General features: G+C 28.7%; 66 protein-coding genes and 1 other RNA gene (2 of these 67 running past the window's edge). 33 read left to right on the plus strand and 34 right to left on the minus strand.

The features are described 5' to 3' along the window. From ccoN to AAC008_RS07830, 6 genes are all read left to right on the plus strand, one after another. Nucleotides 1-2080, plus strand: partial view of a cytochrome-c oxidase, cbb3-type subunit I gene (ccoN, locus tag AAC008_RS07805; protein ID WP_339888557.1) — the 3' portion only. Its footprint begins 104 nt before the window's first position; 2080 of the gene's 2184 nt are visible here — the last part of the coding sequence; its start codon lies beyond the left edge, outside the window; it ends in the stop codon at nt 2078-2080. A 16-nt stretch (nt 2081-2096) separates the two neighbouring features. Beyond that, nucleotides 2097-2270 (plus strand): CcoQ/FixQ family Cbb3-type cytochrome c oxidase assembly chaperone, encoded by a 174-nt coding sequence (locus tag AAC008_RS07810; RefSeq protein ID WP_339888559.1) that lies wholly within the window; start codon nt 2097-2099, stop codon nt 2268-2270. Nucleotides 2271-2356: 86 nt separating this feature from the next. Further along, nucleotides 2357-3301, plus strand: a complete 945-nt coding sequence (locus AAC008_RS07815; protein WP_339888561.1) for a cbb3-type cytochrome c oxidase N-terminal domain-containing protein — start codon at nt 2357-2359, stop codon at nt 3299-3301. 77 nt (nt 3302-3378) lie between these two features. Further along, nucleotides 3379-4794 (plus strand): cytochrome c oxidase accessory protein CcoG, encoded by a 1416-nt coding sequence (gene ccoG, locus AAC008_RS07820; protein ID WP_339888563.1) that lies wholly within the window; start codon nt 3379-3381, stop codon nt 4792-4794. Between the two features lie 12 nt (nt 4795-4806). Then, nucleotides 4807-5253 (plus strand): FixH family protein, encoded by a 447-nt coding sequence (locus tag AAC008_RS07825; RefSeq protein WP_339888565.1) that lies wholly within the window; start codon nt 4807-4809, stop codon nt 5251-5253. 103 nt (nt 5254-5356) lie between these two features. Continuing rightward, a complete protein-coding gene (locus AAC008_RS07830) occupies nt 5357-6058 on the plus strand; it encodes a sulfite exporter TauE/SafE family protein (protein ID WP_339888567.1) in 702 nt (233 codons plus the stop codon). A gap of 94 nt (nt 6059-6152) precedes the next feature. Here AAC008_RS07830 and hemN read toward each other — a convergent pair whose 3' ends face one another. Then, complete coding sequence (hemN, locus tag AAC008_RS07835) at nt 6153-7517, minus strand: oxygen-independent coproporphyrinogen III oxidase (RefSeq protein ID WP_339888569.1); 1365 nt, start codon at nt 7515-7517, stop codon at nt 6153-6155. A gap of 135 nt (nt 7518-7652) precedes the next feature. On the opposite strand from hemN, the gene trxA reads away from it, so the two are divergent. From trxA to AAC008_RS07850, 3 genes are read left to right on the plus strand one after another with little or no spacing between them, the layout of a single operon-like run. Then, nucleotides 7653-7955: a thioredoxin gene (gene trxA / locus AAC008_RS07840; protein WP_339888571.1), complete on the plus strand. Its 303-nt coding sequence runs from the start codon at nt 7653-7655 to the stop codon at nt 7953-7955. 34 nt (nt 7956-7989) lie between these two features. Next, the gene (locus AAC008_RS07845) at nt 7990-8376 is read left to right on the plus strand and encodes a rhodanese-like domain-containing protein (protein ID WP_339888573.1); all 387 of its coding nucleotides are present in this window, start codon (nt 7990-7992) and stop codon (nt 8374-8376) included. A 19-nt stretch (nt 8377-8395) separates the two neighbouring features. Further along, a complete protein-coding gene (locus tag AAC008_RS07850; protein WP_339888575.1) occupies nt 8396-8611 on the plus strand; it encodes a DUF2892 domain-containing protein in 216 nt (71 codons plus the stop codon). Between the two features lie 34 nt (nt 8612-8645). Here AAC008_RS07850 and AAC008_RS07855 read toward each other — a convergent pair whose 3' ends face one another. From AAC008_RS07855 to AAC008_RS07875, 5 genes are read right to left on the minus strand one after another with little or no spacing between them, the layout of a single operon-like run. Continuing rightward, on the minus strand, nt 8646-9104 hold the full coding sequence (locus tag AAC008_RS07855) for an RNA methyltransferase (RefSeq protein ID WP_339888577.1): 459 nt from the start codon (nt 9102-9104) through the stop codon (nt 8646-8648). Between the two features lie 48 nt (nt 9105-9152). Then, a complete protein-coding gene (locus AAC008_RS07860; RefSeq protein ID WP_339888580.1) occupies nt 9153-9683 on the minus strand; it encodes a hypothetical protein in 531 nt (176 codons plus the stop codon). 11 nt (nt 9684-9694) lie between these two features. After that, the gene (locus AAC008_RS07865) at nt 9695-10057 is read right to left on the minus strand and encodes a hypothetical protein (protein ID WP_339888581.1); all 363 of its coding nucleotides are present in this window, start codon (nt 10055-10057) and stop codon (nt 9695-9697) included. Between the two features lie 42 nt (nt 10058-10099). Further along, nucleotides 10100-11017 (minus strand): phospholipase A, encoded by a 918-nt coding sequence (locus AAC008_RS07870; RefSeq protein WP_339888582.1) that lies wholly within the window; start codon nt 11015-11017, stop codon nt 10100-10102. Nucleotides 11018-11023: 6 nt separating this feature from the next. Further along, nucleotides 11024-11695 (minus strand): response regulator, encoded by a 672-nt coding sequence (locus AAC008_RS07875; RefSeq protein ID WP_339888584.1) that lies wholly within the window; start codon nt 11693-11695, stop codon nt 11024-11026. Between the two features lie 45 nt (nt 11696-11740). Between AAC008_RS07875 and AAC008_RS07880 the strand changes: the two genes are divergently transcribed. From AAC008_RS07880 to AAC008_RS07890, 3 genes are all read left to right on the plus strand, one after another. After that, the gene (locus AAC008_RS07880; RefSeq protein WP_339888585.1) at nt 11741-12469 is read left to right on the plus strand and encodes a response regulator transcription factor; all 729 of its coding nucleotides are present in this window, start codon (nt 11741-11743) and stop codon (nt 12467-12469) included. A gap of 268 nt (nt 12470-12737) precedes the next feature. Beyond that, entirely contained in the window at nt 12738-12944 is a 207-nt protein-coding gene (locus AAC008_RS07885; protein ID WP_339888586.1) for a hypothetical protein, read from the plus strand. 96 nt (nt 12945-13040) lie between these two features. Continuing rightward, complete coding sequence (locus tag AAC008_RS07890; protein ID WP_339888587.1) at nt 13041-15047, plus strand: ATP-binding protein; 2007 nt, start codon at nt 13041-13043, stop codon at nt 15045-15047. A gap of 115 nt (nt 15048-15162) precedes the next feature. On the opposite strand, the gene AAC008_RS07895 is transcribed toward AAC008_RS07890, so the two are convergent. The 3 genes from AAC008_RS07895 to ssrA all read right to left on the minus strand — a co-directional run bounded on the left by AAC008_RS07895 (nt 15163) and on the right by ssrA (nt 20058). Then, entirely contained in the window at nt 15163-16545 is a 1383-nt protein-coding gene (locus AAC008_RS07895; protein WP_339888588.1) for a response regulator, read from the minus strand. Nucleotides 16546-17385: 840 nt separating this feature from the next. Further along, a complete protein-coding gene (locus AAC008_RS07900) occupies nt 17386-19176 on the minus strand; it encodes a long-chain fatty acid--CoA ligase (protein ID WP_339888589.1) in 1791 nt (596 codons plus the stop codon). A gap of 484 nt (nt 19177-19660) precedes the next feature. Further along, nucleotides 19661-20058, minus strand: a transfer-messenger RNA (tmRNA) gene (gene ssrA, locus AAC008_RS07905). 264 nt (nt 20059-20322) lie between these two features. Here ssrA and AAC008_RS07910 point away from each other — a divergent pair. Then, nucleotides 20323-21525 (plus strand): NAD(P)-dependent oxidoreductase, encoded by a 1203-nt coding sequence (locus tag AAC008_RS07910; protein WP_339888590.1) that lies wholly within the window; start codon nt 20323-20325, stop codon nt 21523-21525. 150 nt (nt 21526-21675) lie between these two features. On the opposite strand, the gene creD is transcribed toward AAC008_RS07910, so the two are convergent. The 6 genes from creD to AAC008_RS07940 form a co-directional block, all read right to left on the minus strand. Next, nucleotides 21676-23028, minus strand: a complete 1353-nt coding sequence (gene creD, locus AAC008_RS07915; RefSeq protein WP_339888591.1) for a cell envelope integrity protein CreD — start codon at nt 23026-23028, stop codon at nt 21676-21678. Nucleotides 23029-23085: 57 nt separating this feature from the next. Beyond that, nucleotides 23086-23388, minus strand: coding sequence for a hypothetical protein (locus tag AAC008_RS07920; protein WP_339888592.1), 303 nt, complete (start codon nt 23386-23388; stop codon nt 23086-23088). Nucleotides 23389-23392: 4 nt separating this feature from the next. Then, a complete protein-coding gene (locus AAC008_RS07925) occupies nt 23393-23947 on the minus strand; it encodes a DUF1361 domain-containing protein (protein WP_339888593.1) in 555 nt (184 codons plus the stop codon). Nucleotides 23948-24005: 58 nt separating this feature from the next. Further along, nucleotides 24006-24503, minus strand: a complete 498-nt coding sequence (locus tag AAC008_RS07930) for a hypothetical protein (protein ID WP_339888594.1) — start codon at nt 24501-24503, stop codon at nt 24006-24008. Nucleotides 24504-24558: 55 nt separating this feature from the next. Further along, entirely contained in the window at nt 24559-24855 is a 297-nt protein-coding gene (locus AAC008_RS07935; RefSeq protein WP_026716368.1) for a transcriptional regulator, read from the minus strand. A gap of 87 nt (nt 24856-24942) precedes the next feature. Further along, a complete protein-coding gene (locus tag AAC008_RS07940) occupies nt 24943-25578 on the minus strand; it encodes a hypothetical protein (RefSeq protein ID WP_339888595.1) in 636 nt (211 codons plus the stop codon). An 84-nt stretch (nt 25579-25662) separates the two neighbouring features. On the opposite strand from AAC008_RS07940, the gene AAC008_RS07945 reads away from it, so the two are divergent. The 4 genes from AAC008_RS07945 to AAC008_RS07960 all read left to right on the plus strand — a co-directional run bounded on the left by AAC008_RS07945 (nt 25663) and on the right by AAC008_RS07960 (nt 28992). Then, nucleotides 25663-25908, plus strand: coding sequence for a hypothetical protein (locus tag AAC008_RS07945; RefSeq protein ID WP_339888596.1), 246 nt, complete (start codon nt 25663-25665; stop codon nt 25906-25908). Between the two features lie 2 nt (nt 25909-25910). Beyond that, the gene (locus AAC008_RS07950; protein ID WP_339888598.1) at nt 25911-26261 is read left to right on the plus strand and encodes a DUF1801 domain-containing protein; all 351 of its coding nucleotides are present in this window, start codon (nt 25911-25913) and stop codon (nt 26259-26261) included. A 57-nt stretch (nt 26262-26318) separates the two neighbouring features. Further along, entirely contained in the window at nt 26319-27437 is a 1119-nt protein-coding gene (locus tag AAC008_RS07955; protein ID WP_339888599.1) for a VWA domain-containing protein, read from the plus strand. Between the two features lie 97 nt (nt 27438-27534). After that, complete coding sequence (locus tag AAC008_RS07960; RefSeq protein ID WP_339888601.1) at nt 27535-28992, plus strand: magnesium chelatase; 1458 nt, start codon at nt 27535-27537, stop codon at nt 28990-28992. A 57-nt stretch (nt 28993-29049) separates the two neighbouring features. Here the strand turns inward: AAC008_RS07960 and AAC008_RS07965 are convergent, their stop codons facing one another. The 4 genes from AAC008_RS07965 to AAC008_RS07980 all read right to left on the minus strand — a co-directional run bounded on the left by AAC008_RS07965 (nt 29050) and on the right by AAC008_RS07980 (nt 31761). Next, a complete protein-coding gene (locus AAC008_RS07965; RefSeq protein ID WP_339888602.1) occupies nt 29050-29895 on the minus strand; it encodes a hypothetical protein in 846 nt (281 codons plus the stop codon). A 15-nt stretch (nt 29896-29910) separates the two neighbouring features. Continuing rightward, nucleotides 29911-30729 (minus strand): 3-deoxy-8-phosphooctulonate synthase, encoded by an 819-nt coding sequence (kdsA, locus tag AAC008_RS07970; RefSeq protein WP_339888604.1) that lies wholly within the window; start codon nt 30727-30729, stop codon nt 29911-29913. A gap of 83 nt (nt 30730-30812) precedes the next feature. Beyond that, a complete protein-coding gene (locus AAC008_RS07975) occupies nt 30813-31277 on the minus strand; it encodes a 2-dehydro-3-deoxyphosphooctonate aldolase (protein WP_339888605.1) in 465 nt (154 codons plus the stop codon). 1 nt (nt 31278) lies between these two features. Then, a complete protein-coding gene (locus tag AAC008_RS07980; RefSeq protein ID WP_339888607.1) occupies nt 31279-31761 on the minus strand; it encodes a DUF4199 domain-containing protein in 483 nt (160 codons plus the stop codon). An 87-nt stretch (nt 31762-31848) separates the two neighbouring features. Between AAC008_RS07980 and AAC008_RS07985 the strand changes: the two genes are divergently transcribed. The 3 genes from AAC008_RS07985 (at nt 31849) to AAC008_RS07995 (ending at nt 33381) form a co-directional block, all read left to right on the plus strand. After that, nucleotides 31849-32406 carry a YeeE/YedE thiosulfate transporter family protein gene (locus tag AAC008_RS07985; protein WP_339888608.1) on the plus strand — a complete coding sequence of 186 codons (558 nt, stop codon included), beginning with the start codon at nt 31849-31851 and terminating at the stop codon, nt 32404-32406. A 1-nt stretch (nt 32407) separates the two neighbouring features. Next, a complete protein-coding gene (locus AAC008_RS07990; protein WP_339888609.1) occupies nt 32408-32821 on the plus strand; it encodes a DUF6691 family protein in 414 nt (137 codons plus the stop codon). A 119-nt stretch (nt 32822-32940) separates the two neighbouring features. Then, nucleotides 32941-33381, plus strand: coding sequence for a lipocalin family protein (locus AAC008_RS07995; protein ID WP_339888611.1), 441 nt, complete (start codon nt 32941-32943; stop codon nt 33379-33381). 49 nt (nt 33382-33430) lie between these two features. On the opposite strand, the gene AAC008_RS08000 is transcribed toward AAC008_RS07995, so the two are convergent. After that, entirely contained in the window at nt 33431-33706 is a 276-nt protein-coding gene (locus tag AAC008_RS08000; protein WP_339888612.1) for an ATP-dependent Clp protease adaptor ClpS, read from the minus strand. A gap of 46 nt (nt 33707-33752) precedes the next feature. Further along, on the minus strand, nt 33753-34586 hold the full coding sequence (prmA, locus tag AAC008_RS08005) for a 50S ribosomal protein L11 methyltransferase (protein WP_339888613.1): 834 nt from the start codon (nt 34584-34586) through the stop codon (nt 33753-33755). Between the two features lie 112 nt (nt 34587-34698). Here prmA and AAC008_RS08010 point away from each other — a divergent pair, with 112 nt between their 5' ends. Together AAC008_RS08010 and AAC008_RS08015 are read left to right on the plus strand one after the other, a co-directional pair. Then, nucleotides 34699-35286, plus strand: a complete 588-nt coding sequence (locus AAC008_RS08010) for a glutathione peroxidase (RefSeq protein ID WP_339888614.1) — start codon at nt 34699-34701, stop codon at nt 35284-35286. A 16-nt stretch (nt 35287-35302) separates the two neighbouring features. Next, complete coding sequence (locus AAC008_RS08015) at nt 35303-35911, plus strand: hypothetical protein (RefSeq protein ID WP_339888615.1); 609 nt, start codon at nt 35303-35305, stop codon at nt 35909-35911. Nucleotide 35912: 1 nt separating this feature from the next. Here AAC008_RS08015 and AAC008_RS08020 read toward each other — a convergent pair whose 3' ends face one another. Continuing rightward, nucleotides 35913-36407, minus strand: a complete 495-nt coding sequence (locus AAC008_RS08020; protein ID WP_339888616.1) for an N-acetyltransferase family protein — start codon at nt 36405-36407, stop codon at nt 35913-35915. A gap of 145 nt (nt 36408-36552) precedes the next feature. Between AAC008_RS08020 and menD the strand changes: the two genes are divergently transcribed. Together menD and AAC008_RS08030 are read left to right on the plus strand one after the other, a co-directional pair. Further along, nucleotides 36553-38205: a 2-succinyl-5-enolpyruvyl-6-hydroxy-3-cyclohexene-1-carboxylic-acid synthase gene (gene menD, locus AAC008_RS08025; RefSeq protein ID WP_339888617.1), complete on the plus strand. Its 1653-nt coding sequence runs from the start codon at nt 36553-36555 to the stop codon at nt 38203-38205. 49 nt (nt 38206-38254) lie between these two features. After that, complete coding sequence (locus tag AAC008_RS08030) at nt 38255-38596, plus strand: DUF2853 family protein (protein WP_339888619.1); 342 nt, start codon at nt 38255-38257, stop codon at nt 38594-38596. A 61-nt stretch (nt 38597-38657) separates the two neighbouring features. Here the strand turns inward: AAC008_RS08030 and AAC008_RS08035 are convergent, their stop codons facing one another. The 4 genes from AAC008_RS08035 to AAC008_RS08050 form a co-directional block, all read right to left on the minus strand. Further along, nucleotides 38658-39419, minus strand: a complete 762-nt coding sequence (locus AAC008_RS08035) for a TIGR02757 family protein (RefSeq protein ID WP_339888620.1) — start codon at nt 39417-39419, stop codon at nt 38658-38660. Next, the gene (locus tag AAC008_RS08040) at nt 39412-41019 is read right to left on the minus strand and encodes a hypothetical protein (RefSeq protein ID WP_339888621.1); all 1608 of its coding nucleotides are present in this window, start codon (nt 41017-41019) and stop codon (nt 39412-39414) included. Before AAC008_RS08040 ends, AAC008_RS08035 begins: the two co-directional genes overlap by 8 nt. After that, nucleotides 41019-41681: an ABC transporter ATP-binding protein gene (locus AAC008_RS08045; RefSeq protein WP_339888623.1), complete on the minus strand. Its 663-nt coding sequence runs from the start codon at nt 41679-41681 to the stop codon at nt 41019-41021. Before AAC008_RS08045 ends, AAC008_RS08040 begins: the two co-directional genes overlap by 1 nt. A 154-nt stretch (nt 41682-41835) precedes the next feature. Further along, nucleotides 41836-41991, minus strand: coding sequence for a DUF1328 domain-containing protein (locus tag AAC008_RS08050; protein WP_339888624.1), 156 nt, complete (start codon nt 41989-41991; stop codon nt 41836-41838). Nucleotides 41992-42375: 384 nt separating this feature from the next. Here AAC008_RS08050 and msrA point away from each other — a divergent pair, with 384 nt between their 5' ends. The 3 genes from msrA to AAC008_RS08065 are packed head-to-tail and all read left to right on the plus strand — an operon-like array spanning nt 42376 to nt 43967. Next, nucleotides 42376-42921, plus strand: a complete 546-nt coding sequence (gene msrA / locus AAC008_RS08055; protein ID WP_339888679.1) for a peptide-methionine (S)-S-oxide reductase MsrA — start codon at nt 42376-42378, stop codon at nt 42919-42921. Nucleotides 42922-42936: 15 nt separating this feature from the next. Beyond that, a complete protein-coding gene (gene folE / locus AAC008_RS08060; RefSeq protein WP_339888625.1) occupies nt 42937-43608 on the plus strand; it encodes a GTP cyclohydrolase I FolE in 672 nt (223 codons plus the stop codon). Nucleotides 43609-43655: 47 nt separating this feature from the next. Continuing rightward, nucleotides 43656-43967 (plus strand): hypothetical protein, encoded by a 312-nt coding sequence (locus tag AAC008_RS08065; RefSeq protein WP_339888626.1) that lies wholly within the window; start codon nt 43656-43658, stop codon nt 43965-43967. 38 nt (nt 43968-44005) lie between these two features. On the opposite strand, the gene AAC008_RS08070 is transcribed toward AAC008_RS08065, so the two are convergent. From AAC008_RS08070 to serC, 5 genes are all read right to left on the minus strand, one after another. After that, nucleotides 44006-44329: a DUF6787 family protein gene (locus AAC008_RS08070; protein WP_339888628.1), complete on the minus strand. Its 324-nt coding sequence runs from the start codon at nt 44327-44329 to the stop codon at nt 44006-44008. Between the two features lie 4 nt (nt 44330-44333). Continuing rightward, the gene (locus tag AAC008_RS08075; protein WP_339888629.1) at nt 44334-44762 is read right to left on the minus strand and encodes a DUF6146 family protein; all 429 of its coding nucleotides are present in this window, start codon (nt 44760-44762) and stop codon (nt 44334-44336) included. Between the two features lie 80 nt (nt 44763-44842). Continuing rightward, a complete protein-coding gene (locus tag AAC008_RS08080; RefSeq protein ID WP_339888630.1) occupies nt 44843-45490 on the minus strand; it encodes a DUF937 domain-containing protein in 648 nt (215 codons plus the stop codon). A 49-nt stretch (nt 45491-45539) separates the two neighbouring features. Further along, nucleotides 45540-46496 (minus strand): D-2-hydroxyacid dehydrogenase, encoded by a 957-nt coding sequence (locus AAC008_RS08085; RefSeq protein ID WP_339888631.1) that lies wholly within the window; start codon nt 46494-46496, stop codon nt 45540-45542. A 46-nt stretch (nt 46497-46542) separates the two neighbouring features. Next, a complete protein-coding gene (serC, locus tag AAC008_RS08090; protein WP_339888632.1) occupies nt 46543-47622 on the minus strand; it encodes a 3-phosphoserine/phosphohydroxythreonine transaminase in 1080 nt (359 codons plus the stop codon). 232 nt (nt 47623-47854) lie between these two features. On the opposite strand from serC, the gene AAC008_RS08095 reads away from it, so the two are divergent. Continuing rightward, nucleotides 47855-48421, plus strand: a complete 567-nt coding sequence (locus AAC008_RS08095; RefSeq protein WP_339888633.1) for a fasciclin domain-containing protein — start codon at nt 47855-47857, stop codon at nt 48419-48421. A gap of 61 nt (nt 48422-48482) precedes the next feature. On the opposite strand, the gene AAC008_RS08100 is transcribed toward AAC008_RS08095, so the two are convergent. Continuing rightward, nucleotides 48483-49541 carry an acyl-CoA reductase gene (locus AAC008_RS08100; protein WP_339888635.1) on the minus strand — a complete coding sequence of 353 codons (1059 nt, stop codon included), beginning with the start codon at nt 49539-49541 and terminating at the stop codon, nt 48483-48485. Between the two features lie 147 nt (nt 49542-49688). Between AAC008_RS08100 and AAC008_RS08105 the strand changes: the two genes are divergently transcribed. Beyond that, nucleotides 49689-50039 (plus strand): 4Fe-4S binding protein, encoded by a 351-nt coding sequence (locus AAC008_RS08105; protein ID WP_339888636.1) that lies wholly within the window; start codon nt 49689-49691, stop codon nt 50037-50039. A 61-nt stretch (nt 50040-50100) separates the two neighbouring features. Here AAC008_RS08105 and AAC008_RS08110 read toward each other — a convergent pair whose 3' ends face one another. Beyond that, nucleotides 50101-50634, minus strand: coding sequence for a hypothetical protein (locus AAC008_RS08110; protein WP_339888637.1), 534 nt, complete (start codon nt 50632-50634; stop codon nt 50101-50103). A gap of 264 nt (nt 50635-50898) precedes the next feature. Here AAC008_RS08110 and AAC008_RS08115 point away from each other — a divergent pair, with 264 nt between their 5' ends. Beyond that, nucleotides 50899-52014 carry a hypothetical protein gene (locus AAC008_RS08115; protein ID WP_339888638.1) on the plus strand — a complete coding sequence of 372 codons (1116 nt, stop codon included), beginning with the start codon at nt 50899-50901 and terminating at the stop codon, nt 52012-52014. 42 nt (nt 52015-52056) lie between these two features. Next, nucleotides 52057-53151: a redox-regulated ATPase YchF gene (ychF, locus tag AAC008_RS08120; protein WP_339888640.1), complete on the plus strand. Its 1095-nt coding sequence runs from the start codon at nt 52057-52059 to the stop codon at nt 53149-53151. Nucleotides 53152-53260: 109 nt separating this feature from the next. Here the strand turns inward: ychF and AAC008_RS08125 are convergent, their stop codons facing one another. Continuing rightward, nucleotides 53261-54283: a hypothetical protein gene (locus AAC008_RS08125; protein ID WP_339888642.1), complete on the minus strand. Its 1023-nt coding sequence runs from the start codon at nt 54281-54283 to the stop codon at nt 53261-53263. 254 nt (nt 54284-54537) lie between these two features. Between AAC008_RS08125 and AAC008_RS08130 the strand changes: the two genes are divergently transcribed. Together AAC008_RS08130 and AAC008_RS08135 are read left to right on the plus strand one after the other, a co-directional pair. Next, complete coding sequence (locus AAC008_RS08130; RefSeq protein ID WP_339888644.1) at nt 54538-56394, plus strand: DNA topoisomerase IV subunit B; 1857 nt, start codon at nt 54538-54540, stop codon at nt 56392-56394. A gap of 77 nt (nt 56395-56471) precedes the next feature. After that, nucleotides 56472-57084: the 5' end (the start) of a DNA gyrase/topoisomerase IV subunit A gene (locus AAC008_RS08135; RefSeq protein ID WP_339888645.1), read on the plus strand. The gene runs 2096 nt beyond the window's last position; the window shows 613 of its 2709 coding nt (coding positions 1-613); its start codon is at nt 56472-56474; the stop codon falls past the right edge of the window.

Here is a 57084-nt window from a genome sequence, read left to right on the forward strand (position 1 = left end):
CTTCATGTATTTATTTCCAAATATGACCGACGGAATTTCGTGGTTAAGTTATGGAAGATTAAGACCATTGCACACTAATGCTGTTATTTTTGCCTTTGTAGGAAATTCTGTTTTTGCAGGAGTTTATTATTCTTTGCAAAGACTATTAAAAACTAGAATGTATAGCAATTTCTTAAGTCAATTAAACTTTTGGGGTTGGCAATTAATCATTCTTGGAGCAGCAATCACGCTACCTTTAGGTTTTACAACGTCAAAAGAATATGCCGAATTAGAATGGCCGTTTGATATTGCTATTGCACTTATCTGGGTAGCTTTTGGTGTAAACATGATTGGAACAATAATAAAAAGGAGAGAAAGACATATTTATGTTGCTATTTGGTTCTATTTAGCTACGTTTATTGCAGTTGCTTTACTTCACATATTTAATAGTATTGAAATCCCTGTTTCTGCATTCAAATCATATTCAGTTTATGCAGGAGTTCAAGATGCTTTAGTACAATGGTGGTACGGTCATAATGCAGTGGCTTTCTTTTTAACTACCCCAATCCTAGGATTGATGTATTATTTTGTGCCAAAAGCAGCTAATCGTCCTGTATATTCATATAGATTATCAATCATTCACTTTTGGTCTTTAATCTTTATATATATATGGGCTGGACCACACCACTTATTATATTCTTCATTACCAGATTGGGCTCAAAACTTAGGAGTTGTATTTTCAATTATGTTAATTGCTCCATCTTGGGGTGGTATGATTAATGGATTGTTAACCTTAAGAGGTGCTTGGGATAAAGTACGAACAGATCCTGTTTTAAAATTCTATGTAGTTGCAATTACAGGTTATGGTATGGCTACTTTTGAAGGACCAATGTTGTCTCTTAAAAATGTAAATGCTATTGCTCATTATACAGATTGGATTGTAGCACACGTTCATGTTGGTACATTAGCTTGGAATGGATTTATGGCTTTTGGTATGATTTATTGGTTAATACCAAGAATGACTAAAACAAAATTATTTTCAACAGGATTAGCAAATTTCCATTTTTGGATTGGTACTTTAGGTATTGTTTTATATACTTTACCAATGTATGTAGCTGGGTTTACTCAAGCTTCAATGTGGAAACAATTTAATCCTGATGGTTCATTAGTTTACGGAAATTTCCTTGAAACAGTAACCGAAATTATGCCAATGTACGCTATGAGAGCTGTTGGTGGAACATTATATTTTATTGGTATTTTAGTATTAGTTTATAATATTGTAAGAACCGTTAGATCTGGTTCACCTGTAGAAGATGAATTAGCTGAAGCACCAGCATTAACTAAAATTTCAAACAAGCAATTAAAAGGGGAAACTTGGCACTCTTGGTTAGAAAGAAGACCGGTTCAATTTACAATATTAACAACTGTAGCTGTTGCTATTGGTGGAATAGTTCAAATTGTTCCAATGTTGGTTGTAAAATCTAACATTCCAACTATTTCAAGTGTAAAACCTTATACACCTCTAGAATTAGAAGGTAGAGATTTATATATACGTGAAGGTTGTAACAACTGTCACTCGCAAATGATACGTCCATTCCGTTCAGAAGTAAAACGTTATGGTGAATACTCTAAATCGGGAGAATATGTATACGACCACCCATTCTTATGGGGTTCTAAAAGAACTGGTCCGGATTTACATAGAATAGGACAGAAGTATAATGATAATTGGCATTTTAATCACATGTGGGATCCACAAAGTACATCTGCTGGTTCTATTATGCCAGGTTACAAATGGATGTATGCTAATAAAGCAATGGATCATGAACATATTGAGAAAAAAATGAAAGTTATGGTAACTTTAGGAGTTCCATATACAGATGAAGAAATAGCAAATGCAAGAAAAAATATGGATGCTCAATCTGCTCTAATTGAGAAAAACTTGAGTGGTGATCCTGATTTTGTAAAATCTTATGAAGCAAGTAAAAAATCTGCTGCTGCTAGAGGTGAAGAATTTGTTCCAATGAAAGATAGAGAAATTGTAGCACTTATATCTTACCTACAACGATTAGGAACAGATATTAAAGTAAAGAAAACAGAATAATTAAAAACTCATAGTTATGTTAAAATTTATTAAACACAATCTTGAAACTATTAATGGAGTAGATATTTATCCTATAATATCATTGGTTCTTTTCTTTATTGTATTTGTATCTTTCTTTGTTTGGGCAATGACTTATAGCAAAGACAAAATCAAAGAATTAAGTGAATTACCATTTAAAGACGAACAATAATTAAAGTTTCCTCTTTCTTTATTGAAAGAGAAAGAGGAACTTTTTTTTCAAACTAAAAGCAAAGCTAAAATTAAAACAAGTTAAAAATGAAAAAAATAATTCCAGCATATGTAAGAGTTCCAGTTCTTTTTGCAATTGTTTTTGCAGCAATGGAATACTTTATTGATTCAGGAGATAAGCCTGCATTTGTTGAATATCCAATGGTTTCATTATTTCTAGGTGTATTTCTATTCTTATTAATTGCTATAGAAATAGTAGTAAGCGCTGTTGACAATGTAACCTACCAATTATTAACGGAAGAGCAAAAACAACAATTAAAAGAAGCACAAGCATTACCTTTTACAGAAGGAAAATTCTATCAAGGAATTGTGTCAAAAATGACTCGTACTACATCAATTGATCAAGAAGAAGACATAATGTTAGAACATGATTATGATGGTATTAAAGAACTAGATAATGTGCTGCCTCCATGGTGGGTATATTTATTCTATGGTTGTGTTATATTTGCAGTTGTTTATTTTGTCCGTTTTGAAATATATGGAGACTACAGTCAAGCAGAAGAGTTTGAAGCAGAAATGGCTCAAGCGGATTTAGATATTAAAGAATATTTAAAAACGGCTCCAGACATGATGGATAAGGAAAGTGTTACTTTATTAACTGATGCAACTTCATTAGCAGAAGGTAAAGCATTGTATACTTCTAACTGTGTAGCTTGTCACAGAGCTGATGCTGGAGGAGCAATTGGTCCAAACTTAACAGATGAATATTGGATTTTAGGAGGTGGTATTAAAAATGTATTTAATACGCTTGTTGAAGGGGGTAGATCAGGAAAAGGAATGATTTCTTGGAAAGATCAATTAAAACCAACCGAAATGCAGAAAGTAGCAAGTTATATACTTTCATTACAAAGCTCTAATCCAAAAGAACCAAAACCAACAGAACCAGAAGCTGTTCTATATAAAGCAGAAGGTGCAACAGCAACTGACACTGCAAAAGTTGAAACAGTTGTAGATTCTACAGCAACAAAATAAAAAATAAAAGGTTTTAAGTTTGTTGCTTAAAACCTTTTTTAATTCGTTTTAGAACAAAGTATTTAAAACAAAAAAATATGTCATTACCAGACGAAAGTTTTAGAGATTCCATCGGAACAATTGATGCAGAAGGTAAAAGAAATTTTATTTTTCCTAAGAAACCTTCTGGAAAATTCTTTGATAGAAGAAAATATCTAAGTTATATACTATTAGCTTTTTTATTATCAGCTCCTTTTATTAAAATAAATGGAAATCAATTTTTATTGTTTAATGTAGTAGAACGTAAGTTCTCCATTTTTGGATTTCCTTTTTGGCCACAAGATTTTCATTTGTTTGTTATGTCAATGATTATTGGAGTTGTTGGTTTAACACTATTTACTGTAGCTTTTGGTAGAATTTTTTGTGGTTGGTTTTGTCCGCAAACTATTTTTCTAGAAATGGTTTTTAGAAGAATAGAATATTGGATAGATGGTGATAGAGGTTCACAAATGCGTTTAGATAAACAAAAATGGGATGCTGTTAAAATTAGAAAAAGGGTGTCAAAATGGATTATCTTTTTTATAATATCATTTATAATTGCTAATGTGTTTTTAGCCTATTTAATAGGTAGTGATAAACTTTTTCAATACATAACCGAAGGACCAATTAAAAATTTAAGTACATTAATTACTTTATTAATTTTTACAAGTATATTTTATTTTGTTTTTGCTTGGTTTAGAGAGCAAGTCTGTATTATAGCTTGTCCTTATGGAAGAATGCAAGGTGTTCTTTTAGACAACAAATCTATCAATGTTACTTATGATCATGTAAGAGGAGAAGGTGAAACTGGTAGAGCAAAATGGGATAAAAGAGAAAATAGAGCTGAAACAGGTAAAGGTGACTGTATAGATTGTAATCAATGTGTTGTGGTTTGTCCAACTGGTATTGATATTAGAAATGGAACTCAGCTTGAATGCGTAAACTGTACTGCATGTATTGACGAATGTGACACCATAATGGAAAAAGTAGGATTACCAAAAGGACTAATCCGTTATGCCAGTGAAGACGAAATCGTTAACAAAGAAAAATTCAAGGTAACGACTCGTATGAAAGGTTACATTACTGTGCTAACTATTTTAATTGGAATGTTAATTGGGCTTTTATTTTTACGAAATGATGTTGAAGCAACAGTTTTAAGATTACCTGGACAATTATTTGAACATAAAGGTGAAAATATCAGTAATATTTTTACTTATAAAATTGTAAATAAAACAGTTAAAGATTTTGATAGTATTCATTTTAAATTAGCAAGCCCAAAAGGAACTATTAAATTGGTTGGAAATCCTAACGTAAAAATTAAAAAAGAAGGGTTAGCGCAAGGAACATTATTCATCGAAATAAATCCTGCTTTTCTAGATGGTGATAAAACTAGAGTTAAAATCGAAATATATAACAAAAACGAACTTATTGAAACTACAAAGACTAACTTTTTAGGACCAAGAAGTTTTGATTAAAAAAATAATGTTATGAAAATTAATTGGGGAACAGCAATCGTAATAGCTTTTGGATTATTTATGACATTCATATTGTATTTCGTTTTTAAAGTACAATCAGATTCTAAATATGATAATGAATTGGTTACAGAAGATTATTATAAAAAAGAATTACAAGTTCAAGGAAGTATAGAAAAACAACAAAGTGCTAACAAATTAGAACATAAAGTTGTTGTTAAAAAATCAGTTGAAGGAATTACAATAGAGTTCCCTTCAGATTTTGATTATAAAAACATAAAAGGAAAAGTGTCCTTATATAGACCGTCTAGCCAAAAGTTAGATTTTGAAATTCCAATTTCATTATCTTCAACAAATTTGCTCATACCTAATAGTGATTTGGTTGGCGGTCTTTGGGACATTTCTATAGACTGGACTTATAATGAGTCAAGTTATTTAAATAAAGAAACAATATATTATTAAAAAAAAAGTGTGCTTTTAGAGAAATGGTGATTCTTAATTAGTTTATTGGTTATTAGTATTTATTTTAATCCATTATCTAAAACACACTTTTTAATTTTATAAAATGATTTATTCAGCTATCATATTAGGTTTAATTAGTAGTTTTCACTGCATAGGAATGTGTGGTCCAATTGCTATGATGTTACCTGTTGATAGAAATAATCCAGCCAAAAAAGCAACACAAATCTTAACCTATCACATAGGTAGATTAACAGCTTATTCTAGTTTAGGATTGTTGTTTGGTTTATTAGGGAAAGGATTATCAATTGCAGGATTACAACAACAATTATCAATTGTCGTTGGTTTGTTAATGATTATAGTAGCAATTGTTCCAGAAAAAGTTTTTGCTCGTTACAATTTTTCAAGACCTATTTATAAAATCATTTCAAATGTAAAATCAAGTTTAGGAAAACAATTTAAAAATAAGAGTTATAAGTCTCTTTTTACAATAGGGTTACTTAACGGTTATTTGCCTTGCGGAATGGTTTACGTAGCTTTATTTGGAGCAATAGCCATGCAAAGTTTACCTATTGGAACCTTATATATGTTTCTTTTCGGATTAGGTACAATTCCATTGATGAGTGCTGTAGTTTATATAGCTAATTTCATCACTCCAAAAACCAGAAACTCTATCCAAAAAGCAATTCCGATTTTAACTATTTTAATCGGAATGTTATTTATCGTTAGAGGTTTAGGTTTAGATATTCCATACATTTCTCCAAGTAATATGAGCTTGTTTGTGCAACCAGAAGCGAATTGCCATTAGTTTGGATATTCAGATTTTCAGACTATAGATTTTCGGACAAAAAATTTACGTAAACCAAGCTATCTGAAAATCCAATATCTGAAAATCCAAAAATCTATATCGTCATTGAAAACAACTGTGTTTGTGGCGCTTTTCGAATCAATCTTAAATCAAAAGCCATGCAAATATTACGTACATAAGGTTTTCCTTTTTCGGTAACTTTAATTGAATTTCCTTCAATAGTTAATAAACCATCTCCTTTCATTTCCTGAAGATTCTTTATTACATCATTGATTTCTTTAAATTTCATTGTATCCATCTCCCAAGATGTTGTAAACTGACACATTAAATTTAAGATATGTTTTCTGATTATTAAATCTTCATCCGTTAATAAATGACCTCTAAAAACAGGTAATTCATTTTTTTCTAAACGAGCATAATAATCTTCTAAAGTTTTTTCATTTTGAGCAAAAGCATACCAACTATCACTAATAGATGAAACTCCTAAACCAATCATTAATTGTGTTTTTGATGAAGTATAACCCATAAAATTTCTATGTAATTTGCCTTCTTCAAACGATTTTGTCATGCTATCTTCTTTCAAAGAAAAATGATCCATTCCAATTTCGATATAATTATTTTTAGCTAACTGAATCTTACCTTTTTCATATAATTCACGTTTTTCGTCATCTTTTGGTAAATCTTCATCTTTAAATCCACGTTGTCCATTTCCTTTAATCCAAGGCACGTGAGCGTAACTATAAAAAGCTAATCTATCAGGTTGTAATGATTTAGTCTTATCAATCGTATCCAAAACATCCTCTAAAGTCTGAAAAGGTAAACCAAAAATTAAATCATGTCCAATAGATGTATATCCAATTTCTTTAGCCCAAAGCGTAACTTTTGCAACATTATGAAAAGGCTGAATTCTATGTATTGCTTTTTGTACTTTTTCGGAATAATCTTGAACACCAAAACTAACTCTTCTAAATCCTAAATCATATAAAGATTGAAGATGTTCTCTAGAAGTATTGTTGGGATGACCTTCAAAACTAAATTCATGTTGAGGTGCTTTTTCTGCTTTTTCAAAAATACCATTCATCAAGCGCTCTAAATTTTCGGGAGAAAAAAACGTTGGCGTTCCACCACCTAAATGAATTTCTTTAATAATTGGTTTATCAGGTAATAAATCACAATATAATTTCCATTCTTTTAAAACAGCATCTATATATGGATGTTCTACTTCATGACGTTTTGTAATTCGCTTATTGCAACCACAAAAAGTACACAAACTTTCGCAAAAAGGTAAATGAATATATAAACTTATTCCCTCTTCTGTATTAGATTCATCAAATGATTTTTTAAATGAATTCTTCCAATCAGAAACAGTAAACAAATCTTCTTCCCAATAAGGTACCGTTGGATAACTAGTATACCTTGGACCAGGAACATTATATTTTTGCACGAGTGTTTGCGACATAACTTTTTTAATTTAATCAAATGTAGTGTAGCTTTATAAAATTAAAAATGATAATTATCATATTTGCTGTTTGTAACATATATTACATAATTTACCTGCTTTAATTTGTAAATTTGTTCTTAAATAATATAGAAAATGAACGCAAAATTTAATGAAATAATAAACCAAAATCAATTGGTATTAGTTGACTTTTATGCTGATTGGTGTGGACCGTGTAAGATGATGTCACCCATTTTGCAAGAAACAAAAACAGCTGTAAAAGATGATGTTAAAATAATAAAAATAAATGTGGATCAACATCAAGATTTGGCTTCAGAGTTTATGGTTAAGGGCGTACCAACATTTTTGTTATTCAAAAAAGGAAAGATGCTTTGGAGACAATCTGGTATTTTAAGTAAAAATCAATTGATAGAAATTATTAATCAACATAAAAGTTAATATTTTTTTCTTATTTTTATAAAAAAATTTAGATATGAAAAATATATTTTTAAGCTTAAGTGTTTTATTAGTAGTTGCTTGTTCTTGTGTAAAACAACAAGAAGGAGTTACATTAGTTGATTCGAATAAATTTGAAGAACAAATGAAAGAATCAACAAGTCAAATTGTAGATGTTAGGACTTCTGAAGAATTTGCAGAAGGGCATATTCAAAAAGCCGTAAATATTGATGTTAATTCAGCTGATTTTATCACAAAAATTGCTACATTAGACAAAGAAAAACCAGTTATGGTATATTGCAGATCTGGTGGTAGAAGTGCAAAAGCCGCAGGAATCTTAAAAGAAAACGGATTTAAACAAGTCTATGATTTAGATGGTGGAATTATCGACTGGAATGCTGCTAATAAACCAATAGAAAACTAATTAAAAACAAAGTGTTATTATGAAAAAAAATATAGGAAATGGCGATAGATTTTTTAGAATTATGATAGGAATCATTGCATTAATTTTAGTTATGGGTAATGTGGTAGAAGGAACTTTAATGTGGATTGCTTTAGCAGTTGGCGTTATAATGGTTGCTACTTCTTCATTACAATTTTGTCCGTTATATACTCTGTTTGGATTTAGTACTTGCAAAGTAAAACCAAAGAAAAAATAGATAAAAAAACCGAAATGAAAGTTTCGGTTTTTTTTTATGACCTAGGTTTATTAATTCCTCTATCATAAAGTACAATACTTCCTGCAACGGAAACATTTAAGCTTTTCTCTGATTTGAATTTGATTAAAGAATGACACTTTTCCATAGCCACTTTTGTTAAACCATTATCTTCTGCACCTAAAAGATAGACACAACGTCTTGGATGATGAAAAGTTTCCAAATCTTCTGCTTTTTCATCTAATTCTACACCAACTAAACGTGCACCTTTAGGTAAATTTTTAAAGAAGTCTTCAAAATTTTCGTAGTGAAAATAAGGCATTGATTTAACAGCATTGTGTGTGTCACTTGCTTGTTTGGCATATCTATTTCCTATGGTAAAAATAAAACTTGCTCCTAAATTCTGTGCAGAACGCCACAAAACACCAAGGTTTTCTGGAGTTTTTCCGTTTTGTATTCCAATTCCGAAGAACTCATTTGTGAAATTATCATTCATAAGGCAAAAATACAATGTCAAAAATAAAACATCACTATTTTACTTAATTTAATTCAAACGAATTTCTACTTCTCTTTTTTCTAACTTTAAAAGTTCAATTTTACGTTGCCAAATTTCAATTTCATATTCAGCATCATTAATTTGTTCTTCCTTTTTTTTAGCTGAACGAAAAATTCTATATCCTTTCGCTTTTTCTAAATCTTCTTTTGCATCTTCTAATGCTTTGTAACTATTTGAAATTGCACTTAAAATTTCTTTATAAGTATCTTCATCAGCTTGTTTCCTCGATTTATCAAATCGGTCTTTTTCTGCTTGTCCTTTTTTGGTTAAAATTTTAGATTGCTCATCTAACTTTTGCTTTTGAGCTTCAATTTCTTTTAAATAATTCTCTTTTTGAATTTCTTTATTGGTTTTTTCAATATCAATTATTTTTTTTGATTGATAATTCATTAAACCTAAAGTGAATATAACTAAAACTAAACCAAATAAGATTATATAAATTAGTTTCTTATTCTTACCATTAACAACATTGGTTGTGGTTGAATTCTCATTGTTTTTTTCTGAATTTGTTGTAGACATTAGGGTTTAATTTATTTATCAATAATTTCTATTTGCTCTTCTTTTGTGGCAACAATTTCGGGTTTCCCTTTATACATTTTAACAATTCCAGTTATACAAACTGTTTTGTTTTTTAAATGCGTTGGAATATCATAACTAAAATTAATTAAATCTTTTTCGAATATTACAACTACAAATTTTTCCTTTGGATAAGGCTTTCCAAAATTAATAAACGTAGTTTTCTTGGTTTTATTGGATATAAAAATTCCTTGTACTTTGGCACATATCGTAACTTTTTTTCCTTCGTAATGCTGTAAACTATCTATTGAAACGGTTTGCGAGAATATTAAATTTGTAAAAAGGACAATTAGAATAGTTAATATAATGCTTTTCATTTTTATACATATTAAATTTAAAAGTAAGAAAATCTATTTAAATTACCAATTAGCAAAAGAAATTCCAATTCCTAAAGTAGTTTGTTTGTGATTATAATCCAACAATGTTTCACCAAATCCATTAAAAAATTGAGCATGACCTCTAATATGTCCTTTGATAGGAAAAACATAATTTAATTGAATTCCACCTCTTTTTAAGGATGTTAATGGATGCGTTGCAATAGCATAAAATTCATGTTTTAAATAATGATAGCCTACATAAACCTCAGAATCACCAATGTATTTAGTTATTTCTGGATTTTCATCATCCTCATCTTTTAATCGAATCCATGGTTTGAAATTTACAATCCAATCATCACTTTCATAGCCAATATTAAAAATAATTCTATTCCAACTCCTTGAGATTGGAAAGTCCTTTCCATTAGATTGATGATTTAGAGAAAAACCAACATTTCTAATATTTCCAGTAAATAGTTTAGTTTTTAATGGAAAATTAAAAATTATTTCGGGTTCATAATTTAGTTCTCTAAAAGCTCTTGAGAATTTTTTATTATACACTTGCCAATGTGCTTTTTGAGTATAAGCTACCCAGATATCTCCTAAGCCAAAAAAGGCAGATTGTATAATTTTTGTTTTAAAACTTATCTGAAATTTAGCTTCAAGTTTGTTATATTCATCAATTTCAGTAGCTGAATAATCAGGATTTTCACTAAATGGCTTTGTGTTTGGATTACTTGTTAATCTTCCTGCAGTTATATAAATCGGTCGATAAGAAACTAATTTAAAAGTTCCTTTTTTGTCAATGCTATCTAATTCCCAGTCTTGAGAAAGCGTTTTTTTTATAATTAAATTATCCAAAACACTTTGAGAAAATAAATTTTGAGAATTATATAAAAAGAATAGTAGAAAAAAATAAATTTTTAAAATCTTTTGTATTGTTTTTTGTTTTTTACTTGTCATTAAATTCTATATTAAATTTAGGTTTTTTGCTACTTCAATTAGTTCATTATCAGTGCCTCTTTTATCTAAAAGCTGAAGTTTTATATTGGCTTTTCTTTTTTCAATTGAACTCAATGATAACTCAATGTATTTTGGTAATTCTTTTGTTTTAATTCCTTTTTCTAATAGTAACATTATTTGACTATCGTATTCATCCCAACTTATATTTTGCTTAAATAAAGCAACTAATGCTTCATAAATTGTTTTACTGATATAACGATTATGCTTTAAAATTGAAGAAAATATTTTAGGAAAAGTTACAAAATCAATATCATTTTTAGAGAGAAACCCTTCTGGATTAATTGATTTAAAAATATCATTAAGCAGTAAAGCTTCATGATGCATAGTTAGAATAATTACTTTACAAAATTCAAATTTTTCTCTAACCAATTTTGCTATGTCGGCTCCAGATGTTATTTTTTCGTCTTTATACGGAGGCAAACCAATGTCAATAATAGCTATATCGATTGTCTTTCCAATCTTAGCGTGCATTTCAATATGTTTAAAAGCTGTTTCGCAATCTGAAGCAGTTTCAAAATTAAATTGTAAATCTTGACTAGATAATCTAATTAAGTTAATATAAGCATCTGTTGTCATTGGATGATCATCTACGACTAGTATATTTATAAGTTTTGACATAAACCGTAAGTATTTCGCGAATAAACCGTAATGAATAAACGCTAAATGATGTTAATTTTGCATAAAATTAATCAAATAGTGCTTAATTCCTATATTATAATTGATTCTACAAAATCAGTTGAAAGTCATATGAATGATTTTCAGCAATTTGTTGATTTTGTTTGTATAGGTGTTTTCAGTGATTATGAAAGCTCACTTAATGCTATAATTGAAAAAAAACCGCAACTCATCTTTTTTCATTTTACAGATGAAATACCTCTTCATTTTATATTAGAACTTCAAAGATACATTGAAGATTTGCCTTATTTTATCGCTATAAATGAGGAAGATAAAAATGCTTATAAGGCTATTAAATATGGAGTAATGGATTATATCTTATTGCCATTAACCATATTTGAGATTAGAAAGGCTTTTATGAAATATTCAATATTTTCAAAAAAAATAATTCAAGAAAATTTATGCATTAAAACCAATAGCGATTATTATTTTATCCCTTTTGAAGATATTGTTTATTTAATGGCTGATAACAACACAACAGATTTCTATTTGAAAAACGGAAAAGTAATTTCTGGATTTAAAACTTTAAAGTTTTTCCAAAGTCAATTGCCGTTTTATTTCTTTAGAATACACAACAGTTATGTGGTTAATATTAATTACGTAAGTAGAATAAATACCAGTAAATCTGATTGTTATTTGTTTAATAACGAATATAAACTTCCTTTTTCGAGAACCTATAAAGACAATATTGAAACAATTATCAGAAGAATTGGCTAATTTGATTTTGTCAGTTACATTAAATAGTACGTCACTTACTTAAACTACACTGCGACTTACTAACTACCACTTGATTTCTTCTTTGCTTTAAGCTGGGTTTTATATTTTTGGACTGTTCAAAACAACTAAAATTTGATTCAAAATTGGTAGTTAAGGAAAGGGAGTTCTTTAATTACTACTATAAAAGTTTCCCTGCTTTTATATAATATGAATGTTTCAGAAAGTAAGTTTTGAATACAAAACAAAAACAACCCTAAATTTACCTATTATGAAAAAATTTTTAACATTAGCAGTAATTGCATCTGGATTATTTATCGTTTCTTGTACTGCTGAAACAGAATCTATTGAGCCAATTCAAAACTTAAAAGTAAGCCAAAATATTGACGATTCTTCATTCGCAAGAGAAGGAGATTCTATTGGAGATACAACTGGAACTTCTGAAGGAGAACCATATATCAAAAAAGATAAAGACTAATTTATTTATAGTTTCAATTAGATTTTATATATTTGATAAAAACAAAAATTGAGGCAAAATATTGTATTCCTTTTTATTTTAATAGTGTTCGCTTTTTTGACTTCATGTTCAAAAAAAGAGCAAAAAAATAATCTAATTGCATTTTTAGATTCAGATAAATATACTTTGTTTTCTACGGAAGACAAAGTATTTTTTTTAGATTCAATTTCAAAAAAAATTGATGATATGCCAAATGATTCAATTACTAAAAAAATTGCTTTTAAAATATCATCAGAGTACTATTATTTGAAAGATAATAGAATGTCTTTTAACCTAAGCAAAAAAGCGTATAATATTTCCCAAGAACTATCAGATTCAATTGGAATGGGTAGAGCATTATACTACATGGGAGATTGTTATGAATTTACAAAAAAAGATAGTGCTTATTATTATTATAAAGAGTCAGAGAAAATTTTCAGATTATTAGGTAATAAAGAAAGGTTAGCCAAAGTTCATTTTAATAAATCCTATTTACTTTTTTATGAAGGTAATTATGCAGAAAGTGAAATAGAAGTCATTAAAGCACTACAAAACCTAAATAATTCTACAAATTACAAATTAAAATATTCTTGTTATTCACTACAAGGATCAATTCATAATGAATTAGAAGAATATGATAAAGCACTGACTTATTTTCGTTTAGCTGAGCAATCTTATTATGAGTTAAGAGAAGGCAATAAAAACAATATTGAATCAATCTATGATTATTATGTACTAAATGTGATCAACTTATGTAATATTTATGATAAAAAAGGTGAATATAAAAAATCAATTTATGAATTAGAAAAAGTTAAATCAACAGAATTAAAAGAAAAATGGCCAAATCTATATAATCTAGTCCTTGGTAATTTAGCTTATTCTAAAATGAAGAATGGAAATTTTGATGAATCAGAAAAATTATTTAAAGAAGCTCTTTTCTTAAATAAAAATGATAAAAATGATAAGGGTTATCTTTATAAGATTCTTTATTATGGTGAGTTTCGTCTAATTAAAGAAGACTCTTTAAAAGCTAAAAAATATTTTGATGAGGCTTTAGTTTTATCTAAGCGTTTTAATAGTGGTAAAGAAATTCTTAAATCATTAGATTTTTTATCAAAGGTAGATTTATCAAATAGCGCTTATTACAAAAACGAATACATTAGGGTTAGTGATAGTATTATTAAACAGCAAAGAGCAAGTAGTAATAAATTTGCCCGAATTGAATATGAAACAAATAAGTTAGAAAATGCAAACGAACTATTGAATAAGCGTAATTTTTATCTTTTATTAGCGGGACTTATGTTAATCATTGTCTTTTTAATCATTCTAGGAATTAGACATAGAAAAGAGCAAAAAAGAGAGATTGAATTTTTAGAATTAAGAAAAGCAGCCGATAATGAATTGTATGAATTAGTTAAAGATTACCAAATTCAATTAGTTAAAACCAAAGAAAATGTTCAAAACAGAATCGCAAAAGAATTGCATGATGGTGTTATGAATGATATTTATAGTGTTAGATTAAATCTTGGGTTTTTAAATAGCTCTGATGATGAAGCTATGAAAGAAAAACGATTGGTATACATAACAGAACTTCAAAAAATTGAACGAGAAATAAGAGATTTATCACATGATTTAAGTCATGAAACAGATTTTGATCTTATAGATTATAGATATTTATTAAATAATATGGTTGAAGCCATAGATGATATTTCTCCAACGATTTATTCTTGTACTATTGAACCTAAAATAAAATGGGATAAGTATAGTTCTGTAGTTAAAATTAATATTTATAGAATACTTCAAGAACTTTGTTCTAATGTTAATAAATATGCGAAAGCCGAAAATTGTATCATTAAACTAGTAATTATTGAAGATTTACTTACTATTTCTGTTGTTGATGATGGAGTTGGATTTGATATTTTAAAAACTACTGATGGAATTGGTATGAAAAATATTAAGCAGCGTATAAATACCATTAAAGGAAAAATTGAAATAAAAAGTAGTCAAGGAGAAGGTACTAAAGTTTTTATTGAAATACCAAGGACAAATATCACGACAAAGAAAAAAGAGCTAAAAAATAAATAACCTTTTAATTTAATGATAGTATAATAATTTATATTTTTCATTTCTAAATTATCTATTTTTTAATTACTTCTAAATTGAAGAAATTTAGCTCCAATTAATATTAAATTTATGAAGCTTATTTGAGGTGTTTTATAGAATCTTGTATTGTTTTTAATAGAGCATTAATCTCAAAAGGTTTTGTTACAAAATTATTCATGCCAGCGTTTAAACATTTAAATATTTCTTTTTCACCAACATTAGCGGTTAGAGCAATAATTGGAGTGTTTTTTTTATTTTCGTCAGTTAGCTTTCTTACTTCTTTCGTTGCTGTAATTCCGTCCATTACTGGCATTACTATATCCATTAGTATTATGTCGTATTGGTTTTCTCTTATTAAATTTAATGCTTCTAATCCGTCATAAGCAACTGAAATTTGGCTGTTTTTTAGTTTGTTTTTTAATTGTTTTTCTAAAATCAACAAATTAATTTTATTGTCATCTACCAAAAGTATTTTTATAAATGTGTCTTGGAAGTTAATTTCTACTTCGTCTAAATTAGTTGCATTGTATTGTACAATTGGTAAAGGGATGTTAATGTAAAAAGTTGTTCCTTGATTGGGTTTTGATTCAAACGAGATAGTTCCCTTCATTAAATCAACTAATCCTTTTGAGATTGTTAAGCCAAGTCCAACACTGTTACCCGATTTGTTTGAGGTAGCGTATTTATGAAAAAGCCTTTCACCCAATTCTTTTTCTATTCCTCTACCTGTATCAGAAATGGTTATTTGAAGTAGAAACTCATTTAAATTAGTACTATTATGATGACCGTCTACATGCATTTTTACAGTTCCTTTTTTGGTGTATTCTATGGCATTGTTCAATAAATTTAAAATGATTTGATTAATTCTGTTTTTGTCACCATAAACAAAATTTGGAATGTTCTCGGCTGTTTGGTATTCAATTTTTAATCCTTTTTCTAAGGCTAACCTTTCATTCATTTTAAATAAAGACGTTAGAGCATTATTTAAGTTGAATTCTGAATATTGTAATGTAAAAGCACCGTCATTTAATTTAGTAAAATCTAAAATGTTATTTACTAACGCTAATAAATGATTAGAAGAATAATCCATCAGTTCTAAAAGGTGTTGGTTTTCTTGACTCTGATTGTTGCTTTTTAAAATGTCTGAAATACCTTTTATAGCATTTAAAGGAGTTCTAATTTCATGACTCATTATGGCAAAAAACGATTCTTTATTGATTTGTAACTTCCTCAATTCAATTCGAGATTCTTCTAATTCAATATTTTTAGTTTTTAAATCTCCAATGATAGCATTAACTAAGTTTGAACTAACGGTAAGTAAAACGATCAAATAAATAAGTAACATTACAACTGTAAAATAAAAAAACTGATTATAAATGTCTTTATTATAATTGATTGTATAGCCATAATCAAATCCAAAATAATCAAAATAGATTATTATAGAAACACTTATTGTAATGAATAAACTAGAATATAACATTAGCTTGTGCTGCCTAGTTATTATTGACAAAACAATTGGAATTATGTATAATAATATGATAAAATTGAAAAACTTACCATAAAATAAGTACGCAAAAGTAAAATAGATTATTAAAACTAAATTGGCTACGAACGTTTTTTTTGTAAAACTAAATTTTTTCGAAGTAGAAGAATAAAAAAACAATAACACTACTGGAATGCTTCCCCAGGCCACATAAGTTAACCCTGTATAAAAAAGAAAGACTGTTACTAGTAAAAACTGTAAAGTAAAAAAATTATAACCCGAATTATTAAATTTTCTAAATTTATAGATGCTTTTATTACTTGTAAGGGTATTGGGCTTATTGGTATCCATTAAAAATAATCTTTATTCCTTTATTTAAATTTTAAAAATACTAAAAATGTAGGATACTTTCTAAATAAGTAGATTTTATATTTGATTTATTTTGATTGTTTGCACTTTTTTTCACGTCTAAAGCATTTTTCAATATTGTTACTTTCATGGATTCCGTCTTCGTTATTTATTCTGTAGTTTTATTATCTTCTTTGCAACTCACTAAAAGTGTAAAAAAAGATAATGCAGTTAAGATTTGTTTCATTTTTTCTTATAAATAGTAATATTTTTTAATTGAAATTTACTTCTTTATAAACGTACTTTCTCTTTTTTTATTCCATTTAATGATGTCTATAAAATTTGATGTTGTCGCCAATAGTAAGACAAATCACACCTAATATTTACAACATAGCAGTAGCAAAGTAGTTTTTAAATCAATAATTTGAGATGTACTTCATAAATAAAACACCAACTAAAAAATGTTACTTTCTCATGAAATATTAATTCTTACTCATTATACAAAGCCTCTATCTGATCTTTAAATCTTTCAATTACTAAACGTCTTTTAAGTTTTAAAGTTTGAGTTAAAAATCCGTTCTCAACAGTAAAAGATTCATTAGAGAAAATAAATTTCTTAGGTATTTCATATCCACCATACTTCTCTTTTAAGCTTTTTCTAATTTCAAGACCCACAAATTCCTGTACAGAAGGAGAATGAATTAATTTATCAACCTCTGTTTTCATATTAAGAAGTTCAGCTGTTTTACGCAAAATGGTTTGATCAGGCACAATAATACAAATGTTATAAGGCCTTCCGTCGCCATAAATCATTGCTGTTTCTATATAGGGTAATAAAACAATATCTTCTTCAATAGCCGAAGGAAATACATATTTACCGTTTTCTAACTTAAACTGTTCTTTTAAACGTCCTGTTATATATAAAAAACCATCGGTATCTAACTTTCCTCGGTCTCCGGTTCTCAACCAACCATCTTCTGTAAATACTTCCTTAGTTTCTTTTGGTTTGTTATGGTATCCAACCATTAAATTTGGACCCATTACTTGTATTTCACCATCTTCACTTAGGTCATCAACTTTTGTTTTGTCAATGCGTATTTTAATAAATTCAAGTGCGCTACCAACACTACCTGGTCTAATTAATTCCGGACTATTCATTGTTATTGCTGGAGATGTTTCGCTTAAACCGTAGCAATTATAAACAAAAATGCCAATGTCGGCAAAGAAACTAGATACTTCTTCATTCATTTGGGCACTACCCGTAATACTTCCTAATAATTTACCACCAAAGCGTTCTTTTATTTTAGAAAACACGAGTTTAGACCCAATCCAATATATGATTTTTGTGCCAATACTAACACGACCATCTTTTAAACGATATTCACGTGCTGCTTTTAAAGTGCTTTTGAAGAGCTTCAACTTAAAACCACCCACGTCTTCCATTTTTTGATGAATACCTGCATAAATTTTATTAAATACACGAGGTACAGCAATTAAAAATGTTGGTCTTACTTTTACAAAATCGTCTGCAAGTGTTTCCATGCTGTTCATAAAACCAATTGAACCTCCAAAGAAAAGCCAATTGTAAAGTTCCGCTGTTTGACCGTAACTGTGTGCCCATGGCAGAATAGATAAACTTACAGAAGTTTGATTAAGTTGCTTGCTATAACGTCTGTAACCAGCTCTAGCATTTGAAGTAAAATTTCCATGCGTAAGCAATACTCCCTTAGGTTCTGAAGTGGTTCCCGATGTATATATTAATGAAGCAATGTCACTGAAGGCAGGAATCATAGCAGGTGCAATGTTATTTTGACCTGTAGATTCTAAGTATCTCATGCTCATATCATCAGAACAATCTATTATGTAAATATGCTCTAAAGTTGAAATCTTATCTTTTAAATGTTTGATTTGCTCATAGATTGCAGAGGTAGAAACAAGTAAAAACTTAATGCTAGCGTCTTTGATGATATATTCCCAAGTACTATAATTTTCACTTTCATACATGGGTACAAATCGGGCACCTAAGCCATAAGATGCAAAAGCAGCGACAGCCCATTCTACGCTGTTGCCAGAAATTATACCCACAGCATCTCCTTTTTGTAAGTTAAGTTGAGCCAAGCCACTTCTAAAATTAGTAACGCGTACACCAACTTCTTTATAGGTTACCCAATCAAATGTTTCAGATTGTGAGTTCTTGGTTCCAAAAAGTCTATTGTTGGCAAATTTTTCTATTGATGACTCAAAAAGCTCAACAAGGTTATCTGGTTTTTCTAGTATCATTTTGCTGTTTTTATTCTTGATTTGTGTAGTAGAAAAAATGTTTTCTTTCTTAAATGCACGTTACTTTTTTTGTAATAAAAGTTGTGTTTGTTAAACCACTCATTAATTTACTTTTAAAGCAAATAAAACTCTAAAGCTAAAGTTTTGCCTTATAAAAATATTTAATGCAATAATACAAAAAAGCAATCTAAAGAAAAATGAGGAAAATCATATTTTGGTTACTATTTATAAACAAAATGTATTTAAATGTAATAAAACAACTCCATCTCAAAAGACAAATCATTTTTAACCTTTTACAATAGCCAGTATGATTATTTTTAGACTTTTGCTCCATACATATCCCATATATACTAGGTACATAATAGCAAGTTTTACTACTCTTTTAAATTAATAGGCCTTTTAAATAAGGTAGATGCCTGGTGTTGGGAAATTAACGTATAAAAAAAATCGTAATCACTTGTTTTTTAAGTAATTACGATTTTAAAAGTGGAGTCGGAGAGAATCGAACTCTCGTCCAAACAAGCAATCAAAAAGCTTTCTACGCGCTTAGTTTCTAATTAGATTTTCGACAAAAAGCTAGGTTAGAAACAACCACTCTTTGCTTAACTTTACTAATTCAAAACGGATTTAAAGTATCACCGTCTCTAGGTTTACTTTTACGGTTCTCCTGAGTTAAACGCCATAAACCAAGGCTTTTAAGGAGAATCCGGCTTTCCTATCTAATAGGAGCGAGGCATTATCTTACTATAATTCAGATTATGCAGCCAAAGCGTAATTATTTTCGCCGTGTAAAGTGTTATACGTTTGGATTTACGAGCAAAACATACAATGCTCGACGTGCTTACTAGTTAATTCCACTCGCTGTCAAAACCAGTCGACCCCTTTTTTTTAATTTAGAAATTAGAATTTTGAATTCAGAAAACTATAAATCATAAATCATAAATCATAAAACTTCTAACTTCTAACTTCTAACTTCTAACTTCTAACTTCTAACTTCTAACTTCTAACTTCTAAAAGTGTGCCAAAATTACTACTATTTTATCAATTAAAAAATCTTTTGTTAATAGTTATTCTAAACCTATATTTGTAGAGTTAAAATTAATAATATGTTTACCTCGAAAGTTGTTGAACAAAATCCTGTATAAAATGAAATTCGGAATTATAAAAGAACGTAAAAACCCACCAGATAGAAGAGTGGTTTTTTCGCCATTCAGATTAGAAGCTTTTAAAAATGAATTTCCTCAAGCTGAAATTAAAGTTGAATCTTCTGATGTTCGAATATTTACTGATGAACAATACAAAGAAAAAGGTTTTGATGTTGTAACCGACATGACTGACTGTGATGTTTTAATAGGAGTTAAAGAAGTTCCTTTAGATGCATTAATTTCTAATAAAAAATATTTTTTCTTTTCACATACTATAAAAAAACAACCCTATAATCGTAGTTTGCTTTTAGCTATTTTAGAGAAAAACATTGAATTATATGACCACGAAACAATAGTTACTGAAGATAATCACCGTTTAATTGGTTTTGGTCGTTATGCGGGAATAGTTGGTGCTTACAACGGAATTAGAGCTTTCGGAATGAAATACGAATTGTTCAATTTAGCGAAAGCTGAAACATTACCAGACCAAAAAACTTTAATTGAACGTTTAAAAAGAAATCAGTTACCCAATATTAAAATAGTTTTAACAGGAAGCGGAAAAGTTGCTCATGGTGCCAAAGAAATGTTGGATGCTATGAAAATGAAAGAAGTTTCTGTAGAAGATTATTTGAATAAAAGATACGATATTCCTGTTTATACTTTTATTGATGTATTAGATTATAACAAAAGAAAAGATGGACAAGTTTTAGAAAAACATGATTTCTATAATAATCCTTCAGAATACGAATCTGATTTTGAAAAGTTTGCCAATGTGTCAGATATTTTCATGGCAGGACATTTTTATGGAAACGGTGCACCAATTATCTTAAGCAAAGAGATGTTGAAATCTACAAAATGCAAACTTAAAGTTGTGGCAGATATTTCATGTGATATTGATGGACCAGTAGCTTGTACAATTCGTCCAAGTACTATCGCAGAACCTTTATATGGATATTTAGCAAGTGAAGATAAAGAAGTTCCATTTACACATCCATCAGCGGTTGTAGTTATGGCTGTCGATAATTTACCATGTGAATTACCAAAAGATGCCAGTGAAGGTTTTGGGGAAGTGTTTTTAGAAAGAGTAATTCCAGCATTTTTTAATAATGATAAAGATGGCGTTTTAGCAAGAGCTAAAGTAACAGAAAACGGAAAATTAACGGAACGTTTTGCTTATTTACAAGATTACGTTGACGGGAAATAGTGTTCAGTTTTTTATTTGGCAGTAATAATGCTTAATGAATCTAAATTTCTTAAGGGTTCAAAATAATAAAATCAAAAACCACAAATTCAAAATATGAATCTGTGGTTTTTTTTATCTGAAAATCCAATATCTGAAAATCCGAAAATCTAATTAACTATTCCAGTCAATCTTTTTAGAGAAATACATCACTGCTCCTAAAATGGCAAATAATCCAATACTTCCCACTAATAAAGCATAATCTTCTAATTGAATTATTACAAAAATGAAAGTATATAATGCCGTTAATGAAATTCCAATAAACAATGGAAACTTTTTGTCTTTTAATATCGAAATAGAGTAAAGTACTATCATTACAATAACTCCAATTGCAGCAATTATATAAGCTATTGAAAAAGTAGAATGTTCCGTAATCGAAATCAATAAGGTATAAAACATAACTAAAGCCAAACCAATCATGGTATATTGAAAAATATGAATGTTGATTTTACTTATCGATTGAATCAAGAAGAACACTAAAAACGTTAATCCAATTACTAGGAAACCATATTTTGAAGCTCTTTCATTTTGTTGGTATTGATCAACCGTTTCTAATAATTTTACACCAAATAAATACTCATTTAAGTTGGGCATTTTTTCTGTATGTTGTTGTGAAAACGAACGATTTATGTCTAATATTTTCCATTCTGCATGAAAACCTGTACTGTCAATTTTCTTGTTCTCTTCATTGGCTGCAAAAGTTCCCATTAAACTTGGAGAATTCCAATCTGAGTCAACTTTTATATTGGTTGTTTTTCCAACAGGAATAAACTGAACACTATTACTTCCGTTGAATTTCATTTGGAATTTAAAAGTGATTTTATCTTCTTTTTGAAGCGCTTTATAATCAAATAAGTTAGATTCTAAAGTGCCGAAATTGGAATCATTATTTGCTTTAGATTCAAAGGCAAACGGTTGATTGTTTAAAGCAATATTCAAATCACTTTTGATGCTTTTTAAATTTGAAGTATTGACAATAATACTTGCTTTATCCCAAATAACAGATTCTGGATTTATATCTAATTTTTCAAAATTGGGTTTTTCAAAATTTCCATCAAAATCCATTATAGAAGTAAAAACTACATTTTCATATAAACCTCTTTTTAAAGGTTTGCTCTTTTTGATATTTGAATAATTATTCAAGATTTCAGGAAAAAAATAGGCCTGTTTTATTACTTTTTTTGTCTGAATAGTAACATTATGATTCACATCTTCTACATTATAAGATTCGTAATCATAATATGGAATGCTTAAAACTGGTCCATAAAATTTAATATCTGAACCCCAAAGTGTATTGACTTCTTGTGTCATTTCTTTTTTACGTTGTGAACGTTCAGAAATTAACCCTTTTACTAGTTCTAGGGGAATTAATAAGAAGAGGCAAAGTAATCCAACCATAATCATTTTGGCTGTGTTGGATTGAAAGAACGAAGGCTTTTGTTGAGGTAACTGTGTTTGATTTTCCATGATGTTTTTTTTAATGGTTAAAAGTTTATTTGTTTAAAAGTTTATATGGTTTTGTGGTTAATGTATTACGTTAAAAACTAAATACATATAAAAAAGTGTAATTGGAATATTACATAAGGCAATTCCTATTCTTATTAATGTTTCTTGATTATTTCGCTTTTCAATGAAGTGTAGAGTTATAATAGCAATTAGATAACAAAAATTAATGAATAGTGCTAAATAGACATAGAAAATTCCAATAATTGGTAACATATCAATTTTAGTTATTGCATATAATGACAATAGGATTGTTCCAATTGTAAAGGATAAAATAGGAATATAATTTTTTTGATAAAACGGGTTTTTTAATATTTCTTCCATGATGTTATTGATTAATAGTTATTGTAAAATGTTTAGAAACTCGAAAAATGAAATAGATGAAACAACCAAATAAGATTGAAAAACCTAATGACTTTGTAGTGAAGAAAATGTTTAATAAATCAGTAAATAAGTCAATCGGATTTTTTAAAATATCCCAGCTGTTATACCGAAGAATTCTTCCTAAATAAATTCCGAAACCTGATAAAATCGAAATACTAAAAAGTAAAATTGATGTTATCAAGGAACTGAACTTTGATGAAAGTGATTTTTCAAAATCTTGTAAGGATATGATTCCTAATAAAAATCCTAGTGTTGAATAAGAACTAATCAATAATAAATCATACCAAAAAGTATAAGAATTCGATAAAGATAAATGCACAAAATCGGTTATGATGTAAAATGAATTGGGTAAGAACAACAACCAAATAATAACGATTATTCCGTTTTTGAATTTGTTTTCAAATAGATTTCTAGTTTTTAAATAACTTGTCAAAAGAAACGGAATTACAGCTAAAAATAAATTCCAAATTAGAAACATCAAATAAATCGAAGTTGTCATTTTGACTCGAATTAAGGATAAGCAAAGACAAAAAAATCCAAAAGCGAATAATAAATTATTAAGCCTTTTGTTCGTCTGATACAATTGAAAAATAGTTTGCATAATTAATGTTAAAAGTTGATTTTATAGTTTTTAATGGAATTGGCAACATCTTTAAAAAGTCCAAATGATAGAATTGATGCGCTTTTTTGCCTTTTTTATAAGATTCGATATAAGTTTTGATTCTAAAAGGGTAGAAGAGTAGTCCAGTTGCAATAACCATAAATACAAAAGGTGATTTTTTGCCATTTCCTAATAAATAAAACTGCATGTTAATTTCGTCCGTAACTAAAACTCCAGTATCAGTTAACACATGATAGATGTCGTGTTCTTCTAGTTTTGGCTGAGGTTCCAAATTATATTTCAGTAAAAAACAACCTAAGTGAAATCCCAAACTTTCTTCAGGAAGATTAATAAAATCTGTAATACTAACTTCCCAAGGAGAAGTATTTTTGAATAAAAATTCATAAGGAACTTTTACGATTTTGTACAATTTTTCGATGATGATTTCTTTCATAATTCAATAATTAAAAGTACTTTGAATTTCAAAGTAAATGGATAAAAAAAAGGTTTTATGATTTTGAGATTAATTTTTCAAGGGCTTCAATATGATTTTTAAAGGCAATTCTTCCTTCTCTTGTCGCAATATAACTTGTGTTTGGTTTTTTACCAATAAATTGTTTTTCTACCGTAATATATTCTTCATTTTCCAAAGCTTTTGCGTGACTGGCTAAATTGCCATCTGTCACACCTAATAATTCCTTTAATGTTGAGAAATCAGCACTTTCATTTACCATCAATACAGACATAATCCCAAGACGAATCCTGTGATCAAATGCTTTGTTTATGTTTTGTATGATGTTTTTCATGTCAAGTTCAAGTTCAAGTTCAAAAATCAATTTTAAAAGTCTTACAATTTCTGCAATCAAAAATCGTTAATCAACAATCTTCAATCCTTATTTCCTATCATATTTTCGATACATGACATAACCATAACCAATATGACAAAATCCAAAACCTAATGCCCAGAAAAACAATCCATATCCAATAAAAAACGTTGAAATTAATCCTAATAGAATCATTGTTAGTCCTAAATATTTCACATCACCTAATGTATATTTACTTGCATTGACACAAGCTAATCCATAAAAAAGTAATGTAACTGGTGCAATTAAGCCATAATATCCTTGAAAAAGTAATGCCAAAGCAAATAATCCACCACTGATTAACGGAATTGAAAACTGAACAACCAATCGTTTAGAAGAAACATCCCAAAGATTTTCTCCTAATTTCTTAGCTTTTGTAGCACTTAATATTACTCCTGTTATGATTGATAGAATTACTACAGCAGCAGCAATTGTAAAGAGTTGTTTTATAGCACTTTCAATTGTAATTGGATCTGATTGACCTCTAACAATTATGTATCTCGAATCGTAAGTGTACTTAATAATGTTATTGGCTAAAAAAGCTCCAATTAAAGCATAAAATCCAGCTAAAATTCCAGATAAACCACTCAATGATAAAAAACGAGACGATTTATTCATCATGTTTTTTATTTCTGTAATGTCTTGAAGATATTTTTCGTTTTCCATTATAAAGTACTTTGAATTGCAAAGTAAATAAATATTTTTGAATGTAGAACTATTTTTTTTGACTATTTTTGAAAAAAAAGAAAAATGAAGATTTTAGGATATGTTTTAAAAGGTATTAGTTTATATTTTATTTTAGTTATAATTTTATTTAGTTTCAATTTATTATTTGAAGATTTGCCTAGTGATGTAGTTGAAACGAATGAAAGAATAGGTTACAGATTAGGCCAAGTGATAGTAATTTTATTAGCTTCATTTTTAACTTATTTGTTATTTAAATACAGCAATAAACTTATTCGAAAAAAATCAAATCAAGTAGAAGTAAAGCAATAAAAATGAAACCAGCAGAAGAATACATCTTGAAGCAACCTGAACATTTTCTGATGATTATGATGCATTTGTGTGCTGTTGTTGAACAAATTGTACCTGAAGTTGAATTACTCTTTAAATGGGGTTTGCCTTTTTATTATTACAAGAAAAAACCATTTTGTTATCTAAACGTACTAAAAAAAGAAAATGCCATTGATTTATGTTTTATGAAAGGGCATCTTTTAAAAAATCATAAGGATAAAATGATTGATAAAGACAGAAAATTGGTTGCTTCATTACGCTATACTGATTTAAAAAGTATTGACAATAAGGTTTTAAAAGAAGTTTTATTGGAAGCCAAATCTTTATACCTTTAACTAAACATTAATACTCGTTATAATTTATTTTAGGCATTTATCCTTAATTTTATGCCTATGAATAAAGTGAATAAATCAGGATTCTATTTTAAGAATTACGAAGCACCTTACGAATCACCTTTTGATAAGTTGTTTGGAATTTTTAAAGAATTAATTACCCATACTTCTGGAGATTTTGATGAAGCCATAGATTGGTTACGTCAATTAGATGTTGAATATAAATTAACAACTCCAGAGTACACTATTGATGATTTTATTGAAGATTTAAAGAAAAAAGGATACATCAGAGAAGAAATAAAACCCGATGGAACTGGTGGAATAGGAATTACTTCAAAAACAGAACAAGCTATTCGAAAAGCAGCTTTAGATCAAATTTTTGGGAATCTTAAAAAATCGTCTTCAGGAAATCATAAATCTAAACAATCTGGAAAAGGGGATGAACAAACAGGTGATTTTCGTGAATTCCGTTTTGGTGATTCTGTCGAACAAATTTCATTAACCGAAAGTCTTAAAAACGCTCAAGTCAATAATGGAGTAGGTGAGTTTATGTTAACTGAAAGAGATTTGGTAGTTGAAGAAAGTCATCATAAATCGCAAATGAGCACGGTTTTGATGATTGATATTTCACACAGTATGATTCTTTATGGTGAAGACAGAATTACTCCAGCCAAAAAAGTTGCTATGGCTTTAGCCGAATTAATCACAACGCGTTATCCAAAAGACACTTTAGATATTTTAGTGTTTGGAAATGATGCTTGGACGATTCAAATCAAGGATTTACCTTATTTGCAAGTTGGACCATATCATACCAATACAGTAGCTGGTTTGCAATTGGCTATGGATATTTTAAGACGAAAAAGAAACACCAACAAACAAATTTTCATGATTACTGATGGAAAACCAAGTTGCGTTCGCGAGAAAAACGGTGAATATTACATGAACAGTAACGGATTAGACCAATATATAGTAGATAAATGCTATAATCAAGCAGCACAAGCACGAAAATTACATATTCCAATAACAACGTTCATGATTGCAAAAGATCCTTATTTGCAGCAATTTGTGAATCATTTTACAGAAGCCAATCAAGGAAAAGCATTTTATACAGGATTAAAAGGTTTAGGAGAAATGATTTTTCAAGATTACGAAACCAATAGAAAGAAAAAAATTCGATAATTTTCACAATTTAAAAATTACATAGATTTTTAAAATTTCTCAAATCTGTGTTCCAAAAAAAAAAAAAAAAAAATACGCTCACATTATAAAATTATATATGAAAGACATAAAAACATTAGGAGAATTAAAAAAATCAGGATACAAATCTCAAAATATAAAAGACGAATTAAGAACCAATTTACGCAACAAAATAAAAGCAGGTGAAACTACTTTTGAAGGAGTTCATGGTTTTGAAAATACAGTTATTCCTGAATTAGAAAGAGCTATTTTGTCTAGACATAATATCAATTTATTAGGTCTTCGTGGTCAAGCTAAAACTCGTTTGGCTAGAAAGATGATTGAACTTTTGGATGAATACATTCCAGTTGTGGAAGGTTCAGAAATTAATGATGATCCTTTAAATCCAATTTCAAGATTTGCCAAAGATTTAATCGAAGAAAAAGGAGATAAAACACCAATTACATGGTTGCATAGAAGCGAACGTTTCTTTGAAAAATTAGCAACTCCAGATGTAACGGTTGCTGATTTAATTGGTGATGTTGATCCAATAAAAGCTGCGAATCTAAAACTGAATTATGCTGACGAAAGAGTAATTCATTTTGGAATGATTCCAAGAGCGAATCGTTGTATTTTTGTGATTAACGAATTACCTGATTTACAAGCCCGTATTCAAGTAGCTTTGTTTAATATTTTGCAAGAAGGTGATATTCAAATTCGTGGTTTTAAATTAAGAATGCCTTTAGATTTACAATTTATTTTTACAGCCAATCCAGAAGATTATACCAACCGTGGAAGCATTGTAACTCCTTTGAAAGATAGAATAGGTTCTCAAATCCTTACTCATTATCCAGAAAATATTGCCATTGCAAGAACGATTACAACGCAAGAATCAAAATTAGATGAAGATCAATCTGAAACTGTTTATGTGCCAAGTTTAGCCAAAGATTTATTAGAACAAATTGGTTTTGAAGCTAGAGATAGCGAATATATTGATTCAAAAAGTGGTGTTTCTGCTCGTATGAGTATCACGGCTTATGAAAATTTAATTTCAACAGCAGAACGAAGAGCTTTATTAGCTGGAGAAGATAAAACATCAGTAAGGTTGTCAGATTTTATTGGAATTATTCCAGCCATTACTGGAAAAGTAGAATTGGTTTATGAAGGTGAACAAGAAGGTGCTGCAACTGTGGCTCAATATTTAATTGGTGATGCAATTCACACGTTATTTCCAGCGTATTTTCCAAACATTGAAAAGTTAGAAAAGGAAAATGATAAAAATGCTTACACGGATTTATTAGAATGGTTTTTTAACGAAAGTGGTTTTGAATTATTAGATGATGAAAGTAATGCTGAATATCAAAAAATATTAGACGAAGTAAAACCTTTAGATGTTTTAGTTAAAAAATATCAACCTGAAATTGCTAAAGAAGATGTTTATTTTATGAAAGAATTTATTCTTTGGGCTTTAGTTGAATATAAAAAACTGACAAAAAATAGAGTTAATTCGGGTTACGAATACAAAGATTTATATAGTAACTTTATCAGTAAGTTATAAGATAAAAAAAAAGTCGCTTTAAATTAATAAAGCGACTTTTTTTATGTTGTTATGGTCTTAAATTCTGAAAATTCCACCAACTACAATGATTCTTTGTAAGAACCAAAAATTTTGTTCTGCAGTATCAGCACTTAAAGCCGTTGTTCTAATATCATTCATATTGATGTAACCTCCTTTTAATTCGGTTTGAACGAAAAAGTGTTTGAAGAATGTGAAGTTTAATCCCACTTTTGCTGAAGCTCCAAACCCAGAAACATGAAAATCATCGTGTCTGTCTTTTGAAAGTACTTTTGCATTTGTTTTAGGAAATAATAATCCAACACCAACTGCACCAACAGTATTTACTTGAAATTTATCCGTATTTGGAAGTTTAAATAATTTTGAAATATCGTCTACACGAGCTATTTCAGTATTAATGTAATTTAAACCATCAGTATGTTCAAAAGTTAAAAATTGTTCGTCTAAAGTCAATTGATTTCCGGTCGGATTTTCGTTATATGTTCCAGGATTTGGATAATTTCCTGAATAATCAACTCTTTTATTTTGATACATTACATATTTCATATGATCAACACCAAGCGAAATATTATAATGATCATTAATGAAATATCCCATTCTAAAATTAGTTTGAGGAATAGTCATTCTACCAGGATTGATATAATCTACATGCCAACCTTTTGGTTTATCATGCGCTTCTACATCATATAAGGTGAAATCATAATCTGCTCCTTTAAAACGAATATCTGATTTAGAAAAAGTTTCTCTATTTCCACCCCAATAAACATAGAATTTACCTTTGTTGTGTGCCGTGTATTTTTCAGGATTTTCAACTGTTTCTTGCGAAAAGGTGTACTGTGAAAAAACACAAAAAGTTAGTACAACCATTAAAAATGATTGCTTCATTATTGTATTAAAAAATTAAAATTGATTTACGGTTTTACGGATGGCTACTAATTTAGTCATAAGGTTTTCAAAATAGTCTAAATGCAACATGTTTGCACCATCACTTTTTGCATTTGCTGGATCGAAATGTGTTTCAATAAATATTCCGTCAACTCCTACTGCAATTCCAGCTTTTGCTACTGTTTCAATCATATCTGGACGACCACCAGTAACACCAGCAGTTTGATTGGGTTGTTGTAAAGAATGCGTTACATCTAAAACAGTAGTTGCATATTGTTGCATGGTTGGAATTCCTCTAAAGTCAACAATCATGTCTTGGTAACCAAACATTGTTCCTCTATCCGTTACCATAATATTTTCATTTTGGCAATCTAATACTTTCTGAACAGCATGTTTCATACTTTCTGGACTCATGAATTGTCCTTTTTTTAAATTAACTGTTTTTCCTGTTTTTGCAGCAGCTACAACTAAATCTGTTTGACGTACTAAAAAAGCTGGAATTTGTAAAATATCTACATATTCAGCAGCCATAGCAGCGTCTTCATTAGTATGAATGTCAGTTACTGTTGGAACTCCAAATTCTTTTGAAACTTTTTGTAAAATTTTTAGAGCTTTTTCGTCACCAATTCCAGAAAAACTATCAATTCTTGAACGATTTGCTTTCTTAAAAGATCCTTTAAATACGAAAGGGATTTCTAATTTATCAGTAATATTTACTAGTTTTTCGGCAATTCGAATAGCCATTTCTTCGCTTTCAATAGCACATGGACCAGCTAAAAGAAAGAAATTGCCACTAGTTGTATGCTTTATTTGTGGAATATTGTTTATGTTCATATTGTGTTGTTTTTGAAGTTGCAAAGATAAAAAGAAAAACCTTGTAATCCGAAGTTTAAAAGGTTACTTATGTTACATTAGGATTATTCTGGTATTTCTTCAATTTTTTTAATTTGAAATCCTTTAGGGCAAACAATTTTTCCTTTTTCATAAATGTTAAAATAGAAAGTTTGTTTTTTGGTTGATCCTTCAAGATTTACTTCATACATATATAATAAACCTGCACCCATATTAGAGTGTTTGGTTGGAAAAGGGCAACAAGTATCTATTTTTTTAAATTCAACATTTTCTCCATTTGGACCTTGTAAACCCTTAAAAAAATAATTGATAAAATTTTCTTCTGATCGATCGCTAATAATTCCAATATTTACAGGATAATCTGCATCAACTCCATATTTAGAATCTGTAGCATACTCTGTAAAAATAAACATTCCATTCTTAATCATAGGCCTTATCGCATCATTATCAATATTTTTAATGGTTGATTTTGTACTTATACAAGATGAAGTAATAGCAATAATTGAGAAAATTAATATTAATTTTTTCATGTTAATTGGTTTTAGATTTTATAAAGTATGAAATTATAGCGCTAATAACAATCCCATTGGATAAGGTCGAAAAAGTATTTGTATACATATAATTTGATAAAGAAAAATATTTTTCAGCGTCTTCTAAAGTCATCTTAGAATTTTTAATTTTATAATTGATGATGTTTGTAAAATAATCGGGAGAAATATATTCGAATGTAATGTACAAAACAACAGGAGTAAAGATTGCGACTAGCAAGGAAAGGATCGCTCCCGATAAAAAACCTTGTTTCCAATCAATTTTGTTGTTGTAATAATTTTTCTTTTTATTTTGTAAAGCCAAAACATAAATTAGAATAGAAATAATTCCAAAAAGCATAGTATAAATAGGTTGAAATTTTACTTTTTCATCATGCCAACCCATTGTTTTTTCAAAATACATCCAAATTAAAAAGCATATTGAAAATATAACTGCCCATTTTAATTCGATTTTAAACTTTTCCATTCTATTTTTTTAAATTAATAACGCTATAAAAGTAATAAATGTTTACGAAATTGAATACATTAATTATATTTGCTTAAAATTTAATATATGGATTTTATATATGGAACTTGGCATTGGTCAATTTCTGGGTTTTTAATTGGAATGATAATGTTAGCATTGGTTTATTTTGGTAAATCATTTGGAATGTCTTCTAACTTAAGAACACTTTGTACAATTGGAGGAGCAAAAAGAGCTAGTCAATATTTTGATTTCGACTGGAGAGAACAAAAATGGAATTTGGCCATGGTTCTAGGAGCAGTTTTAGGAGGTTATTTTGCAACACAATTTTTAAGTAGTTCGGAAATAGTTCAATTAAACACAAAAACGATTGAGCAATTACACACATTAAATATTGATGAGCCAAATGGAAAAATTGTTCCAGATGCTTTATTTAGTTTGGAAGCTATGCAAACACCAAAAGGGTTTTCAATCTTATTAATTGGTGGTTTATTAATTGGTTTTGGAACACCTTATGCTGGTGGATGTACTTCTGGTCATGCCATTTCAGGATTGAGTAACTTACAACTTCCTTCCTTAATAGCCGTAATTGGCTTTTTTATTGGAGGATTAATCACTACTTATTTTATAATTCCTTTATTATTTTAGTATGAAATTATTTAGATTCTTATTAGTTGGGTTTATATTCGGAATTGTATTAACTAAAACAGAAGCCATTTCTTGGTATAGAATATATGAAATGTTTCATTTTCAATCCTTTCATATGTATGGTGTGATTTTTACTGCTGTTTTAACTGGAGTAATTGGAATTCGACTTCTTAAGAAAAAAGACATTAAAGATTATAAAGGACATTCAATAGAAATATTAGATAAAGAACGAGCACCTTTTCGTTATATTATTGGTGGAATTATGTTTGGTTTAGGTTGGGCATTAGTTGGCTGTTGTCCTGGACCTATTTTTGTTTTACTTGGAGCAGGAATTGTTCCAATTCTAGTAGTTTTGTTAGGAGCTTTATTAGGAAACTTCATTTATGGTATATTTAAAGATAAATTACCTCATTAATTCACAACTCTTCATCAGCGTATTAGTTAAGATTTATTTTTAATTAATTATTTTTATTTGATATGTAAGAAAAAAGTATATTTTTGTCAAAAAATTAACAATTTTAAAACAAATCAAAGATGAAAAAATTTAAAAAATTAACAGTGTTGTTTTTAGTAATATCAGTAGTTTTAGCATCTTGTAATAAAGATGATGATTCAAGTTCAGCTGCAATTGAAGGAAGTTGGGAGTTAACAAAAAGCGGTTCAATTACTGCTGATGGTAACGAACAACTCATGGATTATCCTTTTAATAATGTGGGATGTAATAAAGATTATATTGAAATTATAACTGGAGGAACTACGGCTGAACATTATTTTAATGATGACAATAATGGTCAGGGTTGTTATGAGGAAATTGAAATAGGAACTTATACTAAAGAAGGAAATGTTTTAACAATTATTTCTTCTGGTTATACTCAGATTGGAGAAATTTTAGAGCTAAATAATTCAACATTAAAAGTTAAATATTCTTATCCTAATTCAACTGTAATAGAAATAATTGTTTATAAAAGAAAATAATTAAGATTACGTATAAATAAAAATCCCTTTCAATTTGAAAGGGATTTTTTTATTCTATTTCTGCACTTAATCCAGCATCTAATAATGAGGAGCATTGTGGTTTGAGTTCATCATAACTACCTGTTTTTACGGTACATCTTCCTTTGTAATGCACTAAAATAGCACATTGTTCTGCTTGTTCGTTGGTATGTTCACAAACTTTTATTAATGTATCAATAACGTGATCAAAAGTATTGACATCATCATTGTATAAAACAATTTCATTATTAAGTCCATAATCTTCTAGGACTTCAACTTCTTCTTGTATTTTTTCTCTAGTACTCATTTTTTTAGGTAATGGGTTATGGGTAATAGGTTATAGTTTCATAATGCTAATTTACATATTTTAAAGATACCCAATTGTTTCTTTCAAACTTTTTAACATATGTTAACCCTTTAGAAGTGCAAGATTCATCAATAAAAGGAATGTCTTCTGTATAAAAACCACTGAATAAAATAGTTCCATTAGGATTTAAACAATCCACATATTGTTGCATGTCATTCAATAAGATATTTCTATTGATGTTAGCAATAATTAAATCATATTTTTTTCCTTTTAAAAGAGCAGCATCACCTTCATAAACTGTAATTTGAGAACAATTATTACGTTCAGCATTTTCAATTGAATTCAAATAACACCAATTATCAATATCAATGGCATCAATAGGTTTTGCTCCTTTCATTTCGGCTAAAATGGCTAAAATGGCTGTTCCACAACCCATATCTAAAGTTTTCATATTAGTAACATCAGTTTCTAATAAATGCTGAATCATCATGTGAGTTGTTTCATGATGACCTGTTCCAAAACTCATTTTTGGTTCAATTACAATATCAAATTCAGCATCAGTCATTGAATGAAAAGGTGCTCTAACATGGCATTTTCCATCTACATCAATAGCTTCGAAGTTTTTTTCCCATTCTTCGTTCCAATTTACTTGTTCTATTTCTTCAACTTTGTATGATATTTTGAATTCTTCATTATTTAAAATTGAAACATCATTCAATATATCCTCAGACCATAATTCTTTTTGAACATAAGCCGAAACTCCTTCTTCTGTTTCCATAAAACTTTCAAAAGCTTTATCTTCTAATTCAGCTACTAATATTTCGCTTCCTAATTCTTTTGGACTAACCGTAAAATGATATCCTATATAATTGCTTGACATAAAAATAATTTTCGCAAAGGTACATAAAGCTTTCGTTTTTTAGAATAATTTATCATTTGTTAACACCAAAAAAGCATTTGAATACGTATATTTGAAATAAAAAGAAAAACTCATGAAAAAATCATTTATTGCAATTGTATTAACTGCACTATTATTTAGTTGTCAAAATAAGGCTCAAAATAAAGCTTTATCAGTTGCAAGCAACACAAAAATTATGGAAAAAGAGAATATTTATCAATTTAAAGTTACAGACTTAAATGGAGAGGAATTTGATTTTTCGACCTTAAAAGGAAAGAAAATCATGGTGGTTAACACAGCTTCAGAATGTGGATTAACACCACAGTACAAAGATTTAGAAGCTATTTATGAAAAATATAAAGCCAATAATTTTGTGATTATAGGTTTTCCAGCCAATAACTTTGGTTCTCAAGAACCTGGAACAGATAAAGAAATTGCTACTTTTTGTGAGCAAAATTATGGTGTCACATTTCCTATTATGTCAAAAATTTCGGTAAAAGGAAGTGACATGCATAAATTGTATCAATTTTTAACACAAAAAAGTAAAAACGGATTAGAAGACAGTGAAGTACAATGGAATTTTCAAAAATATTTGATTAATGAAAAAGGTGAGTTAGAAAAAGTCATTTCGCCAAGAACATTGCCAACTGATGCCTCTGTTATAAAATGGATTGAAGGATAAATTAAAATACTTATATATGATTAGATTTTTTAAGATTTTTAGTTTGGTTTTAGCAGTTGTTTTAATTTCTTCTTGTGGAAAAATACATATAGAAGAATTAAAAAAATCATCAGAACCTATTGCAGATGCATCAAAATCTGTAGCATTAATTTCAAAAAATAATGTGATGTTATATGAATTTGATAAAGAGTTTGAGAAGAATTTTCAAAATAAAAAAGAATATTCAACCTACTTTTCTAAAAGTTTAGAGAGTCAATTAACTTCAAATCAATTATATAAAAGTGTAATAGTTTTAGAAGATAATTCAGCTATTGAAACAATTTTTGATACTACTGATTTTGATTATATAATTACAATTGAAGATGTAAAAATTGCCGCTTATTTTGAGGATTCTCATAATACTAGTTATTCTGCTAACATTGGAAACTCTCAAAAGAAAAAGAGTACTGTAAGAAGTAGAATAAAGATTTATGATAAATTAATTAAAAAAGAGGTTGCCGAGTTTTATACAACTGGTGAATCTGATTATTCAGAAAGAAACTATAAATTAGTTGTAGAAAAAGCTACAGAAAAATCAATTGAAAATACAATCCAATATTTAAAAACAGGAAAAATTAAATTTTAAATTATAAAATTAACTGCATAAAAACAGTATCAAGCCATTTATTAAATTTATAAGCAGATTCTTTAATAACACCAACAGTTTCAAAACCAAACTGTTTATGAAATTCCACACTACTTTGATTTTCAGCATCAATAACTGCAATCATAGTGTGGAGTTTTTGTTTTTTGGCTAATTCAATTAATTCAGCTAATAACAACTTTCCCAAACCTTTTCCTTTATGATTTACAGAAACATAAACCGAATGTTCTACCGTAAATTTATAACCTTCTTTAAAACGAAAAGTTCCATACGTTCCAAAACCAGCAATTTCATTATCAATTTCAACAACAATTAAAGGAAAACCTTCTTTGTTTTTATCATCAAATATTGCTTTTTGTTGTGCCAAAGTTCTTGGTTCATAGTCATAAATAGAAGTTGTGTTTAGAATATTATAATTCACTATTTCTAAAATTGACTCTAAATCTTTTTCGGTTGCTTGTCGAATAAAAGTGTTCATTGTATTTCTTGTTTGAAAAGTTCAAAGTTACAAAGTTTACATTTGAAAATCCTCAATTACTAATCACTTTTTACTAATTACTAATCACTCAAATTTGTATATTTGTAATTCAGAAAATAAGATACTGAAATAAATTCAGCATAAAATGATTTACCCAAAAATACCTTTAGCCCAAAGTTTAATAGAAATTTTTAAAGCAAAAGGAATCCATCATATTGTTATTTCTCCAGGTTCAAGAAATGCTCCGTTAACAATTGGTTTTTCGAATCAACAAGATACTTTTAAGTGTTATAGTATTGCAGACGAACGTTGTGCTGCTTTTTTTGCTATGGGAATGGCACAACAATTAAATCAACCTGTTGCTCTAGTTTGCACTTCTGGTTCGGCTTTGTTGAATTATTATCCAGCTGTAGCTGAAGCTTTTTACAGTCAAATTCCAATGATTGTTGTTAGTGCTGATAGACCTCATGATAAAATTGATATTGGTGACGGACAAACTATTCGTCAAGAAAATGTGTTTGCAAATCACAGTTTATATAATGCTAATTTGTCCGAATATGCTTCAAATGATAATGACATAAAAATTAATGTTGCCATTCATGAAGCTATTTCTAGAAAAGGACCAACACATATAAACGTTCCTTTTGAAGAACCTTTGTATGATTTAGTTTCAGAACTTTCAGTTACTCCAAAATTGCTTCCTTTTGAAAATGAAAGGGATAATTTTACTTTAGATGAAAAGTTTATTCAACAATGGAATTCAGCTAAAAAGAAATTAATTTTAGTTGGTGAATTAAAACCTAATTCGATTAAAAATTCGATTATTGAATCATTAGCTAATGATGATTCTGTTGTGGTTTTGACTGAAAAAACTTCTAATTTACATCACGAAACTTTTATTGATACGATTGATACTTTAATAACTCCTTTTTCAGATGAAGATTTTGAAGCTTTTCAACCAGAAATTCTAATCACTTTTGGTGGAATGGTTGTTTCAAAACGAATAAAAGCATTTTTAAGAAACTATAAACCACAAGAACATTGGCATATTGATAAATTAAGAGCTTATGATACTTTTGGAAGTTTATCACAACATTTTGTAACAAAACCAAACCTTGTTTTATCACAATTATTAGAGCATGAAAATTCTGTAAATAGTGATTATAAGATAACTTATTCAAAAATAAACCAACTTAGAAAAGAAAAGCATACTAAATATGTAAATGATATTCCTTTTTCTGACTTTAAAGCGTTTGAATTTATAAGTCATAATTTACCAAAAGAAATTCAATTACAAGTCAGTAATAGTTCAGCAATTCGCTATTTACAATTGGTAACGATTGATAAATCCATAGAAGTTTTTTGTAATCGAGGCACAAGTGGAATTGATGGTTCAACTTCAACCGCAATTGGAGCAGCTTTAAAATCAAATAAACCAACTGTTTTTATAACTGGTGATATTAGTTTCTTTTATGATAGTAATGCTTTGTGGAATAATTATATTCCAAAAAACTTCAAAATTATAGTAATTAATAATTCTGGTGGTGGAATTTTTAGAATTCTACCAGGTCATCAAGAAACGGAAGTTTTTAATACTTTTTTTGAAACTTCACATAATTTGAATGCTTCTCATTTAGCCAATATGTTTGAATTTACTTATTACAAAGCAACAGACGAAATTAGTTTACAAAACCAGTGGGAATCATTTATGAATCAAAATGATAATCCGTCTATTTTAGAAATTTTTACACCCGAAAAAATTAATAATAAAATATTGACTAACTATTTTAAATGTTAATTTTTTTAACTAAATTTGGGTTCTATTAATCTAAAAAAACTATATAAAAATGAGTAAAAGAGACGAATTAATCGTAAAATATGCTGCAGATTTAAAAGATAAATGTGGTGTAACTCCAAACATGGATTTGTTAACAAAAGTAACTGTTGGATGTGGTCCATCAATTTATAATGCTGATGCTGCTACTGTTGCAGGTTCTGATGAAAAAGAATTAGCTACTGTAAAAAACAATTTCTTAATTAAAAAATTAGGTCTTAAAGATGGAGCTGATTTAGATAAAGGAATAGATGCAGTAATGGAAAAATACGGTCGTTCAAATAAAAGCAAATATAGAGCAGTAGTATATTATTTACTTGCTGTTCATTTCAAAAAAGAATCTATTTATAAATAAGATTCAAATAACCAAACCAACCAAACTATTAAAATCCTAACTTGTTTAGGATTTTTTTTGATTAAAACCCTTCAAAAACTCCCAATCCAAACAAAGCAAAATCATATTTAACAGGATCGTTTTTGTCAAGCTTTCTTAAAGCAAAATCTAATTCGGCTAAAGCTTTTCCATCGTTTTGTTTTCTTTTAAGCAAACCTAATTTTCGAGCAACATTTCCTGAATGTACATCTAAAGGACAAGATAATTTTGATGGGTGAATTGTTTTCCAAATACCAAAATCTACTTTATTATCATTTCGAATCATCCAACGTAAATACATGTTGATTCTTTTTGCAGCACTATTGTTTAATGGATCTGAAACGTGTTTTTGTGTTCTCTGTAAATGTTCAATTTCAAAAAAGACTTTCTTAAACTCATGAATACTTTTTTGCATACTGTCTTCTTCTTGATGTTTAGCAAAAACAGCTTCTAAACCATCATGATTAATATAGATATTCTGTAAAGCTTTCATAAAAGTTTTAGCGTCAAGCGAATTGAAAGTTCTATGTACAAAATCGTCAAACGAATCTAAATTATCTTCAGAATGATTCATCACAAAGTCATAAGGAGAATTTCCCATGATTTCCATTAACTTTTTAGAGTTTTTGATAATCATTTTACGATTTCCCCAAGCAATTGTAGCACTTAAAAAACCTGCAATTTCAATATCTTCTTTTAAAGAAAATGAATGAGGTATTTGTATTGGATCACTTTCAATAAAATCAAAATTATTGTATTGAATTACTTTTTCATCCAAGAAATCTTTTAATTCTGATTTATTCATTTATAAATTCTTTAGCATAAAATCCATCTTTTATATCATTAGTTCTTTGTTGCGGAAAATAATTATAATGCTTATATAATCTTTCATTTACACAAGGTAATTCTCCATTTGAAGTTTCGTATAAATTGGGAAGAACTGGATCAAAATAGTAAAAATCCCCAATGCTTTTACTTATAAAATTATTGTTTTCGTACTTAGTGTTTGATTCTGGAATTAATAGTTGACTTAATTTAAAAGTAATTCCATTTGATGGTTTTTTTACGTCAATGAATAAACTAATTAGCACAAAAAATAGAGAAAAAATAACTATACTATTCTTTATTGAAAATTTTAAATAGGTTGAAAATTCGTAAGCTAAAACAGTTGCAAATAAAATAAAGGTTGGAAGAAAATATCTGTATTGAGGTGAAACTAATAATAGAACAATAAAGTGAATTAAAAGAATAAAATATAACTTTTTAAAATTAGTATTCAGCTTAAAAAAAGTAGTGAAAGGAATAATAAGAAACAAAACAAGCATTCCTCTATTAAAAATTGCATTTAAACCATCAAGTTTAAACCATAAAATAAATTTATCTAAATAGGATAAGTTTTTAGTAGCCACCAAATGTTCAGAATAACCACCATCAATTACAATTTGTGAGAGTTGTTTTAAGACTTCACTACTCATTTTCCAGTCATAATTTGTTGCAAAATATGGTAATGGAAATAACGGATAACCTGAAATTATACTATTTTTAACTACAAATAGTAATCCAAATAGAGTGGAGCAAACCAAAAGAAATAATAGATTTTTTTTATTTTTTTTGATTGAAAATAAAGCCAGAAAAACAATTGGAAAAAATGTAACTTTTATAATGAAAATATATAATGAAAATATTAGTAGTGTTTTAAAATCCATTGTTTTTTCAATAAACTCATAAAATATTATTGATGAAACAATTAATATTGGTAAATCTGAAGAAGGTGAATCTATAAATTGATAATAAAATACAAGAAATACTATACCAAAAAACGACCAATTGAAACTTTTTTTACTATTTTTTTCAAAGAAATAGTAAATTCCAATCAATAATACGAAACCATTGATATCATTAACCTTATTTGTAATAAATGAAAAATTAAAGCCACTTTGCAAGACATGCCAAAATGAAAATTGCCCTAAAAATGGATGAACGTTTGCAACACCTTTTACAAATCCATATTCATTGAGCCATTTTATAGTTTGAATGTAATAGCTTTCATTATCAAAAATGGTTGGTAATTGTGCCGATTTTAAAGCAATTAAAACTGTTAATCCAATAAATAAATAAAATTGTTTTTTAGAAAACGACTTGAATAATGATTTTAAAAATGTTAAAAATTCTACTTTGTATTGTAAGAAAAAAAGTAGTTGAATTATGCAGTTTAGTATAAAAACTTCGCTATTTATTCTAAAAAGTAAAGCACAAAGACTTAAAAAAAAGGTTTGAAAAATAAGTCCAAACAATACTGTAAAAGCAGGGTTAGTTTTAGAAATCCCAAACGTATTTTGGAATGCAATTCCTGATAAAGAAGCAAAAACAAATAAGATGAACCAATAAACTAAAAGTAATAGCATTAAATCATAATATTTCCGTCTTTCATAACTAATTTTCTGTCAGCCATATCAGCTAATTCTTCGTTATGAGTTACGATTACGAATGTTTGTCCAAATTCATCACGCAATTTAAAAAATAATTGGTGTAAAATTTCAGCAGATTGTGTGTCTAAGTTTCCAGAAGGTTCATCAGCAAAAATTATCTTTGGTTTGTTTATTAAAGCTCTTGCCACAGCAACTCTTTGCTGTTCACCACCAGAAAGTTCACTTGGTTTGTGATGAATTCTGTCTTTTAAACCTAGATATTCTAATAAACGTTTAGCTTCAGTTTCGGTTTCAGCTTTGTTTTTATTAGCAATAAATGCTGGAATACATACATTTTCTAAAGCAGAAAACTCAGGCAATAACTGATGAAATTGAAAAATAAATCCCAAATTAAGGTTTCTAAATTTTGATAATTCTTTATCATTTAATTTTAAAACATCGGTTCCATCAATACTAAGTGAAGAACCATTTTGCATAGTTGGTTTATCCAAAGTTCCCAAAAGCTGTAATAAAGTTGTTTTTCCGGCACCAGAAGCACCAACAATTGAAACTATTTCACCAGATTTTATGTGAAGATTTACGCCTTTTAAAACCTGTAAATCACCATAATATTTATGTAATTGGGTAACTGCTATCATTTTTAACTATTTGTACAAAGAAACAAAGATTTTTTGTGTTTTATAAAGTATGATAACGATTAATTTGAAAAAAAATAAGTGGAAAAAATAATTGTGTAAGTCAATATAAGAAATCAACTTACACAATTTTCTAAAGTTTATAATTCATTACTTACTATTTTCTACCACGAATAAGCGATAATATAAATAGTACAATAAAAATAAAAAATAATACTTTAGCTATACCTGCTGCACCTGCTGCAATTCCTCCGAATCCTAAAACTCCAGCAATAATTGCTATAACGAGAAATGTAATTGTCCATCTTAACATAATAAATAGTTTTTAGTTAATATTAGTTTTTTGTTGTGTATCGAACAAAATAATAATCTTCTAATTCTTTACTTTACAAATTTATAACATACTGCAATTAAATTATTTACATCATTTTCTATTTAATTTATATTATTACCATTGAAATGTTTTAAAGCAATATAAATCTATGTTTTACAAACCTAAATCACAGTTTTATCGTAAATCATTATATAAATTAAAGTTAAAATAAATAATCTGTTTAATAATTTTGTATATTTGTTAAACAAAAAATCATAAATCATGAAAATATTTTTGTTAGTTTCGTTGTTATCATTAGGATTTTGTAAATCAAATGAGTTACAAACAGTAAGTAAAATTAAAGAATTTAAAGAACCTATTAAAATGAATATTAAAGAAGGAAAAGAAGTTGCAACTTTCGCTGGTGGTTGTTTTTGGTGTACAGAAGCCGTTTTTTTAGAAATTAAAGGGGTAGAAAAAGTAGTTTCTGGTTACACTGGTGGAACAATTAAAAATCCATCTTACAGAGAAATTGGAACAGGAACAACTGGTCATGCTGAAGCCATCGAAATTACTTATGATCCAAAATTGGTACAATACAAAGATTTATTAGAAATTTTCTTTAGTTCACACAATCCAACAACTTTAAATAGACAAGGAGCAGATGTTGGAACACAATATAGAAGTGAAATTTTTTATCATTCAGAAGCTCAAAAGAAAGAAGCGGAAGAATATATTACACTTATTGAAAAAGAAAAGTTATATGATGATCCTATTGTAACAAAAGTTTCTTCGGCAGTTGTTTTCTATGTAGCCGAAGATTATCATCAAAATTATTATAACGAAAACAGTTCACAAGGTTATTGTCAAATGGTGATTGCACCTAAACTCGAAAAATTGAGAAAGTATTACAAATCAAAATTAAAATAGAAGGGAAAAATTGCTATGAATACTACTATTGAAAAAGAATTATTTGAAATCGTAGGTGATAATCACCAAATGACATCAGCAGAAACTCCATTGCGAGCAGATGCCTTTGATAAATCTGATGAAGATAAAATGACCGTAATTGAGGAGCATTTTGAAGTCATTATGAAAGAACTTGGTTTAGATTTAACTGATGATAGTTTAAAAGGAACTCCACATAGAGTTGCAAAAATGTTTGTTAAAGAGATTTTTTCAGGATTAAATCCGGCAAATAAGCCAAAAATTTCAGTTTTTGACAATTCGTATCACTATGACAAAATGTTAGTCGAAGCTAATATTAGTTTTAATTCGACTTGTGAGCATCATTTTTTGCCAATTGTTGGAAAAGCTCATGTGGGTTATGTTTCTTCAGGAAAAGTTATTGGTTTATCTAAATTGAACCGAATTGTTGATTATTACGCTAGAAGACCGCAAGTTCAAGAGCGAATGATTATGCAAATTTTTAATGAACTAAAAACAGTTCTTGATACTGAAAACGTAATGATAATAGTAGAAGCAACTCATTTATGTGTTTCTAGTAGAGGAATTAAAGATGAAAGTAGTTATACTTCAACTTTGCAATATGGAGGCGTTTTTAATCAAAAAGAATTTAGAGACGATTTTTATAGATTGATTAATAAAGAAAAATAATTGGCATCTTAATTGTATATTTATAATTGAATTTAAATATATAATGAATGTCGGATCAACAAGTTGAAATTATTCAACCCAAAATAAAAAGTGATAAAAAAACGAAGCTAATTCTCGGGATTATCTTTGATTTAGTTGGTATGTTGTCTTACGTTGTTCCAATTTTTGCTGAAGCTACGGATATTTTCTGGGCACCAATTTCAGGATTTATTATGATGGCAATGTATAAAGGAACAACTGGTAAAGTTGCTGGTGTAATTAGTTTTATAGAAGAAGCTTTCCCATTTATAGATTTTATTCCAACGTTTACTTTAACTTGGGTTTATAAATATATTATTAAGAAAGAAGAAAAAGAATAATTCAATAAAAAATTATAAGGCATATTTAATTATATGTCTTATTTAATTTTCTTATCTATAAATTCAGCTATAAAGCCTAGTTTCATTCTATTAAGCATTTTTTTTTCAAATTCCCAAAAGAACTTAAATTGACCAAATAAAGCACCAATAAATACAAGCATTACTTGATAAATGGGAAATAAAATAATTATTCTAATTGGCCAATAAATCCATAAAGAAACGGATTCCTTTGTAAGTCCAATATAGTTAGTAATAGGTTTTGAAAGATAGGCTGCTGTTGAACCTGTTATTGCAAATACAATAAAAATTATAATTAATTGCCAGTTTGAAGTCACATTCCAGCGTTGTTTAAGTTTGTTCATTCTTTTATAATCGTGCAGGAAAACCTCCTAATTGTTGTTTATTTGTTAATTGAAAATAAGTTAAGTAATTGAATATCATGTAGTTTACTTCAAAACCGTAGTCTATATTTGTTTCATAGTTTATAGGTATTTCATATAGATTTGAATTATAAACTGTCGGCATATTTGCCCTTCTGTTCCATTCTAAAACCCAAAAATGATTTCTAGCTTCAAGATAATCTTGAGTATAAAAATTTCTTGGTTTTGCTCTTGAATTAAACCAACTTGTAAATCCACCATCAATAATTAATACTTCATATTCAATTTCATCATTCGCAATACGAATTGTATCACTTTCTAAAAGTGGTTTATCATTACTAATAATCTCTTTACTTGAAGTACAACTAAAAAGCATAATAAATACTAATGCAAATATTGAAATATAAGTTTTCATAGTATTATGAATTAAAGTATAAAGATAAAAAAAAGCATCGACATAGCCGATGCTTTAAGAATAGTATTTCTTTTAATGAATTATTTTTTTCCAAAAAGACCTCCAAGAAGACCTCCTAATCCACCTTTTTTCTTTCCACTTCCACTAATTGCAGACATTGCATCACTAACATCAAGTTTTCCATCACCATTTTGATCTAAAACAGAAGTTAATAAAGAACCTCCTAGTGAACTTCCACTAGAAGAGTTATTTCCTCCTCCAAGTAATCCTCCTAAAAGGCCTCCTAAATCTGGAGTTGTAGATACACCGCTATTTTTTGTTTGCTTTCCTAAATATCCCATTATGATAGGAGCAAGCATTGGTAATATTTTAGATATAATACTAGAATCTACTCCAGTTTTTGCACTTAAACCTTGAACCATTGTGTCTTGTTTGTTTCCAGTAACATGGCTAAGAATTCTATCTCCGTCAGAAAAATCACCGCCATTTAAAAATCCTCCTAGATTATCTAGTATACTTCCATCATGTTTGCCACTTGTTAACGCACTTAACAAACCACTTGCACCTTCTCCCGAAAGTACATTGTTTTGCATTTGTCCTAATAAAACTGGAATACTTGATGAAACTACATCACTAGCTTGAGTAGGGTTAATTCCTGTTTTTTCTGAAATGTTACTAACAAGTTGTTTCCCTAAATCACTATTTAATAAATCTAAAATTCCTGACATAAATATGTTATTTTTAAAGTTAAAATATGTTAAATATACTTAAAAAATATTAATTATTTTTAAGTAGACTTATTATTTGCTCTGCAAGTTCTGTGCCAATTCTATCTTGTGCTTCGTCTGTTGCAGCTCCAATATGTGGTGTTAAAGAAATTTTTGGATGCATTAAAATTCTCATTTCTGGCGTTGGTTCTTTTTCAAAAACGTCTAATCCTGCAAATAAAACTTTACCCTCATCTAAAGCTTCTACTAAAGCAACTTCATCAATTACGCCACCACGTGCTGCATTGATAATTCCAACATTTTCTTTCATTATTTTTAATTCGTCTCTGCCTATTACATAACCGTCTTGAGCTGGAACATGTAAAGTAATAAAATCAGAATGCTTGTATAAATCCTCTAAAGGTTCTGTAACAATATCTACATTAATAAATTGTCCGTTATAGAAGTCCACACGAATTACAGCTTCACCAACATATTTATCTGTTGCGATAACTTTCATCCCTAACCCTAAAGCTATTTTAGCTACAGCTTGACCAATTCTTCCAAAACCAATGATACCAAGAGTTTTACCTCTTAATTCCATTCCATTTCCGTAAGCTTTCTTTAGTCCGTTGAAATTTGTATCACCTTCTAAAGGCATAGTTCTATTGGAATCGTGTAAAAAACGAACTCCTGAAAATAAATGAGCAAAAACTAATTCAGCAACTGATTCAGATGAAGAAGCCGGAGTGTTTATTACATGTAAGCCTTTGCTACGTGCATAATCTACATCAATGTTGTCCATTCCAACACCACCACGACCAATGATTTTTAAACTTGGACAATTATCAATGATGTCTTTTCTAACTTTAGTAGCACTTCTTACTAAAATTACGTCAATTTTATGGCTATTGATATAATTTTCTACTTGTTCTTGTGCTACTTTTGTTGTAATCACTTCAAAACCAGCTTTTTCTAAGGCTTTTATGCCGCTTTTTGAAATTCCGTCGTTGGCTAATACTTTCATTTTTATGCTGAATTTATTTCAACATCTTTCGATGCTGATTATTAATTTATTTTTTACTTAAACTTCTCTCTAATTCTTTCATTACGTCTACTAATACCTGAACACTTTCAATAGGTAAAGCATTATACATTGAAGCTCTATAACCACCAACAGAACGATGTCCGTTTATACCAGAAATACCTGCAGCTTTCCACATAGTATCAAAAGTTTCTTGATGTGCTGCATTATTTAAGGTAAAAGTTGCATTCATAATACTTCTATCTTCAGTAGCTACAACACCATTGAAAAGTGGATTTCTATCAATTTCAGCATACAATAAAGCCGCTTTTGCTTCATTTTCTTTTTCAATTCCCGCAATTCCACCTTTATTTTTTAACCATTGCAAGGTAAGTAAAGATGTATAAACTGCAAAAACTGGAGGCGTATTATACATACTTTCTTTAGTAATATGTTGTTCGTAGTTTAATATGTTAGGAATGTTTCTTCCAGATTTACCTAATACATCTTCTTTGATTACAACTAAAGTTGTTCCAGCAGGTCCCATGTTTTTTTGTGCACCTGCATAAATGATATCGAATTTTGAAAAATCTAAAACTCTTGAAAATATATCTGAACTCATATCACAAACCACTGGAACATTCGTTTCTGGAAATGATTTCATTTGAGTGCCAAAGATTGTATTGTTTGATGTACAATGAAAATAATTTACATCAGTCGGTATAGCATAATCTTTAGGAATAAAAGTATAATTACTTTCTTTAGATGAAGCAATTACAATAGTTTCTCCAAATGGTTTAGCTTCTTTAATTGCTCCATTTGCCCAAGTTCCTGAATCTAAATAAGCTGCTTTTCCATCAACTTTCATAAGGTTATATGGAACTCTTAAGAATTCTAAACTTGCACCTCCTTGTAAAAATAACGCTTGATAGCCTTTGCCATCTAATCCTAATAATTCTAAAACTAAAGCTCTTGCTTCATCCATTACGGCTACAAAATCTTTACTTCTGTGTGATATTTCTAATATAGATAAACCTGAATTATTAAAGTTTAAAATGGCTTGTGACGCTTTTTCAAAAACTTCTTGAGGCAAAATACATGGTCCAGCACTGTAGTTGTGTTTTTTCATTTTAAATGTGTAAGTAGTTAATTGTATGAGGCAAATTTCGGAAATTGAGAATAAAATGAGGGTAATAATTTAGCAATAATACCCTTGTGTTATTAACAATAACGTTGTAGTTGTGCTTTAAAACAATTTTTTTTTTCAATTGAAAGTGTTAAATCTAGAAAAATATAAACTTTTTTAAATCCAAAAATAGACTTCTGCCGTAAATATCACTATAACTTAATAAAAAAGAATTATGAAAACTAGAAAAATTTTATCAGTAGCTATGATTGCATTCACTTTAATGTTGACAGGAAATGCTTTTGCTCAAAAAGAAAAAACAGTAACTGTAGGAGGTGCTCCAATGTATCCTTCAAAAAACATTGTTGAAAATGCAGTTAACTCAAAAGATCATACAACTTTGGTAGCAGCCGTAAAAGCAGCCGATTTAGTTGAAACTTTAATGTCAGAAGGACCATTCACCGTTTTTGCCCCAACAAATGCTGCGTTTGATAAATTGCCAGCAGGAACAGTAGAAGCTTTATTAAAACCAGAAAACAAGAAATTGTTGCAAACTGTGTTAACCTACCACGTAGTTGCTGGAAAAATGAATGCTAAAGACTTAATGGCTTCCATTAAAAAAGGAGATGGAAAAGCTACTTTAACAACAGTTAGTGGTGGAACTTTAATTGCTTGGATGAAAGGAAAAGATATTTATTTAACAGACGAAAATGGTGCTTCTGCAAAAGTTACAATTTCTGATGTTAACCAATCAAATGGGGTAATTCACGTAATTGATTCAGTGGTTACACCTAAAGCATAATTTTAATTTAGATTTGTTTTTTGTTAGAGAAGAGCTTTCCGAAAGGAGGCTCTTTTCTTTTTTATAAACTTTTTATAAACTCAATAGTATCAATATTATCAGCATAATCCCAAAGCATTGGTTTTTGGGTTTGACCAAAGGAAATACTATTCTCAACTATATTATTTGAAACAATGCACTGAATTTTTTCTTCATCTAATTTTAATCGAGATTTAACTTCATCTAAATCATCATAAAATTCATAAAAAACACTTGAAATAGGTGAGGAGTAACTTGAATCTTCTTTTAAAGTCAAGAATTCATTATCTAATAATTTGTACAAGCTCATTAGAAAAACGGCTTTGTTGTAATCGTAATTATTGGCATATTTTTCATAAAAAATAACATCTTTATATTCAAAAATTGCTTCAAAAAAAGCTTTGAAATTATATCCTTTTGGCACAAATAATTTAGAAACATTTCTACATCCTAGCCCAAAATATCTAAAAATATCTTCACCTAAATTAGTTAAATCTTCTTTTGACTCATCACCTGTTAAGATGGCAACTGAATTTCTGTTTTTTCTGATAATATTTGGAACTTTTTTAAAATAATAATCAAAATAACGTGATGTATTATTACTTCCTGTTGCAATTATAGCATCAAAACCTTCTAATTTACCTTCAACAAATGTTATTTTTTTCTCAAACCTTTCATCTAAAGCTATTAAAAATTTTGCTAAAAACTTGACTAAATGTTGATCGTTTGAAGATGTTTTAACTAAGACATTGTTTCCTGTAATTAAAACCGTTAAAAAATCATGAAAACCAACTAAAGGAATATTTCCAGCTAAAATTAATCCAATGTTTTTTGGTTCAGTTTCTTTTAATTCATAAGCTGAAAGCCATTGGGTAAGGTTTTCTTCGGTTAAAGCTTTCGCCCAAGATTGAATAGAAAAATATACTTGTTCTGGTGTAAACCAACCATTATGTGATTGAGATAACTGAATCAAATCTACAAATGCGTCAAAAAAAGTAGCGTTATTTTTTATAGCTTCATTTTTTATATTTCCTTCTAATGCAAACTGATTTAGAAAATTTCCTAACTCAACAAAACTATTTTTTATTTCAATTTTTGACATTTGTAACATTTGTAACTTGTTTTTAAATAGATAACATTGTAATTTTGTGCAAAAATAAGATAATTAGTTCAAAGTCTAATGTCATAATGTCTAAAGTATTTAGCTTTCGACTTTCGACTTGACTTAATAATTTTTAAAGCATATAAAATGGCGATTATAATAACAGATGAATGTATAAATTGTGGTGCTTGTGAACCTGAATGTCCAAATACAGCAATTTATGAAGGAGCAGATGATTGGAGATATAAAGACGGAACAAAGCTTTCAGGAAAAGTAATATTACCAGATGGAACAGAAATAGATGCAGATGCTGCTCAAACACCAATTTCTGATGATTTGTATTTTATTGTTCCAGGTAAATGTACAGAATGTAAAGGTTTTCACGAAGAGCCTCAATGTGCAGCTGTTTGTCCAGTTGATTGTTGTGTTCCTGATGATGAACACGTGGAAAGTGATGAAACCTTACTAAATAGACAAGCATTTTTACATAATGAATAAATTTTAAAAAAAAATCCTGAAGTTAGCTTCAGGATTTTTTTTTAAAGTACATTAAATACTATTATTTAACCATTATGTATTTATTAATAATCAAAACATCATTTTTAGGATCATAAGTTTCTAAAATTAAGTTTCCTTCATTGTCAAAATAACCAACAGAGACTTTCTTTTTTTCAATATAAATATAATTATTGTTCGAAGTTTTTCTCAAAACACCTAGATTTTCACCATTAGTATTGTTTAAGTTATATCCAGCTTTGTCAACTGCAACCTCAAATTTTCTTCCATTTAATTCATAATAAGCAGAACGATCTACGTCAATAGAGCGCGTTACACCATCAACGCTTACTTCAGTAGTAGAAGTTACTTCTACAGGTGTTTGTTTCGTCTCTTTGTTTAAGGTGTTTTTAGCATCTTTTTCAAATTCAATATTTTGAACTTCTTTTGTTTCTTCTTTTTTTACAATTTTTTTCTCACCATCAGAATCTTTTATAGTTCTAACAGTGGTTTTCTCTTCTGTCTGAACATTTTTGTTTTGAGCAAATCCATAACTTGTACATAAGATTAAGGATAGAGTTACTATTACATTTTTCATAATTTTAAAGTTTTAATTAATTACATTACAAATTTAGTTAGTATTAAGTAGTTTGTGTTTTACTATTTTTTAAATTGATTACATAATTACCACTTTAATTGTTAATTACTTGGCTAATTCTTGTTAAAAAGTCTTTGCTGAAAAACCTTATAATTCTATTAATTTAGAATAAATTTGTTGAAAATTTTAAAGCTGTGCAAATTGAATAAACAAGATAAACATATCAAGAAAATTTGCCTTTTATTTTTTCTATTTTTTTCGGTGATGAGTTTTTCACAAGCAGAAATTACTGTAATTTTAAAAGATGCTGATACAGATTTACCAATTGAAGATGCAGTAATTACTGTTCTTAGAACAAATCAAGGTTTAATTAGTAATTCTGAAGGAGTTTTTCAATTGAGTTTGACAAGACCTTCATTAATTGAAATTTCACATACTTCTTACAAAAAACTCCAAGTCAAATCTAATACATTAATTGAAGATGGAGTTAACATCATAACACTCGAAAAAGAAACTGAATTACTACAAGAAGTTATTTTAACTGACAGACATCCACAAGATATTTTAAAAGATCTGATTAAAAATTCAATCAAAAAAATAACAGTTCCGGCTAACTTACGTGTTTATACAAGAGAATTTTTTAAAAGAGATAACAAGTATGCTTTTTATAATGATGGATTAATAAATTTTCAAATTTTAGGTGATAAGAGAACCATTAAGACTGATATTTTAGTAGAACAAAATAGAACCATTGGTCTTGTTGACGAATTTGATAAAGATTTACTAGGTTATAACCTCAATAACTTGATGGAGAATTATTATCAGTTTAAATATTTAGATGAAATTTTGGATTCAAAAGCTAAAAAACGTTACGACTTTCAATTATTGACTTATCCTCAAAACAAAAATTATTTACTTTTAAGAGTCAAGCCCTACACAACAGTTGAGGGTTATATGTCAGAGTACTCAATTTTATATGATAATAAGAAAAAAATAATTCTAGAAGTATCCTCCTTTCTTCCAGAAAACAGAGCAGAGAAAACTTCGAAAATATTAGATTTCAAAAATAGAAAAATTTACAAATCTAATTTTAGAACTACTTATAGAGTTGAAACTAAAGACTATTATTTAGCCAATTCCAAAGAAGAAATTGGATTTATAACCGAAAAAAATAAAAAAGAGATAAAATTTGAAATCAGTAATTATCTAATCACAACCGAGTTTAGAACCAATATTTTTAAATATCAAGATGCTGAAATTTTTAAAGACAAAACACTTCTTAATAAAACGGATAGTATTCTAACCGAATTTTGGGATATTGATACTGGAGTTTTGTTAACCGAAACCGAAAAAGATATTATAAATAACTTGAGAAAGTAGCTTTACATTTTCTATATTTGCACTCTTATTTAAAATTTCAAGATGAAAGCAGGAATTGTAGGATTACCAAACGTAGGAAAGTCAACCTTATTTAATTGTTTGTCAAACGCAAAAGCGCAAAGTGCAAACTTTCCTTTTTGTACCATAGAACCAAATATTGGAGTAGTAAACGTACCAGATCCAAGAATTAATAGACTAGAAGAATTAGTTAAACCAGAACGTGTGCAAATGGCAACCGTTGATATCGTTGATATTGCAGGTTTAGTTAAAGGAGCAAGTAAAGGTGAAGGTTTAGGAAATCAATTCTTAGGAAATATTAGAGAATGTAACGCTATTATTCACGTGTTACGTTGTTTTGATAACGATAACATTATTCACGTTGATGGAAATGTAAACCCTATTCGCGATAAAGAAACGATTGACATAGAGTTGCAATTAAAAGATTTGGAAACAGTTGAAAAACGTTTAGAAAAAACAAATCGTGCAGCCAAAACTGGAAATAAAGAAGCGCAAACTGAAAAAGCCTTACTAGATAGAATCAGAGAAGCCTTGTTACAAGCAAAATCAGCAAGAACAGTTGTTCCTCAAAATGCAGATGAAGAAGCTTTAATGGAGGATTTTCAATTAATTACTTTAAAACCTGTTTTATATGTTTGTAATGTAGATGAAGAATCTGCAGTGAAAGGAAATGCATATGTAGAACAAGTTAGAGAATTAGTAAAAGACGAAAATGCAGAAGTAATTATCCTTTCAGTAGGAGCAGAAGCAGATATTACAGAATTAGAAAGTTACGAAGAACGTCAAGTATTTTTAGAAGATATGGGATTGACTGAACCAGGTTCAGCCGTTTTAATTCGTGCTGCTTACAAATTATTAAACTTACAAACCTACTTTACAGCTGGTGTAAAAGAAGTAAGAGCTTGGACAATTCAAGTAGGAGATACAGCGCCACAAGCTGCTGGAGTTATTCACACTGATTTTGAAAAAGGATTCATACGTGCAGAAGTTATTGCTTTTGAAGACTTTTCAACGTTTGGAACAGAAGCTAAAGTAAAAGAAGCTGGAAAACTAAGAGTAGAAGGAAAAGAATATATCGTTAAAGATGGTGATGTGATGCATTTCCGTTTTAATGTTTAGTTCATAGAAAATAGAACAAAGAGAATAGAAAATAGAAAAACCTGTAATTTGATTGCAGGTTTTTTTTGGTTTTAAATACTTTAAAAATGATAAACTATTCGTAATGTTTTTAATCAATATTATTTAATGCAATTAAATTTCGGAATGCTGCACCAGTTCTAGTTAATTTATATTCTTGCTTATCATTTCTAAAAATAAAACCTGAATCAAGTAGTTCTGAAATTATTATTTTTCTAAACCCTTCTTGAAAATTAATAATAAGATTATCATTAGAGGATAGGTTTTTTAATACTTGAATTTCATGATTATTCAATTTGTTTAATAAACTTGACATTTCTTTTTTTATATCTTTAGAGTTGTTAGTTTCAAAAATAAGTTGATAAACCTCAAATCCTAGTTCAGTGTATTTACTACCAAATTCAGCTTGCCTTGATAAGCCTAGATTTTTGTAATATTTAATTGTTTCTTCATCAAGTTTTATAGATAAAGCGAAACCGTCAAAGTAATTATAAAACTCTTCTAATTTATTAGAATTTTGTAGATAATTAAATGTTTCGAAAGCTTTTTCTGAAAATGAAATTTCTGGATTATTTTTTGAATGGTTATTTTTTTCTATTTCATTTTTTAATACATCATTCAATTTTTTAACTTCAGTCGAGTTTAATTCACGTTCAGAATTAATTGATTCTTGTAATGTTTGTTTTTCTATTTCCAAACTTGAAATAGAATCTTGTAATAATTCAATTGTTTTGGTTCCTGATTTTCTACTTTGAATTTCAAATTCTTTGGTAGCTATTGTTATTTGTTCATCAAGACTAATTATTTGTTCATCATGTCTAATCCGTCTTCTATCTTTTTTTGATTTTACAAGTGCTATATCTACTAATAACATAAAATATGGAACTCCAAATGCAATTATAATTGTAATAAGTAAAGGCCATAAAAGGGCACCCCATGAGCAATATAATGAGTTTGTTACAATTATTTTATCTTCTATAGATGCTTTGGAAAACATTAAAAATAATAAAGGACGCCAATTAAATAATATAAAGGATATTGAGTATGTTCCTAGAATTGGATTTTTTAATCTGTCACGAGAAGCTTCTAATAAACCTTTAAAAAATTCTATCATAAATGTGTTTTTTACTTTTATAATTACTCACAATTCATATATAAAAAATAATAAAGTTTTTGATTTATAATAATCTGTAAGTTAATACTTCAAATATAATAAAATTTCCCTTCAAAAAACTATTCTCTATTTTCTTTATTCTATTCTCTATCTTCTCATCCAAAATTGTGAATAACATTCTTAATATCTTCTAATTCCAATCCTTTCAATTTTCTACTAATTACAGTATATTAGCCTAAATTCTCAAACACTTTATGTCAGATCAAATTCAGTATAACGAAGACAATATACGTTCACTCGATTGGAAAGAGCATATTCGTATGCGTCCAGGTATGTATATTGGAAAATTAGGTGATGGTTCTTCTCCAGATGATGGTATTTATATCTTGATTAAAGAGGTTATTGACAACTGTATCGATGAATTCGTAATGGGTGCAGGAAAAACCATTGAAGTAACCATTAAAGATAAAATGGTAACGGTTCGCGATTATGGCCGAGGAATTCCTTTAGGAAAAGTAGTTGATGTAGTTTCTAAAATGAATACGGGTGGAAAATACGATTCCAAAGCCTTTAAAAAATCAGTAGGTTTAAATGGTGTCGGAACAAAAGCCGTGAATGCTTTATCGAATTACTTTAGGGTAGAATCCGTAAGAGATAACCAACAAAAAGCAGCTGAATTTTCTGCAGGAAATCTTATCTTAGAAGAAGATGTTCAAGAGTCAACTAAACGAAAAGGTACAAAAGTATCTTTCGTAGCCGATGAAGCCATTTTTAAAAATTATAAGTTTCGTAATGAGTACATCATTAAGATGCTTAAAAACTACTGTTATCTTAACCGTGGTTTAGCTATTTATTTTAATGGTGAAAAATATTTTTCTGAACATGGACTAAAAGACTTGTTAGAAGAAAACATAGCTGATGAAGATATGGTGTATCCAATCATTCACTTAGAAGGTGAAGATATCGAAATTGCTGTCACACATAGTAAATCACAATATTCAGAAGAATACCATTCTTTCGTAAACGGACAAAACACTACACAAGGAGGAACACATTTAAGTTCTTTTAGAGAAGCTATTGTTCGAAGTATAAAAGAATTCTATAACAAACCTTTTGAGGCTTCAGATATTCGTAAATCAATCGTTTCTGCAATTGCAGTTAAAGTTGAAGAACCTGTTTTTGAAAGTCAGACAAAAACCAAATTAGGTTCAACAGATATTGGTCCAAACGGTCCAACAGTAAGGACTTTTATTAATGATTTCATCAAAGTTAAGTTTGATAATTATTTGCATAAAAATCCGGAAGTTGCAGATGCTTTACTACGTAAGATTCTTCAAGCAGAAAGAGAACGTAAAGAATTATCAGGAATTCGTAAGTTGGCAAAAGACAGAGCTAAGAAATCGAATCTTCACAATAAAAAATTACGTGATTGTAGAGTGCATTTAATGGATGCCAAAAACCCAAGAAGTTTAGAAAGTACACTTTTTATCACTGAGGGAGATTCTGCATCGGGTTCGATTACCAAAAGTCGTGATGTAAATACACAAGCGGTTTTTAGTTTACGTGGAAAGCCTTTGAATTCGTATGGAATGTCAAAAAAGATTGTATATGAAAACGAAGAATTCAATTTATTGCAAGCTGCTTTAAATATCGAAGAATCGATGGAAGATTTGCGTTACAACAATATTGTAATAGCAACCGATGCCGATGTCGATGGAATGCACATTAGATTGTTATTAATTACGTTCTTCTTACAATTCTTTCCAGAGTTGATTAAAGACGGACATTTATATATTTTACAAACACCTTTATTCAGAGTTAGAAATAAAAAAGAAACCATTTATTGCTACAGCGATGAAGAAAAGAAAGCAGCCATTGAAAAGTTAAAACCAAAACCAGAAATAACTCGATTTAAAGGTTTGGGAGAGATTTCACCCGATGAGTTTAAATTTTTTATTGGGGAAGATATTAGGTTAGATCCAGTAATGTTAGATAAAGCAACATCAATTGAAACGTTACTTGAATTCTATATGGGGAAAAATACACCAGACCGACAAGAGTTTATCATAAACAATTTGAAGGTTGAATTGGATGTGATTGAAAAAGATTAGTGTTCAGTGTTCAGTTTTAAGTGAGCAGTAATTTTTGAATTAAGATATTAAGATACTGAAAATAATTCAGCATAAAAATGAAAGACGAAGAAGAAGATAACATCATTCCAAACGAAGACGAAAATTTAGATAATCAGGATAATTCCAACAATGAGGAAGGTTTTGATGATATTCATGTTTCATCAGGACATAATTTCTATGAAAACAATGAAGATCCGGAAGAAACGATTACGAAAGTAACCGGAATGTATAAGGATTGGTTCTTAGATTATGCTTCGTATGTAATTCTAGAACGTGCTGTTCCAGCCATTGAAGATGGTTTTAAACCTGTACAACGTAGAATTATGCACTCTATGAAAGAGTTAGATGATGGTCGTTACAATAAAGTAGCGAATATCGTTGGGCACACTATGCAGTATCATCCTCATGGAGATGCAAGTATTGGTGATGCTATGGTGCAAATCGGTCAGAAGGAATTGATTATTGACATGCAAGGTAACTGGGGAAATATCCTTACAGGTGACAGTGCAGCAGCTTCTCGTTATATTGAAGCTCGAATTTCTAAACTAGGTCACGATATTTTATTCTCTCCAAAAATTACAGAATGGGGAACTTCTTATGATGGACGTAGAGCTGAGCCTGTAAATTTACCAGTTAAGTTTCCTTTGCTTTTAGCTCAAGGAGCAGAAG

The organism is uncultured Flavobacterium sp. (assembly GCF_963975515.1).
Taxonomy (GTDB): domain Bacteria; phylum Bacteroidota; class Bacteroidia; order Flavobacteriales; family Flavobacteriaceae; genus Flavobacterium.

Coding starts and splice junctions, on each gene's coding strand:
- AAC008_RS07810 (WP_339888559.1), top strand. CDS start 2,097: ATGTTAAAATTTATTAAACACAATCTTGAAACTATTAATGGAGTAGAT.
- AAC008_RS07815 (WP_339888561.1), top strand. CDS start 2,357: ATGAAAAAAATAATTCCAGCATATGTAAGAGTTCCAGTTCTTTTTGCA.
- ccoG (WP_339888563.1), top strand. CDS start 3,379: ATGTCATTACCAGACGAAAGTTTTAGAGATTCCATCGGAACAATTGAT.
- AAC008_RS07825 (WP_339888565.1), top strand. CDS start 4,807: ATGAAAATTAATTGGGGAACAGCAATCGTAATAGCTTTTGGATTATTT.
- AAC008_RS07830 (WP_339888567.1), top strand. CDS start 5,357: ATGATTTATTCAGCTATCATATTAGGTTTAATTAGTAGTTTTCACTGC.
- hemN (WP_339888569.1), bottom strand. CDS start 7,517: ATGTCGCAAACACTCGTGCAAAAATATAATGTTCCTGGTCCAAGGTAT.
- trxA (WP_339888571.1), top strand. CDS start 7,653: ATGAACGCAAAATTTAATGAAATAATAAACCAAAATCAATTGGTATTA.
- AAC008_RS07845 (WP_339888573.1), top strand. CDS start 7,990: ATGAAAAATATATTTTTAAGCTTAAGTGTTTTATTAGTAGTTGCTTGT.
- AAC008_RS07850 (WP_339888575.1), top strand. CDS start 8,396: ATGAAAAAAAATATAGGAAATGGCGATAGATTTTTTAGAATTATGATA.
- AAC008_RS07855 (WP_339888577.1), bottom strand. CDS start 9,104: ATGAATGATAATTTCACAAATGAGTTCTTCGGAATTGGAATACAAAAC.
- AAC008_RS07860 (WP_339888580.1), bottom strand. CDS start 9,683: ATGTCTACAACAAATTCAGAAAAAAACAATGAGAATTCAACCACAACC.
- AAC008_RS07865 (WP_339888581.1), bottom strand. CDS start 10,057: ATGAAAAGCATTATATTAACTATTCTAATTGTCCTTTTTACAAATTTA.
- AAC008_RS07870 (WP_339888582.1), bottom strand. CDS start 11,017: ATGACAAGTAAAAAACAAAAAACAATACAAAAGATTTTAAAAATTTAT.
- AAC008_RS07875 (WP_339888584.1), bottom strand. CDS start 11,695: ATGTCAAAACTTATAAATATACTAGTCGTAGATGATCATCCAATGACA.
- AAC008_RS07880 (WP_339888585.1), top strand. CDS start 11,741: ATGATGTTAATTTTGCATAAAATTAATCAAATAGTGCTTAATTCCTAT.
- AAC008_RS07885 (WP_339888586.1), top strand. CDS start 12,738: ATGAAAAAATTTTTAACATTAGCAGTAATTGCATCTGGATTATTTATC.
- AAC008_RS07895 (WP_339888588.1), bottom strand. CDS start 16,545: ATGTTATATTCTAGTTTATTCATTACAATAAGTGTTTCTATAATAATC.
- AAC008_RS07900 (WP_339888589.1), bottom strand. CDS start 19,176: ATGATACTAGAAAAACCAGATAACCTTGTTGAGCTTTTTGAGTCATCA.
- AAC008_RS07910 (WP_339888590.1), top strand. CDS start 20,323: ATGAAATTCGGAATTATAAAAGAACGTAAAAACCCACCAGATAGAAGA.
- creD (WP_339888591.1), bottom strand. CDS start 23,028: ATGGAAAATCAAACACAGTTACCTCAACAAAAGCCTTCGTTCTTTCAA.
- AAC008_RS07920 (WP_339888592.1), bottom strand. CDS start 23,388: ATGGAAGAAATATTAAAAAACCCGTTTTATCAAAAAAATTATATTCCT.
- AAC008_RS07925 (WP_339888593.1), bottom strand. CDS start 23,947: ATGACAACTTCGATTTATTTGATGTTTCTAATTTGGAATTTATTTTTA.
- AAC008_RS07930 (WP_339888594.1), bottom strand. CDS start 24,503: ATGAAAGAAATCATCATCGAAAAATTGTACAAAATCGTAAAAGTTCCT.
- AAC008_RS07935 (WP_026716368.1), bottom strand. CDS start 24,855: ATGAAAAACATCATACAAAACATAAACAAAGCATTTGATCACAGGATT.
- AAC008_RS07940 (WP_339888595.1), bottom strand. CDS start 25,578: ATGGAAAACGAAAAATATCTTCAAGACATTACAGAAATAAAAAACATG.
- AAC008_RS07945 (WP_339888596.1), top strand. CDS start 25,663: ATGAAGATTTTAGGATATGTTTTAAAAGGTATTAGTTTATATTTTATT.
- AAC008_RS07950 (WP_339888598.1), top strand. CDS start 25,911: ATGAAACCAGCAGAAGAATACATCTTGAAGCAACCTGAACATTTTCTG.
- AAC008_RS07955 (WP_339888599.1), top strand. CDS start 26,319: ATGAATAAAGTGAATAAATCAGGATTCTATTTTAAGAATTACGAAGCA.
- AAC008_RS07960 (WP_339888601.1), top strand. CDS start 27,535: ATGAAAGACATAAAAACATTAGGAGAATTAAAAAAATCAGGATACAAA.
- AAC008_RS07965 (WP_339888602.1), bottom strand. CDS start 29,895: ATGAAGCAATCATTTTTAATGGTTGTACTAACTTTTTGTGTTTTTTCA.
- kdsA (WP_339888604.1), bottom strand. CDS start 30,729: ATGAACATAAACAATATTCCACAAATAAAGCATACAACTAGTGGCAAT.
- AAC008_RS07975 (WP_339888605.1), bottom strand. CDS start 31,277: ATGAAAAAATTAATATTAATTTTCTCAATTATTGCTATTACTTCATCT.
- AAC008_RS07980 (WP_339888607.1), bottom strand. CDS start 31,761: ATGGAAAAGTTTAAAATCGAATTAAAATGGGCAGTTATATTTTCAATA.
- AAC008_RS07985 (WP_339888608.1), top strand. CDS start 31,849: ATGGATTTTATATATGGAACTTGGCATTGGTCAATTTCTGGGTTTTTA.
- AAC008_RS07990 (WP_339888609.1), top strand. CDS start 32,408: ATGAAATTATTTAGATTCTTATTAGTTGGGTTTATATTCGGAATTGTA.
- AAC008_RS07995 (WP_339888611.1), top strand. CDS start 32,941: ATGAAAAAATTTAAAAAATTAACAGTGTTGTTTTTAGTAATATCAGTA.
- AAC008_RS08000 (WP_339888612.1), bottom strand. CDS start 33,706: ATGAGTACTAGAGAAAAAATACAAGAAGAAGTTGAAGTCCTAGAAGAT.
- prmA (WP_339888613.1), bottom strand. CDS start 34,586: ATGTCAAGCAATTATATAGGATATCATTTTACGGTTAGTCCAAAAGAA.
- AAC008_RS08010 (WP_339888614.1), top strand. CDS start 34,699: ATGAAAAAATCATTTATTGCAATTGTATTAACTGCACTATTATTTAGT.
- AAC008_RS08015 (WP_339888615.1), top strand. CDS start 35,303: ATGATTAGATTTTTTAAGATTTTTAGTTTGGTTTTAGCAGTTGTTTTA.
- AAC008_RS08020 (WP_339888616.1), bottom strand. CDS start 36,407: ATGAACACTTTTATTCGACAAGCAACCGAAAAAGATTTAGAGTCAATT.
- menD (WP_339888617.1), top strand. CDS start 36,553: ATGATTTACCCAAAAATACCTTTAGCCCAAAGTTTAATAGAAATTTTT.
- AAC008_RS08030 (WP_339888619.1), top strand. CDS start 38,255: ATGAGTAAAAGAGACGAATTAATCGTAAAATATGCTGCAGATTTAAAA.
- AAC008_RS08035 (WP_339888620.1), bottom strand. CDS start 39,419: ATGAATAAATCAGAATTAAAAGATTTCTTGGATGAAAAAGTAATTCAA.
- AAC008_RS08040 (WP_339888621.1), bottom strand. CDS start 41,019: ATGCTATTACTTTTAGTTTATTGGTTCATCTTATTTGTTTTTGCTTCT.
- AAC008_RS08045 (WP_339888623.1), bottom strand. CDS start 41,681: ATGATAGCAGTTACCCAATTACATAAATATTATGGTGATTTACAGGTT.
- AAC008_RS08050 (WP_339888624.1), bottom strand. CDS start 41,991: ATGTTAAGATGGACAATTACATTTCTCGTTATAGCAATTATTGCTGGA.
- msrA (WP_339888679.1), top strand. CDS start 42,376: ATGAATATTAAAGAAGGAAAAGAAGTTGCAACTTTCGCTGGTGGTTGT.
- folE (WP_339888625.1), top strand. CDS start 42,937: ATGAATACTACTATTGAAAAAGAATTATTTGAAATCGTAGGTGATAAT.
- AAC008_RS08065 (WP_339888626.1), top strand. CDS start 43,656: ATGTCGGATCAACAAGTTGAAATTATTCAACCCAAAATAAAAAGTGAT.
- AAC008_RS08070 (WP_339888628.1), bottom strand. CDS start 44,329: ATGAACAAACTTAAACAACGCTGGAATGTGACTTCAAACTGGCAATTA.
- AAC008_RS08075 (WP_339888629.1), bottom strand. CDS start 44,762: ATGAAAACTTATATTTCAATATTTGCATTAGTATTTATTATGCTTTTT.
- AAC008_RS08080 (WP_339888630.1), bottom strand. CDS start 45,490: ATGTCAGGAATTTTAGATTTATTAAATAGTGATTTAGGGAAACAACTT.
- AAC008_RS08085 (WP_339888631.1), bottom strand. CDS start 46,496: ATGAAAGTATTAGCCAACGACGGAATTTCAAAAAGCGGCATAAAAGCC.
- serC (WP_339888632.1), bottom strand. CDS start 47,622: ATGAAAAAACACAACTACAGTGCTGGACCATGTATTTTGCCTCAAGAA.
- AAC008_RS08095 (WP_339888633.1), top strand. CDS start 47,855: ATGAAAACTAGAAAAATTTTATCAGTAGCTATGATTGCATTCACTTTA.
- AAC008_RS08100 (WP_339888635.1), bottom strand. CDS start 49,541: ATGTCAAAAATTGAAATAAAAAATAGTTTTGTTGAGTTAGGAAATTTT.
- AAC008_RS08105 (WP_339888636.1), top strand. CDS start 49,689: ATGGCGATTATAATAACAGATGAATGTATAAATTGTGGTGCTTGTGAA.
- AAC008_RS08110 (WP_339888637.1), bottom strand. CDS start 50,634: ATGAAAAATGTAATAGTAACTCTATCCTTAATCTTATGTACAAGTTAT.
- AAC008_RS08115 (WP_339888638.1), top strand. CDS start 50,899: ATGAGTTTTTCACAAGCAGAAATTACTGTAATTTTAAAAGATGCTGAT.
- ychF (WP_339888640.1), top strand. CDS start 52,057: ATGAAAGCAGGAATTGTAGGATTACCAAACGTAGGAAAGTCAACCTTA.
- AAC008_RS08125 (WP_339888642.1), bottom strand. CDS start 54,283: ATGATAGAATTTTTTAAAGGTTTATTAGAAGCTTCTCGTGACAGATTA.
- AAC008_RS08130 (WP_339888644.1), top strand. CDS start 54,538: ATGTCAGATCAAATTCAGTATAACGAAGACAATATACGTTCACTCGAT.